The organism is Adhaeribacter sp. (assembly GCF_057359045.1).
This window is the reverse complement of the sequence record NZ_JBMQUD010000022.1, coordinates 1-57,671: the sequence shown is the minus strand read 5'-3', so window position 1 is coordinate 57,671 and position 57,671 is coordinate 1. Positions and strand designations below refer to the sequence as shown.

The window sequence follows — 57,671 nt, the reverse complement described above, 5'->3', positions numbered from 1 at the left end:
TAAAATAGGTAAGCTGATAAATGGTTTAAGAACAGAATAATTACCTTTAACTTTTTGGCTGTTTATACAACGCTATGTTTACTTTTTTTAAGTTAAGCCGTTTTGGTTTATTGCACGTTTCGTTTTGGGGAGTTTATCTTTCGTTTTTTCTTTACCAGGTTAGTCAATTCCGGCGGGGCCACGATAATTACGATTGGCTTAATGTAATTTTATTTGCAGGCGTACAAATGGTATTTATTATGGCCATTTCGTACTACAATTATTTTATTACCCTACCCCGCTGGCTTAAACACAAAAACTTTTTCCGGTACTTACTGGAGTTTAGTATACCTTTTGTTATCTTGGTTACCATCCGGATTCATTTGCAACGCTTGCTCGTAGATGGTTATACCCACCAACATGGTTTTTTTTACTCTTCCATGTTTACCGTGCAGCAGGTAGCCACTATGTTGTTTATTGTAATATTTATTGGCATGCTCCGGTTTGCCTACGATTGGTTTGATTTTGAAGCCAAAAAGAAAGAAGTACAAAACGAAAAGTTAACCGCCGAGTTAAACTTCCTGAAAGCGCAGATTAACCCGCATTTTTTGTTTAATACCCTAAACAACCTGTATTACCTGGCTTTTACCCAATCGCCGAATACCACCGAGGTAATTGAAAAGCTGTCGCAAATGATGCGGTACATGATTTACGATTCTAACCACGCGCGGGTGCCTTTAAGCAAAGAAATCGCGTACATGGAAAATTATATAAGTTTAGAACGGCTCCGGTTAAATAACCAAATACCAATAAATTTAAGTGTAACCGGCAATCCGCAGGAACTATTGGTAGTGCCTTTAATTTTTATTACTTTTCTGGAAAATGCGTTTAAACACGGGGTTAGCAACAACAACCCCAACGCTTGGGTAAATATTTCCATTGCCATTAACAGCTCAGAAATTATTTACCAAATAGAAAACAGCAAAGTAAAAAACAATAAAAACAACAACACCGAAAAGTCGGGTATTGGTTTGCAAAATGTAAAAAGACGGTTAGAATTAAGTTATCCCGGCCACTACACTTTAATAACCAACGACCTGCCCGACCAATACCAGGTAAAATTAAAATTAGTTTTATAGTGAGTTTAAGCTGCCTGATTGTAGAAGACGAACCATTGGCCCGTAACCTCCTGACCGAGTACGTGCGCAAAGTACCTTATTTGCAGTTAGAAGCAGCTTGCGCCAGCCCCTTGGCCGCTATTGATATTTTGCATAATCAAAAAATTGATCTTCTTTTTTTGGATATTCAGATGCCGGAAATTACCGGCATTACCTTGTTAAAAATTTTGCAAAAAAAGCCTTTAGTAATATTAACTACTGCTTATTCTGAATACGCCCTTGAAAGTTACGAATTAGACGTAGTAGATTATCTGTTAAAGCCGATTAGCCTGGAAAGGTTTTTAAAAGCAGTAGACAAAGCCCGGCAGCGCCTGGCCGTTCCGGCGGTAAGTCCAATATCTCCCGATAAACCTGCAACCGAGCCGGGCAGTTCTTTTATTTTTGTGAAAGACGGCACTAAACTGGTTAAAGTTAATATAGGAGATATTTTGTATGTAGAGGGCCTGAAAGATTACGTTACCATTTATACCCGCCAACAGAAAATTGTATCGCTGCAGCGGCTTAAAGCTTTAGAAAATCAACTCCCGCTTAACCGCTTTATCCGGATTCATCACTCCTACATTGTGGCTTTAGAAGGCATAGACGCTATTTATAAAGACAAGGTGCAAATAAATAATGTTTTCATTCCGATTAGTGATACCTATCGCAAAACTTTCAAGGAGTTTATCGATCGCAATCAAATTCAGCCGGAGTAAAATATTTAAATATTCACTTCCCGTTTTAAATAACTTTAAGGAATATAATAAATGTATTGCCGGTAAACAAAAAAGCCTGGCGAATGACCAGGCTATTGTATAGATCGTGAAATATACGCGCGTATATTTCTTAAATATTATAGTTTACTTTTACCGTGTTTAACAACTCATTGCGTTTTTCCAGAATATTTTGGTAAGTCTGAAAATTAACCGGTGCAAAAGGCACTTCTTCGTTGTAAGTACGACTGCAAATATTTTTATTTTCTTTTGCAGGATTACTTTGGTTAAACTCACTTTTGTTTTCTTCAGTCCAGTTCTTTGCTTTCATATATAGTAAGATTTAATTTTTTACAATTTCGGGTAAACAATTATGAGTTTTTCAACAGTTTATGTACTGCATTTTTAAATAAAGGTTACCTTTCCCGGGCAAATATTTTAAAATCCAGTAAGTAGCTTTTCGGGAAAACTACCGGATTAAGCTACCATTTTGGCTATATTCTGTAAAAAAGCAGTCCGGCTTTGGGATGTATCACAAACGGTAATTAATTCTTCTTCTAACCGCGGCAACAGTACATTTATTAAAGCTTCTACAAAACCGCCGCGCTCAATAATTTGGCTGTGCAACAAAGCCAAACAGCCCAAACCTTTTTCGTTTTTATCAAAAAATGGTATTCCCATGTAGCTTTTTACCTGCATTTTTACCAGCAAGTCGTTCGACGGAAATAAATCCTGTACACCACCGGGGTAATAGTTTTGCTCTTTCCCAAAAACGCCTTCGCAAGGTGAACCCGCCAGAGGATAATTGATATTTTTAGCTATAATCCCTTTTTTTACAAGGGCTAAAGTATGTACCGTAGGAATAGGCAATAAATCGACAACCGTAATTAATATATAATCTACTTTTATAAGGCTGTACAAATACAAAAGTGCATCCGGAATAAAATTATCTCCTTTATATTGCTCTACAAAATCAATGGCTTCATCTATTTGTTTCTTTTCTTCTGCCGTCCAGGCAGTATGTAATAGCGATACGGATAAGTTTTTCATCCTGCTTTTTTAAACCTTTAAATAATTTATTTTAAGGTGCGTGCTCCTTTAGACTTATTGCCTGGGAAACAAATATGATTCTTTAAATCTACTAATTTAAAATATAAAAAAAAAGCTAAAAAATTGGATTACGTAGTTTACCCCTAAAATTAAGTATTTAACACTTAGGCATTTATTTATCTTCTATAAATCGCCGGAATTGTCTAGATTAGCAATGATTTTTTTTACTTCGGTATTGGTTTGGGTTAATTTAGATTGGCAATATTGAATTAAATCTGAAGCTCTTTTTACTTTGGCGGCTAAATCGTCGATAGGAATATTTTCATTTTCCAGTTCGGCTACCAAATCGGTTAGTTCGTGTAAGGCTTGTTGGTAACTTAAGTTATGTTCTTGGTTCATGGGGTGTTGCTGAATTTTGGGTAACGGTGCTTTCTATAAAGCCGGATAGGAACCGGGTGCTAATGGCGGCGCCTACCGGAATATTTTCGGTTTGCCGCACTATTTTTCCCTGATGGTACACAATGGCATAGCCTCTTTTTAAAATATTATGCGGGTCTAGATGCTGAATGGTCTGGCTAAATTGCCGCAATTTAAATTGTTCTTCTTTTAATTTATTATCGGCGTGGCATTGTAAGTTAAAACCGTGCTTGAGCAAACCTATTTTTTCGTGCTGCAATCTTTTTTCGGCATTTAGAATGGTAGCGTTCATACAAGTGCTGAGTAACCGGAACTCCTGGTTTAATAAATCTTTGGTTTTACCTACCAGGCTATTCTGTAACGAATTTAAAATAAGCTCCTGGGTAACTAAAATTTCGTTTGTTTTTAGCACCAGTTGTTTTTGCAATTGCAATAATTTTTCTGAGAAAGCACGGTTATGCGCTACAATGGTGGCCGCTGCTTTGGTTGGGGTTTTGGTTTTTAAGCGGGCCATTAGGTCGCAAACGGTTTCGTTTTTTTCGTGCCCGATACCGGTTATAATGGGTAAATGAAAGCGGGCCACAGCGCGCGACAATAAATAAGAATCGTACGCCTGAAAATCTAACTGGCTCCCGCCGCCCCTTACCAGTACAACGGCATCGTAAGTTATGCCGGATTCGTAAATTCTGACCAGTTGCTTGTAAATTTCTTTGTGCGCTTCTAAGCCTTGTACCGGGGCTAAATATTCATCTACCTCAAAGGTATAGCCGTGCCGGTTGGTAAGGAGTTCGTGCATAAAGTCGGCGTAACCATCGGCCTGGGCCGAAGATATTAAAGCAATACGTTGAATTACCGGCGGAAAATTTAAGGTTTTATTGTAGGTAAAATATTCCTGGTTGTGCTCCTGGATGTGATCAGGATTTTCGCGGAGAAGCTTTTGCAAAACCGCTTGCCGCGACAAAGCTAAACGCCCAATGGTATAGTTAGGGTCAATATCTTCTATGGCCAGCGATAAACCATATTGCGCATGAAAATGCACTTTAACTTTTAATAATACCTGAATATTATCTTTAAAAGTTTGCCCGGTGGCTTCTTCAAAATTTTGGATACAGCTGTAACAGTTTCCCCAAATTCTACCTTTAATCGAAGCCAGTACCCGGTCGGTTAGTTCGCACTTTTCGATTAAGGTTAAGTAGCACTGATTTTTTGCCGGATACAAATTTATACCCGTTGTTTCGGCAATAACCAAGAAGCTTTTTTCCTGGAATACCTCTTCAATGGTAAACTGAATTAACTGGCTTAGTTCGGATAAACGAATGGGTTGGGTAAGCGATACCATAGTTAAAATACTTCGGACTAATGATAGCCCAAAGTTGAGTACTGATTTAAATTACTAAATTTTAAAGAATAAAAAAAGGCAACCGTAGGGCTGCCTTTTTCTGTTTTCATGCTCCGGACTAATCCTGAATCCGCTCGGCATATTCTTCGCGGTTTGCGCGCTTGTGGGCAGCATCTTTCTCGGGATCTGTTTCTGGTACTGAACCGCAGGCTTGCACCAAAAGTACACTGCCAAACAGGAGCATTAACTTAATTTTATTTTTCATAAGGTAATCTATATTTAAAATTTACTACTGTTTAACTACGTCGTTTTTAGTAGTACGGCTTTTCGATTCATTACCCTCGCCCCGGTTTTGTGAATTACCCACTTGTTGCTGGGTCTTCTCGGTGGCCCGGGCTGCTTCAGATTCGTTAATATCGGTTACATTGTGCAGGGTATCGTTGGTGGTCATGGTGTTGCCCATGTTGCCGCCATTCTTACTTACGTCTGCACCGCGCCGGCTATCATCTACCTGGCCGGCACCCGTTTGCTGGTCATCTTTCAATCCGCTTTCGTTGGCACCGTAACCTTCGGTAGGTGCCTTGGCATCCTGACCGGCGCCCCCGCATCCGGTTCCTAAAAACGCGAGCGAAAATAAGATATAATATGCTATTTTTTTCATAGTTTTTGAATTTATAATTTACAGATGTACGCTATAAGCTACTTTTACCAGGCTTAAGTATTTCATACAGAAGCTTTAAACCTGATTTTTAATTAAAATATTCTTTTTCCAATACTTTATCGTGGCCGTACAAATCGTCGCGGAAATGGATAGCGCCTTTATCGTCTACCCAGCTGGTAAAGTATACTATATAAACCGGTACTTTTTCTTTAAGGTTTAAATATTTTTCTTCGCCGGCGTGCATGGCTTCTAAAATGCGGCTTTCGTCCCATTCTGGTTGGTCGTCTAGTAAAAATTTAGCCAGTTCTACGGGTTTTTCTACCCGAATACAACCGTGGCTAAATCCGCGTTGGTTTTGGTTAAACAATGTTTCGGCCGAGGTATGGTGCAAATAAACTTCGTGTTCGTTCGGGAAAATAAATTTAATATCGCCCAGGGGATTATTAGGCCCGGGCCGTTGCCGCACCCGGTATTTAAAGTTGTTTTTATCAACCGAAAACCAGTCTACAGAACTTGCCGGAATTGGCTGTGCATTTTTACCATACCCGTTTAATAATTCCATATCCATGCGTTCTAACCAACTTGGGTCGTTTTGCAACTTGGGCACCATTTCCTCAAACAAAATAGAATTAGGCACATTCCAGTACGGCGAGAAAACAATGTATTCTACCTTGTCGCTGAATATGGGCGTTGAGTTCATGGTTTTACCTACAATTACCCGCATATCTAAAACGCGCTGGCCTTTGTCGCGGGCGTAGAGCATAAATTCGGGCACATTAACAAATATGTGCTTTTCTTCAAATTTTTTAGGTTTAGGTACCCACCGCCACCGCTCCATGTTTATAATTATCTGGTCGATGCGCTCGTCTAAACTCACGTTCATGGCCTTTCGGGTTTCGGTACCTAGAGCACCATCGGGTTTAAGGCCGTGCCTTACCTGAAAATCCATAATGGCGTTGCGCAGTTCTTCGGTAAAGCGGTTAGAATCCGGGCCGGCTACCTTCCAACGTTCCTGCGGCAACAAACGCTGCCGAAGCAAAGAAACTACCCGGGTGGTATCGCCAATTTTTAATTTAGCGGCCGACGGGATCTGGGGCCAACCGCCGGCTTTTCTAATATTGCGGTATTGTTGCAAAGCCGTGCGCAGCCGGTTATAATCTTCGTGTAATGGTTCAAACTGGTAATATGGGTATCGGCTATCACGCTCTTTTAAAATGGTTTGCAGCGCTTTATTTAACTTTATCTTATTTTTCCGGACACTCCAATCAATGTTATCTAATTCGCGCGGATTTACCGTACCCCGGTAAAAATCCGAAGCGTAATTCATGTAAGAGGCGGTTAAGGCAACATCAATTTCCTGTTTCAGCTTTAAACGCAAGGAGTCGTTCTTTTTGGCTTCTTCGTAAGCTTTAAACATTTGCCCAAAGTTTTTAACCTTGTAATCTTTGGGGTCGAGCCCTTCCTGGTAAGCCCGGTTTACCACCGATATAAACGTATTGGCTTGCGGTACCAGTTTATCGTTTTTAAACCACCCTAATCTAAAATTGCGCTCCCGGTAAAATTGCATTACAATATTCCGGTGCTCTTTAAAGACGGCTTCGTGGGCAACGTACTTCTCAATAAAGGCGCTATCGGTTTGGGCCTCGCGTTCGGCTTTGGTTTGTTTTTCGGTTTGGGTTTTGCTGTTTTTGGTACCACAACCCAGCGCCGCCATAAGCAGTACCGCTAAAAAAAAGTATAATACTGAAAATTTATGTTTAGAAAACATGCTGAAAAAGATTTAAAGTCTACCGGCAGAAAATGTACTTTTAAAGGATATAATTCTTTCTATGTGTTTTTAGCCGGGGCATTTGTTTTTTACTAGTTTTAACCCAAAATGGTTATTGTAGGTACAAACTATATTCTCATTAATTGCCCGAACTTGTTTAAAGTACCGGGGTATTAACCTTTTAGCAATCTTTTATACTTTAATTTTTAAAGCCGATAGTTAACTTTAATTAATTGCTTATGAAAAACCCGCCGGTAATTAGCCCAGATGTGCATTCTTTTGCGCAACCGCAGGTAGCTGTGGTTACCCACTTAGATTTAAACCTGGAAGTTGATTTTGAAAATAAAATTATACGCGGCAAAGCCGCTTACACCCTAAGCCTAAGCCCCGGTGCCGAAGAAATAATTTTAGACACCCGCGATTTAAATATCTTAAAAGTTGAAACTGATTCCGGAGAAGAAGCCCACTATCGTTTAGGACCAGCTAACCCGGTTTTAGGGCAAGCACTAATCATAAATATTGATTCAGCATGCAAGACTATTACCGTTTATTATCAAACCAAACCCATAGCAGCAGCTTTGCAGTGGCTACATCCGGCGCAAACCGGCGGCAAAAAATATCCTTTTTTGTTTACCCAATCGCAAGCCATACTGGCCCGCACCTGGTTACCTTGCCAGGATAGTCCTGGCATTAGGTTTACCTACCAGGCACAGGTGCAGGTTCCACCACAGTTTATGGCTTTGATGAGCGCCGAAAACCCAACAGAAAAAAATAATACCGGCCAATATTCTTTTACCCAAAAGCGACCAATTCCGTCTTACCTGATGGCCTTGGCCGTGGGTGATTTAATTTATACGGGTTTAGACGAGCGAACCGGCATTTACACCGAACCGGAACAACAAGCCGCCGCTGCTTACGAATTTGCCGAATTACCCGCCATGCTGAAGGCGGCCGAAAATTTATACGAACCTTATTTATGGGGCCGCTACGATTTATTGTTATTGCCGCCCAGTTTTCCGTTTGGCGGCATGGAAAATCCCGAACTAACCTTTGTGACCCCCACCATAATTGCCCAGGACCGCTCTCTTACCAGCTTAGTTGCCCACGAACTGGCCCATTCCTGGTCGGGTAATTTGGTAACCAACGCTACCTGGAACGATTTCTGGCTGAACGAAGGCTTTACCGTATATTTCGAACGCCGCATCATGGAAGCCCTTTACGGAAAAGAATATGCTGATATGCTAAAGGTTTTGGGCTTGCAGGATTTAGAACACACACTACAGGAAATTGGCCCTAACAGCCCAGATACCCAATTAAAACTTAATTTGCTTAACCGCGACCCCGACGAAGGCCTCACCGAAATAGCTTACGAAAAAGGCAATTACTTTTTACTGGCCTTAGAAGAAGCTTACGGTCGGGAAGCTTTTGATGAATTTATCCGGCAATATTTTCAGAATCATGCTTTCCAAGCCATGGATACCGAAAATTTTATATTATATCTGCAAGCTACCTTATTAAACAGACCACTTCTGCCTAACGCTACCCCAGTAGAGCCCGAAACGTGGATTTACAGATCTGGCTTACCTGCTGCCCGACCGGTTCTTACTTCTAAATTATTTACACAAGTTGCCAGCGAAGCCGAACACTGGAGAACAACCGGAACAACCCATGTAAATATTACCCAAAATTGGTCGACGCACGAATGGCTTTATTTTTTAAACCTGATTGAACCCGCCTTGACCCAGGATAAAATACAAGCCTTAGATGAGGCCTTTCATTTTACCCAATCCGGTAATGCCGAAATATTAGCAGTTTGGTTCCGGTTAGCGGTGCAGCAAGATTATGCGACCGCTTACCCGGCTTTAGAGGCATTTTTAATGCGGGTTGGCCGCCGGAAGTTCCTGTTGCCCTTGTATAAAGGTCTGCTGGCCAAAAATCAAACCTGGGCAAAACAAATTTACCAAAAAGCACGACCTAATTACCATGCGGTGGCCACCAGTTCGCTGGATGTGCTTTTATCTTACTAATATTAAAAGCAAACTTCAGCATTTGTAATCAACTCTTATCAGTTGTATGCTATAATCTTATTTTATATCATTGAACTTGTTTAGGGTTTTGGAACTGCTGCCATTGGTGGTGTTATCACCGCCAATTATTTAGCTTTTGTCCAACTACTTACCGCTGAAAACATGCGGCCAGAGCAAACGTTCATGCCCTTGCCAAAACACTAAACCGCTTCATTATTAAAATTGAGCTAGAAAAATAAAACCCGGCCAAAATAATTTAGCCGGGTTTATTTTTCTAAACATCGTGTTTATTAATGATGCTCTGCTTTTATGTTAATGGAATTTTCGGCGATGTAAGATAAACTTTCGTCGGTTTTCTTTTCTTCGCTGAGCGTTTCCTGCAATAAATTTAAAGCTTCGGTATGGCCCAAAAACTTAGCATAAGTGCAAGCTGTACCGTAACCGGCAATTTCGTAATGTTCTACCCGCTGGGCACATGCAATTAAGCCCGCATCCATTACCGCATCGTCGGCGTTATGCGACATAAACTCTTCTGCTTCATTAAGCAAACCTTCCATGGCTTTACATTTTTCGGCCTCAGGTTTTACACCCAACGTCTGAAACACTTGTTCGAGCCGCTTTACCTGATTCTGGGTTTCTTCCATGTGTTTGGTAAAAGCTTGCTGCAGTTCGGTGGCAGACGTTTTAGCTTGCATTTTGGGCATAGACTTTAGCAATTGTTGTTCGGCACCGTACAAGTCACGCAACTGGTGCATAAAAAGATCATTCAAGGTTTTTAATTCCATAGTTTTGTACTTTATAATTTAACAGGTAAATTTTCCGGTCGGTTTATAATAAAACCTAACCATTAAAAGGCATTTCAAACCGGTAATTTTAAACTAATCTTAAAGTAATATTTTCCTTACTTAACAAATTACCAGATGAGGCGCTAATCAGCTAAATATTTATTTAAAAGCTTTTTAGGCCCCTTGTAACTATACGCCCATTACTTTTATTGGTTTATGAAGCACGTAAAACTTTATATTCCCGTAATCTACCTTGTGCCCAAATCTATATTTAACTTTTAGGTATAACAGCTAACGGGTTTTCTGTTAAAACACCGGATAATTGCATTTTTTTTAATAATTTTGCGGACACATCTAAATAACCGTAAGCTTTATTTAAAAGAAATACGTGACGATACCGAAAGGAAAATTAATTGCCATTGGCGGAAACGAAGACAAAGGGACCTATCCAAATCCTAAATCGCGCAAAAAATATTACCTCGATTTTTTTGAATTAGGTATTCTAAAACGCATTGTAACAGAACTGCACGTTTATAATCCGCGCATAGAGGTTATTACTACCGCCTCCATGATTCCGGAAGAAGTGGGCGAACGCTACATTGGGGCTTTTGGTATTTTAAACTGCACCAACATTGGGCTGATGCACATCCGGACGGCTGAAGATGCAGCTAACCCGGATTTTTTGGAGCGTCTGCGCAAAACCGATGGTATTTTATTCACGGGCGGCGATCAGTCGCGTTTAGCAGATATTTTCGGGCAAAGTACTTTTTTAGAGATTTGCCAGTCGCGTTATAATACCGAGCCCAATTTTGTAATTGCCGGCACCAGCGCCGGGGCTATGGCCATGTCGGAAATAATGATTAAAGGCGGCAGCAGCACCGAAGCTCTTATGCGGGGAGCTGTAAAAATGGGTGCTGGTTTGGGTCTGATCCGTAATGTAATTATTGATTCTCATTTTGTAAAAAGAGGCCGGTTTGGCCGCTTAATCGAAGCAGTTGGTACTTACCCCAAAGCTATTGGTATTGGTTTAGGCGAAGACACCGGGGTTTTAATTACCAATGGTAATCAAATTGAAACCATTGGTTCTAACCTGGTTATTATTATCGATGGGCACCACATTAACCACAACAACACGCAGCAGGTTAAAAAAGGCACGGCTTTATCTATCGAAAATATAATCCTGCACGTGCTGGCCAAAGGCAATCTTTACGACATTGTCGAACGCTCCTTTTACCCGGATTTAGAATCGCACCAAAACAAAGAGGACATTGCCTATTAGCTAAACCAGACGTACTAAATTTTAATATTTTAGCCTTAGTTTTGCGTTCGGTCATTCATCTCTTGTTGCGTTTATAAAACTAATCTTCCCTCCTACCGGTAAATTTGAGCAAAAATGGGTTCTTCGTTGCGTTTAGCGGCCCGGTACATACCTTCAGAATTAAAACTTAATACCAGGTTGGCTTCTCTGTCAATTGCAATTAAGCCGCCTTCGCCTCCTATTTTTACCAGTTTGTTTAAAACTACTTCGTCGCAGGCTTGCTGTAAGGTTAAACCCTTGTACTCCATTAAACAAGAAACATCGTAAGCCACCACGGCGCGCATAAAATATTCGCCGTGACCGGTGCAGGAAACCGCACAGGTTTGGTTATTGGCGTAAGTACCGGCCCCTATAATGGGGCTATCGCCAATGCGGTTGTATTTTTTATTCGTCATGCCGCCGGTAGAAGTGGCCGCCGCCAGGTTGCCGTATTTATCCAGGGCTACTGCACCTACGGTGCCAAATTTACGATCTTCGGTATGGTCTAAGGTTACAGTATCGGTTTCCTGAGCCTCCTGCCATTGCTGGTAACGGTACGCATCAAAAAAATAGCTATCTGGTTCAAAGGCCAGCGCATGTTCCTGGGCAAAAGCTTCGGCGCCGGCTCCGGTAAGCAACACATGTTCCGAATGCAACCGGATAGTATTGGCCAATAATATGGGATTGCGTACCCGGCTTACCCCTGCCACCGCACCAGCCGAAAGGCTATGACCACACATCACAGAGGCATCCATTTCGTGGCTGCCGGTATGGGTAAAAACCGAACCTTTGCCGGCATTAAAAATAGGATCATTTTCGAGGAACACCACCGTTTCTACCACGGCCTCGAGGCTGGTGCCGCCACTTGCCAATACCTGGTGCCCTACCTTAATGGCATTTTCTAAAGTAGATAAATAATGCTTTTCTTTTTCGGGTGGCATGGCCGACCGCAAGATGGTTCCGGCCCCGCCGTGAATGGCAATAGCTATATTTTGCATGTTTATAATAATTTTATTTAAGGTTGTAGCCACCTGCCAGGCAGTAATTTACCGGCTTATTTTATCTGTTTTTTAGCTTTATTTTGCCTTAAAAATATGGGGCAAAAAGGAATTATCTTATCCGGAAATACGTATCTTTGTAGATAACATTTATTAATTTTAAAATAAAGAATTATGTCTTTTGATGTTCAAGGTAGATTGCACGAAATATTTGATGAGGCCCAGGTGAGCGATAAATTTCGCAAAAGAGAATTTGTGTTGGAAATTCCGGACGGTTCTTATACCCAATATATAAAGTTTCAGCTTACCCAAGATAAGTGCAGCGTGCTTGATCAATACAAAGTAGGCGATGAAGTGAAAGTTACTTTTAATTTATCGGGTAAGCCTTTTACCAAAAATGGCACTACAATGTACTTTACCAACCTGAGCGCCTGGCGGGTAGAAAGTGCCAGCAGCAGCGCAGCACCAGCCAATACGGGTAATACTAACAGCAACTACCGGGCAGCGGCACCACAAGCGGCTGGCAACTCCTTCTTATCCGACGAAGCAGACAACGATCTTCCTTTCTAATTAAACAGAAATACACTTTTAATAAATGCGGACTGAAAAGCCCGCATTTTTTTTGCGTTTTGGTTAATGAACTACCGCATATCTACTTTTACTCCTGAATAAGCAAAGCCGCTTTTGCCTGGCACGTAACTGTAAACTATTAGCGTTTTTAGAATAATTGTAAATTTTGATGCCGAATAAATATGCTGGTAGCAGGCAATTTGCGTTAAAAGCAAAATAAGGTTATAATTTTTTGGTGGCTACCGTATAATGCAGGATATGAAAAATAAAATTGTGGTAATAACAGGCGGCAGTAGCGGCATTGGCAAAGTTACCGCTTTAGAATTGGCCAAACTAGGCGCCACAGTTGTGCTGGTAAGCCGCAACCCAGACCGGGGCCGTCAAACCGAAACTGAAATCAGAACCGCATCGGGTAACCAGCAGGTATATTTTTTACCCTGCGATTTATCTTTAATGGCCGAAGTAAGAAGTTTAGCGCAACTAATTCAGGAAAGATATTCCCAAATAGATGTTTTAATAAATAATGCCGGCATGCTGCCGGGTAAATATTCCCGTACCACCGAAGGCATCGAAATTTGCTGGGCTACCAATTATTTATCAGGCTTTTTACTAACCAATTTGCTTTGGGAACAATTAGTAAATGCCGAAACCGCACGTATTATTAATATTTCATCGGAAGCACACCGCCTGGGGCAATTAGATTTTAATAAACACAACTCGCCCCGGCATTATTCAGCTTTTACTGCGTACTGCGATTCTAAACTGGCCAATATTTTATTTACTTACGAGCTGGCTCAGAGGCTGGAGTTTACTTCTATTACGGCCAACTGCCTGCACCCGGGTGTAATTGCCAGCAACTTCGGCACCACTTCTATGGGTTTACTTAAGTGGTTGTTTCAGGTGGCCCGCCCCTTAATGCAAACGCCCGAAAAAGGTGCTGAAACAATTATATATTTAGCCACTTCGCCGGAGGTTGCCCAAGTGAGCGGTCGGTATTTCAAAAACAAAAGACCAGTTAAATCGGCTAAAGAAACGTATAATAGTGCTTTAAGTAAACGCTTGTGGCGTTTAAGTGCCGAACAAACCGGCTTGTTTATTCAACCTGAAAAAGAGGAAGTATTGCCGGCATGACGGATTTAGAAAGATTGATTGCCCACGGCGAAGGCGACCAGTTGGAGTTTAAAAAAAAGATTAACCAGCTGGATAAAATCGCCCGCACCTTGGTATCGCTGGCTAATACCAAAGGCGGAATTATATTAGTAGGTGTTTTAGATAACGGCCTTATCTGCGGCATCGATCCGGAAGAAGAAAAACATAATTTACAGCAGGCATCTGAATATTATACCCGCCCGGCGGTTAAGCTGATTTTTGAGGAAATTGAAGCAGATAACCGGGTGGTATTAAAGGCAATTGTTCCGGAAAGCAAACAAAAGAACCACTTTGCTAAAATTAAAGAAAATGAGTGGCGCCAATATGTTCGCGTTAAAGATGAATCGGTGCAGACAGGCGAGCTAGCACAAAAGGCTGCAGAAGCAGCTGCCCAAGCCAAAAGTTTAGCCCCAACCCTTACCAAACACGAGACTTTGTTGCTTTTACATTTGCAGAAGCAGCCCCGTGTAACCTTGCAACAGTTTATGCACCTGGCCCATATTTCTAAGCAGCGGGCAGCCCGTTTATTAATGGGGCTCATGTTGCAAGGCCGCATTCAGGAACACGACCCAGAACAAGAACCTTACTATACATTAAGTTAAAGTTTGATATTTTACTTTAAATCAAGGGTGCGTTGGGGTAATTTTTGCGGCACTATTTCTACGCGGCCATCGGGATATAAATATTGCACCGGTTGGCCGTTGTTGTAGGTAACAGTTTTTTCAGGCGCGCCCTCGGTATCAAAGTAAACCCAATCGCCAAACCAGTAGTAATGGCTTTTGTTGCCTTCTACCTCTACGCGGGCTAGCCCTTTGTTTGATACCAAGCCGTTTTCGTGGTAAAAAGTTACATCTACTAACCGTTTATCGCCTTCCCAAGTATATTTTTCCAGCATCCGCAGGTTTCCGCTCGGGTAAAAATATTTCCACTCGTTTACTTGCTTGCCGTGGTCGAAACGGCCAATACAAATTAAACGCCGGCCGTGCGAGCGGTCAAAATATTTCCATTTGCCGTGGTGTAACGCATTTTTATCGTACCGGTTAATAAATAAACCACTTAAAAACTGTGCTTGCGCCGGTGCCTTCCCTAAAAATAGCCCCAGCAAAGCTAATCCCAAAAACTTTTTCATGAAATTTAAATAAGCTACTGCAGTTGATTCTTAAACACTTAAAAAACATAAAGCAGCTGAAAAGGCTGCTTTAAAGGTGAAGTGGATTATTGCCATAACGAAAAGGCCTGGGAAAATATTCTTTAAATCTTAATCATAAGACTTTTTCTTTTCCTGTTTTTCCGCTTTTTTTTCTTTCGTGGTTTTTTGCGGTTTCTTTTTTGTTTCCTTGCGAGAGTCTTGTGATTTTGCCATAATCTTTATAAGATAAAATAAAATTACTTTTTAAATAAGCATTTCTTACGGATTTACTTAAGAAGTGTGCCGTTAAATTATTTATTTAACCGGAAACTAATAAAATTTTACGATAACCCCCAACGCAATTCCAATTTAATTTTCCCGAACAGCTAAATAGCCCCATCTGTTAAATAATAAAATAAAAATGGGCAGTAAAGCTTAAAAATTAATTATTAAACATTATACTAGTCCACTTTTTTACGTATGTCAAAAACAGTTTTATAATTTCTTTTCTCGCTGAGAAATTCTCTTTTTATCTTTCAACATTCCCTATGAGCGAAACCAAAAAGCCGCGTACCTCCAGATCCAGTAAAAAAAATACCCCGGATACTACTATAACCAAAAAGATATTTGTTTTAGATACTTCGGTAATTCTCTACGACCACAGCGCCATTGAGCATTTTCAGGAGCACGATGTAGCTATACCTATAACGGTACTCGAAGAACTCGATAATTTTAAAAAAGGCAACGATATTAAAAACTTTGAAGCCCGCGAATTTATCCGGTTTATTGATAAGCTCTCGCACGAAATGATGCTGCAAAACTGGATACCCATTGGCAGCCCGGAAAAAGGCAACTTTAAAGTGCTCATGATCCAGGCTCCGCAGGTAGATGCCGAAAAAATATTCGGAGAGAAAAAAGCGGATCATAAAATATTAAATTCGGCCCTGCAATTGCAGCACGAGTACCCCGAACGCAAAGTAATATTAGTAACCAAAGACATAAACCTGCGGCTGAAAGCCCGGGCTTTAAACTTAACCGCCGAAGATTACGAAACCGGTAAGGTACAAAACGTAAACAACCTGTACACCGGCAACGATGTGCTGGAAGATGTGTCGCCGGACGCCATTGACCAGTTATATGACTTTGGCACCTGTGATAGCCAGGCCGTGCTGGATCAGCCTCCTACCGACAACCACTACTTTGTACTGAAAAGCTATAAAAACTCGGTGCTGGCTTATTACAATCCGGCGCAGCGCAAAATAGAAAAGGTAGATAAATTAATGGCCTACGGCATAAAACCCCGCAGTGCCGAACAAACCTTTGCCTTACACGCCATTCTGAACCCCAACATTAAACTGGTTTCAGTGCAGGGCATGGCTGGTACCGGTAAAACCTTACTTACTTTGGCCGGAGCCTTGGAACAACGCCGGGAATACAAGCAAATTTACCTGGCCCGCCCCATTGTGCCCTTAAGCAACAAAGACATTGGCTATTTGCCCGGCGATGTTAAATCTAAGCTGAACCCCTACATGGAGCCCTTGTGGGATAACCTTAAATTTATTCAGAACCAGTTTCCGGAAACCAGCAAAGAACACCAGAAAATTAAAGAACTGGTAGAGCAGGAAAAATTAATGATTACGCCTTTGGCTTATATCAGAGGCCGCAGCTTATCAAATATATTTTTTATTGTAGACGAGGCCCAAAACCTAACACCCCACGAAATTAAAACCATTATTTCGCGGGCCGGCGAAAATACCAAAATTGTTTTTACCGGCGATATTTACCAGATAGATACACCTTACCTCGATACCCAAAGCAACGGTTTATCTTACCTGATTGATAAAGCCAAAGATCATCCCTTATACGCCCATATTACTTTACTTAAAGGCGAGCGCTCTGAACTAGCCAACCTGGCCAACGAGCTTTTATAAATTTTGATATTTGTAATTCCATACAAAGTCAGCCGCCGGCTGACTTTTTTTATGCCCGGGCCAGAACCGGCAAATAACGTTCTTTAAGAATATTGAGGTGGTGTAATTCGTGGCCGGCGGTTAATATTACAAAAGCTTTAGCCGACACCGCATTGTTGTTGGCTGTGCCTACACGCTCCAGCATTTCTGGCGTTAAGGTCCGGAAAAAAGCTAAAGTAGCGCTCCGTTGCAGTTGATAATCGGCGAGCAAATCGGTTAAGGTTCGGGCGTTAAAGTTGGCCGTTTGCACGTATAGGTTTTCATCGAAGCCAGGCAAGGATTGGGTTTCGCCGCGGCTGATGCACAAGCAACGGTACAGAAAAACCTTTTCGGTATCGAGCAAATGTCCAATTACCTCTTTAACCGACCATTTACCCGGGGCATAACCCTTTTCAGCTTCCGCTTCCGATAAATGGCCAACCAAAATATTGAGTTCAGCTGGTTGCGCCTGCAATAATTCAAAAATATCGGTGTCGGGTAAGATCTGTATGTACCGGTCAAAATAAGCCGGGTACGGTCCGGGCTGATTTTTAGTAAGCATAGTTTTTATGTTTAGTTTAAGTCAAATATAATAAATCCGGCAATATCTTAAACAGCCTGGTAAACGTATAGCCAGCGTATTCCTTAATCAAACTAAAAAATTAACTATATGGCTAGCCTGGCAGAAAGAGGATTAAAATTATCGAAGCACGCTTTGTTTTCATTTTTAACGCAAAAAGCCGGTAGGTTAATCGGTCGGCCGGCAAAATTAGCTTTAATGTTAAATGATGCTTACCACAAACTCATTGATGTACAAAGCGAAAAGTCGGGATTTACCCAAATCCGGGAAGTTATGTTCACCTTTATCCGGTTGGTGCGCAGCTATATTCAGGGCAGTTACCGGCAGGTAGCCACCAAATCGATGATTGCCGGCGTAGCTACTTTGCTGTATTTAATTTTCCCGATTGATATAATTCCGGATTTTATTCCGGTGTTAGGCTACGCCGATGATATTAGCTTAATGGCCTGGTTTATAAAATCTTTCCAGGAAGAACTTAGCAAGTACAAAGAATGGGAACAAACCCAGGGCATTATGCCTACCTAAGCTTTAGATATAGCAAAAGAATGGGTGGTAATAACACCCATTCTTTAACTGCTTTTAAGATTAAGTTTCTGCTAGAACCTAATATTAACTGACCTTAACTGCTTTTAGCATATTTTATTTAAGCTAATAAATTGTTAGTCTTTTTCTGACAGGAGTTATCCAGTAGCCTTTGTACCTTTGCGGCTGATGAACTCCGGAAAAGTAATAAGTATATTGGGCTGCGGTTGGCTGGGCTTACCTTTGGCGCAAAAATTAATAAAAGCTGGTTACCAGGTTAAAGGCTCTACTACCACACCAGCTAAAGAAGAACTGCTTGCGGCTGAAGGCATATCTCCATTCCTGATAGATTTAAAGCTAAACCCACCTGCGCTAACTTTACAATCTTTTTTAACGGCTAATTATTTGGTGGTGGCTTTTCCGCCGGGCCTGCGCGCCGGACAAGGCGAAAACTTTTTACAACAAATTAATTCTTTAGCTCAGTCCTTAGAATCGCAACCGGCATTACGGGTTTTATTTATTAGTTCTACTTCGGTTTACCCCGATTTAAATAAAACTTTTTACGCCGACGAAGATCTAAGTGAATATCTACAAAATAATGTATTGCTGCAGGCCGAAAACAAGCTAAAGGCGGTCAATGCCCATACTACTGTTTTGCGGTTTGGCGGTTTAGTTGGCGGCACCCGACAACCGGGCCGGTTTTTAGCTGCCAAACAAAATGTATCTAACCCAGATGCGCCGGTAAACCTTATTCACCTCAACGATTGCCTGGAGTTGATTACAGAAATTATAAGTCAGGGTTGTTGGGGAAAAACCTACAATGGTTGCGCCGATAAGCACCCCACGCGCCAGGAATTTTATACGGCGGCGGCTAATAAATTAAATTTACCCCCACCCGCATTTGCCCCACCAACTCCCGAGGCGGCTTATAAAATTATTAGCAGCGAAAAAATAAAAAAAGATTTGGCTTACAGATTTATTCACCCGGACCCAATGTTATTTATTTAACCAAGAACCTCCATGCCGGAAATAAATAATAAAGTAGCCATAATCGGCGGCGGTGCCGCCGGTTTTTTTGCCGCCATTACCTGTGCTGAACACAATCCAGATTTACAAGTTTACCTGTTCGAGAAAACAAATAAGCTTTTAGCCAAAGTTCGGGTATCGGGTGGCGGCCGGTGCAATGTAACCCACGCCTGCTTCTCGCCGGCAGAATTAATAAAATTTTATCCCCGGGGCGGTAAATTTCTGAAACCAGGTTTTAAATTATTTGGTGCAACTAATACAGTAGACTGGTTCGCTAAACGGGGTGTTAAACTTAAAACCGAACCCGATGGCCGCATGTTTCCGGTTACCAATGATTCCGGCACAGTGGTAAATTGCCTGTTGCAGCAAGCCCAGAAATCAGGTATCATCATAAAACAAAACACCGCTGTTAATGCCATACAACCACTTCCCCAAGGCGGCTATATGCTTTCTTTACCCCAAGAACAACGTTTAGCGGTAAGCCAGGTGGTAATAAGTACGGGCGGCAACCCCAAATACGAAAGTTACAGTTGGCTGGAGCAGCTTGGCTACCTTATAAATAAGCCGGTACCTTCTTTGTTTACTTTTAACGTACCCACCTCGCCGTTTAAAGAGTTGGCGGGCGTAGCGGTAAACCAGGCTAAAGTTAAAATTGCCGGTCAGAACCTGGAAAATGAAGGTCCTTTTTTAATTACGCATTGGGGTTTTAGCGGACCGGCCGTGCTTAAATTATCGGCTTGGGCGGCCCGTACGTTGCACGATTTGAGTTACCAGTTTCAGATGTTGGTAAACTGGGTGCCGGAATTTACTGAAGATACTTTACGGAACGAATTAACTGCCTACCGGCAAAAATTCCCAAAACGACAAGTAGCAGGCCATCCTTTATTTAATTTACCCCAGCGCCTCTGGAAAGCCAAGGTAGCTTTAGCCGCCATACCCGAAACCACTATTTGGGCCGAACTGCCAGCTAAAAACCAGAATAAATTACTTGAACAATTATTGCGGGCACCATTTGCGGTACAAGGTAAAACCACTTTTAAAGAAGAATTTGTTACCTGTGGCGGCATTACTTTAGAGCAAATAAACCCACTCACTTTTGAAAGCAAGCTGCACCCAGGCCTGTATTTTGCCGGCGAAGTATTAGATATAGACGGTGTTACCGGTGGTTTTAATTTTCAGGCCGCCTGGACGGCCGGCTTCCTGGCTGGTAAAGCCATGGCCAACAAAAGCACGAAAAATCAAGCCCTACAGAATGAATTATAATAATTAAAATATAGTAGAACAAAATCTTCTTTCCGGTAGTAAAATAATCCAGAACATAAAATGTGTCATTAGTCACTATAAACCTATGGAAAGAAATAACGAATTTGTATCAGTGGTTAGTCACCTGATAGAACGGTGTAAAGATGGTCAGAAAGGTTATCAGCACGCCTCGGAAGATATTCAGGATCAGGATCTAAAACAATTATTCCGGCAATACGCGGTACAGCGCGATACCATGATTACAGAATTACAAGATTGCCTGCACACAATGGGCCAAACCCAGGACGAAAGCGGCTCGACCGAAGGTAAAATTCACCGCACCTGGATGGATTTATCGTCGGCTTTGTTATCTAAAGATCGTCAGCAGGTTTTAAACGAATGCGAACGCGGCGAAGACTATGCCGTAGCTGCTTACGATAAAGCTTTAAAAGCTGATTTGCCGGGTGAACTAAAAACCATTGTGCAGAAACAATATCAGCAGGTAAAACAAGCCCACGATACTATCCGGGATCTTCGTGACCAAGGCAAGAAATCTTAGTCAGGTAAAATATATTAAATAAAAAAGGAGCTCTTGGGCTCCTTTTTTATTTAATAGAAAATGAGTTTTTAACTGTCTCCTGCGGAATAATTTACGGACTACGGGTAGATTGAATATGATTCTGTTTTTCTAATTCTTTTTGCACCGCTTCATCATTATTTCTCAATTCTGGGCTATTCATCGGGCTGGCGGGTGGCCGTTCATCACCAAATAACACGCCCCATTGTTTCAAATTGTCGGTCCGGTCGAATACTACTTTTAAAACAGCAATTATGGGCAGCGATAAAAACATACCAGCAATACCAGCTAGCTCACCACCAATTAAAACACCTACTATAGTAGCTAAGGCATTAATTTTAACTTTAGAGCCTACAATGCGGGGCATTAAAATATTATTATCTAAAAACTGAGCCGCTGCAATTGTACCCAAAACCGTGAAAATGGGTCCTAAGTTGGGCGATGAAGCCAAGGTTAACAAAACGCCGATAATATTGCCGATTAAGGCCCCCACGTAAGGAATTAAATTAAGCAAGGCAAATATTACCCCAATCAGCAAGGCATGTTTAATTCCGATAATCAGAAGGGCACCGCCTACCAAAACGGTCATGTACGACACCTGAATGAGCAAACCAATGAGGTAACTTTTAATAATTATTTCGGTTTCGGATAAGGCGGCTTTTACCCGTTGGTTGCTTTTTTCCGGAAACCATAAAAACACGAAGCGCAGTAATAAATTTTTGTAGAACAGAATCAGGAAAGTATAGATAGGTAAAAGGCCCACAAATACCAGAACCGATGTAACCGAACCGGCAGCGCCACCCAATAAATTTACCCCGTAACTTAAAATTTTATTGCTTTGTTCGTTTATAAACTGCAGTTGTTCAGTTGTTGAGAATTTGGTTTTAGAGTTTACCCAACCGCTTAATGCATTCAGGTGCAGGGTTACATTTTTCCGGATGGTAGGTAAATCGGCCACCAACTGCCCCACTTGCGCCGAAAAAAACCATACGATTAAGCCAAAGGTTACCAGCATGATTAAAATGCTGAGCGCAATAGCCAGTACTTCGGGAAAATGCTTGCGCCGAAAAAAACGATAAAGCGGCAGCAACACAATACTTACAAAGAACGCCATAAGTATGGGGGCAATTACGCCTTTGCCTACCACCAGGATCCAACCCAGAAAAAATAAACCAATCAATTCAATTGACCGCCGAACAGTAATGGGCATTCCTTTCATAAAAGTTGCGTTAAAAGCAGCGTTTAAATATTATTTACAAAAAAAGGTGTAGCATCAAGTAAAAACCACCTGGTATTTACTTATCTGCCCACCTTTTAATTTAGTTTATTTAGAAATTTACTTTTTAATTTTCAGGAAGTTATTCAGATTAAACTTTGCAGTTATAAACCTTTAATCCAGTTCTTTACGTCCTGGGCCGTTTTACCTATGCGGTCGCCTATTTTTCCAAACCATTCTTCCTGTTTGCCTTCGGCATATTCCATGTCGTCGTCGGTTAAATCGGCGTATTGTTGCCTGATTTTACCTTTAGTTTCGGTCCAATTACTACGGGCTCTGAGTTCTAATGCATCATTATCAAAGTCGCGGCCAGTATAGTTGTCGTTGTTATAATTATCGTTGTTCATAGCTTTATTTTTTTAATTATACTATTTCTAACGAGCCCTAAAAATTTAAGTTTAAAATACTTAGACTCTGTTTTCGGGCAATAAAAGCAAGTAAGTTAAACAAAAACAACCTTTTACATAGGGCTTAATACGTATGTATGTAGCTATACTTAATCATGTAAAGGCCTAAAAAAACCTGCTCGTGAGCAGGTTTTTTTAGGCTAAAATTATTTACCACCAGTTACGGTCGTTATGATGCCGGTTTTGGTCAAAATCGTGCCGGTCGTCCATTTGCCGGCGGCGGGCGGCTTCTTCATCGCCAAACCACGACTTTACTTCGTCGCCAGCGCGGTCTAAAAAGCCCCGGTCCTGTTCGTTGTAGTTTCTGTTATTTTGATAATCCTGGTTCCAGGAGTTGTTCCGGAAACGGTTGTTCTCGTGTGATTGCCAATTTTGATTATTTTTGCTGAACCGGTCTGGGTTGTTGTAACGGCCCGACTGGTAATGATGCTGGTTGTTCCAATCGTTGTTGTTTAATCTATTATAGCTGTTGCCATAACGGCGATTTTCCTGATTGTCAGAATAATTATCTAAATCGCGGTACTGGTTATTATTGCGGGAACCATAATTATCGCTGTAAGGATAATTATGCCGGCTATCTTGCTGCTCGAAGTTATTGTAGACACCGCGGTTCTGGTCGTAGTTTTGCCGGTAAGCTGGCGGCGAAAAATATCCGGATTCCATATGGGGGCGGCTATTCTGTTCGTCGTAATCAAAATTATTACGCATGTTATTATATCCGGCGTAATTGTTTTCGTAAGGCTGATTATTACGGTTAGCGTTCATGTTTTGGAAGCGATCGTTGTTATGCTCGCGATAGTACATCCCTTGGTTCTCCCAAGCATCGTTTTCATGTTCGTTACGCATACTTCAATAATTTAAAGGTGAAACAACAGATTCATTCTTTACAATTATACTAATATACGTACCAAAATTTGGTTAGTTTATTTCTGGTAGCGGCTAAAAACCTCCTCCTGATTGCAAATTCCGCAAATATTGTTATAAAATTAAATCCCCAATCAACTAAGCTACTTCCAAAATATTCCTGCTTTAAATACCGCAACACACCTGGTGTTGAGCTAATTTTAAGATTGCAGCAGATGTTTCTTTTTTGCATTTCGGAACGCAATGCGAATTTTTTCAGTTATTTTTACCTGAAATATGGCAAGCCGTCTTATCGCTGCGCCGCCAGGCGGAGAGGAAAGTCCGGGCAACACAGAGCATCCTACTTCCTAACGGGAAGGGTCTTTTCGGGGAACGGAAAAGATACAGCCAGTGCCACAGAAAATTACCGCCTTTCTTAATTTCTGATTAAAAAAGGTAAGGGTGAAAAGGTGCGGTAAGAGCGCACCAGTACGTTCGGCGACGGCGTAGCTGGGTAAACCTTAGGAGTTGAAAGACCAAATAGGTTCCGGAAGTGGAGTTGCTCGCTTCCAGGTAATTTCGGTTACCGGCCGGAATGGGTAGGTTGATGGAGCCCATGCGTGAGGATGGGCCTAGATAAATGATAAGAACTGCAATTTTAATTGCAGAACAGAACCCGGCTTACAGGCTTGCTATATTTTATTTTTTCTGAAGCCACTTCCTAAATAAAAACTTCTACTCTATTTACTACGTCTATTCAATTATTTTTTAAACTTGTACTTCCTATTATCTGTACCGGCAATTAAAATAGCCTTTTGTGCACTAATAATTAAGTATAAATCAACCCCAGTATACCAAAAGTTTTAATATTTATTAAGCTGCTGGTAAAAAGAACAAATGAAAAAACAACAGAATGCCTAAAATATTAATCATAGACGATGAGCGGGCCATCCGGAGTACGCTGAAAGAAATATTAGAGTACGAAAACTATACCGTAGACCAAGCTGAAAATGGTGAAATCGGGTTGGATTTACTCTCTAAGAGCAAGTATGACGTAGTGTTGTGCGATATAAAAATGCCCAAAATAGATGGTTTAGAAGTATTAAACCGGGCCCGCGAGTTTGTACCCGATACACCGTTTATCATGATTTCGGCGCACGGCACCATTGATACGGCAGTGGAAGCAACCAAAAAAGGCGCCTACGATTTTTTACAAAAACCACCCGATTTAAACCGCCTGCTCATAACGGTCCGGAACGCCATTGATAAAATTAATCTGGTTACCGAAACCAAAAAGCTTAAAAAGAAAATATCAAAAAATTACGAAATGGTGGGCAACTCGCCGGCGCTTGAAAAAGTAAGGCGGGCCATAGAAAAAGTAGCTAAAACCGATGCCCGCGTGCTGGTAACCGGCCCCAATGGTGCCGGTAAAGAAATGGTCGCGCGTATGTTGCATGAACAAAGCAGCCGGGCCGATGGACCTTTGGTAGAGGTAAACTGCGCCGCCATTCCCAGCGAATTAATTGAGAGCGAATTATTTGGCCACGAAAAAGGCTCTTTTACTTCGGCGGTAAAGCAACGCATTGGCAAGTTTGAGCAAGCCAATGGTGGTACGCTTTTCCTCGACGAAATTGGTGATATGAGCTTATCGGCGCAGGCTAAGGTTTTAAGAGCTTTACAAGAAAACAAAATTACCCGGGTGGGCGGCGAAAAAGAAATATCGGTTGATGTACGCGTGGTAGCCGCCACAAATAAAGACTTAATTAAAGAAATTGAAGAAAAGAACTTCCGGGAAGACCTTTACCACCGTTTGGGCGTAATCCTGATTCACGTGCCGCCTCTAAACGAACGCCGCGAAGATATTCCGGATTTGGTTAAAAAATTCCTGAACGATATTGCCAACGATTACGGCAATAAACCTAAAACCATTACCCCTGAAGCCACTGCTTTCTTGCAAACCCTGGATTGGCGCGGTAATATCCGGCAGTTGCGCAATGTGGTAGAGCGGCTGGTAATCATGAGCGACGAGGTAATTACCGAAGAAGACGCCAAAGCTTTTGCTTTACCTGCAACGGCTTAATCAACATATTTCATAATCAATCCTAAAAGGCTGGTAACTAAAAAATTACCAGCCTTTTTATTTTGAATACTTCAAGTTATTGTAGTTAAATATATTTTAGGTGTTTAGCTAGCAGATGATTGATTAATCCTGATGCTTTTCTTTTCCTGACAAGTTAAACTAAACTCAGGCTACAACTTAATAAATAATTACAAACCAATAACTTAACTCACCAATAAATTACAACCTCTTATATCGGAGTTATCAAAACGGCCTAAAACTTCAAATGATTCATCGGGGTAAAGCTTGCCAATATCTTTGGTTTCCAAAAAGGCACAGGAGTCGATGTTAGCTAAATCCATCACGTTTATACCACCGGTCGTGCGTTGGCTATTTAAATCAAAAGGGTCGTTTAAGTCGCGCAAAAATATCTTTAAAGTAGGCGACGGTTTAAAAATGCCCTGGCCTTTGGAGTAAGCCTGCGAGAGCAGTTCGGTCATGCCGTACTCCGAATGAATACTATTTACGCCAAAAGCGGCAGCTAATTGCGCGTGCAGCTCTTCCCGGATCATTTCTTTACGCCGGCCTTTCATCCCTCCTGTTTCCATTATAATCAGGTCCGATATACTATCGGGTTTAACCGTCTCGGCCAGATCTAGTAAGGCGTAGCTAACACCTACCAATATTATTTTTTTCGGGGTTTTGCGGGCCGCGACAATGGCGAGCTTTAAATCTTCAAAATTATGCAGGTAAAACCCCGGTAAATTTTGTCCCGATTGTTGAATAAAATAATCCATCATGGCCACCAAAGAAGATTGCCCTTGTTCTAAGTAAGAGGGTAACAAAGCCAGAAAAATATAATCGGTAAGCGGGCCATAATACCGCTCAAATATTAGCCGGGCATTTTCTTTGTAAAAAGCATCGGTGGGTAAATAATGCTGGCTACGCGTTTGCTGGGTAGTACCGCTGCTTTGGTATACCACCTGGGCCGTAAAACTGCCGGTGGTAACCCGGTGGCTTTTAAAAAACTCGATGGGCAGAAAAGGTATTTGTTTTACCCCTTTTATAGCCGCTGTTTTTACTCCCAAATAATCTATATATTGCCGGTAAACCGTGTTCTGGCTGGCCTGGTGCCGAAACAAATCTAAGGCATACAGTGGCCACTCCGCTGGCTTTAAATTAAATAACCTTTTTTTGAAATCTGAATTCGTAAACATTTCAAAATTACCATATAACAATTAACCCGTTCAATCGTTAGCAATAGTAAAATTACTTTCATTTATTTTTAATTTTAATGAAAAGTTATCTACATCTTAAAATCTTGGGTTTAGTTGGTTTGCTGGCCTTATTTTATAGCTGCCAGAAACCGCCTAAATACGACAATACACCGCATATTGATTTCCAGAATGTGGAGGTTTATTCTAGCCTGGAAAATGGCGTTAAAAAAGATTCGCTTATACTGGTTACCCGCTTCGAAGATGGCGATGGCGATTTGGGGCTGAGCGATGCCGATGTAAAATCGCCGCCTTACAACGACGCCAAAACCGATAACGGTCTGAATTATTTCGTAGAGTTTCTGATTAAGAAGAACGGGGTATTCCAGACGTTAACTTTTCCGGTGGGTTTTACTTTTAACGGCCGGTTTTTTAGGTTAGCGCCCGATGGCCGGATAGGCCCTATTGAAGGTGATTTGCGCTACAGCATTGTAATCCGGAACAATAACCCGTTGGTAAAACAAGGTGATATTCTTAAATTTAGGGTTTGGATACGGGACCGGGCTTTTAACCGAAGCAATACAGTAGAATCGGAAGAAGTTACTTTGTTTAAATAATTTATTTACAACGCACTATAAACAAGAGCGGGCCGGTAAATTTTACCAGCCCGCTCTTGTTTGGTAGTATTAAGATTTTAATAAATGGCCGGATATTTAGCCGGATCGGCTTCGTGCATTATTTCGTAAACGGCATCAAAAATATCTTCAGTGTTGGGTTTAGAAAAATAATCTCCATCCGAGGAATAAGAAGGCCGGTGTTCGTGCGCCGATACGGTACGGGGCTGCGAATCGAGCCACCGGTAAGCTTCCTGCTCTTCCAGCACTTTTTGCATCATAAAGGCAGTACCTCCACCCGGTACATCTTCGTCGGTAAATATTACCCGGTGCGTTTTCCGGATAGAATCTACAATCATCTGGTTAATATCAAATGGCAAAAGCGACTGTACGTCAATCACTTCGCAGTGAATATCAAACTCTTCTAACTGGCGGGCAGCTTCCATTACCACCCGACACATAGACCCGTAGGTTACCAAAGTAATATCGCTGCCGGTTTTTAATATTTCGGGTACGCCTAATGGCACGGTAAACTCCCCAATATTAGTCGGGATTTTTTCTTTTAAGCGATAACCATTCAGACTCTCGATAACCAAGGCCGGGTCATCGCCTTTAAACAAAGCATTGTAAAAACCGGCCGCCTGGGTCATGTCGCGGGGAACCAAAATATGCATGCCCCGCAGGCTGCTCAGGCAAAGCGCAATCGGCGAACCTGAGTGCCAGACTCCTTCCAGCCGATGCCCCCGGGTCCGGATAATTACCGGTGCTTTCTGTCCGCCTTTGGTCCGGTACTGCAAACAAGCTAAATCATCGGATAATATCTGAATGGCATACAGCAAATAATCGAGGTACTGAATTTCGGCGATTGGCCGCAGCCCCCGCAACGCAGCACCTATGCCCTGCCCTACAATTGTACATTCACGAATGCCGGTATCCGTTACCCGCATTTCGCCGTATTTATCTTGTAATCCGGCAAAAGCCTGGTTTACATCGCCAATTTTTCCAACATCTTCCCCAATGGCAAAGATACGCACATCACGGGCCAGCGCCGCATCAAAACAAGCCTGCAGTACTTCCCGACCATCAACCAAAGGCGTTTCCGGCGAAAATATTGGTTTTACTTCCGGTACCAGCAACGGCGATTCATCGGATTGGCTGATGATGTACGAATTGTAACGCTCGGCATTTTCGCCGGTTACTTTCTCTAACCATCCAATTAATTCTTTTTTGGCAGGATTTCTTTCTTTCCGGATGAAACGCAAAGTTTTTTTAACTGCTTTGATGGCATCGTAGCGGTTAGGGGTAACCGTTTTTTGCAATTCCTGCACTATTTCGGTCAACCGACTGGTAAATTCGCCGGTACTTTGCGCAATAACCTGGTTTAATATAACCAGAGCTTCATCCTGATCGGCTTTAATTTCGTTTATGTACGCCGCCCAAGCTTCGTTACGGGCTAAGCGTACTGTTTCTTTGGCTTCGGCTTCTAAAGCATTTAAAGCATCGGAGGTAGCATATTCGTTGGCCAGAATCCACTCGCGCATTTTCCGGATACAATCGTATTCATCTTCCCAGGCCAGTCGTTCTTTAGATTTATACCGCTCGTGCGAACCCGAAGTGGAGTGGCCTTGTGGCTGGGTCATTTCCTCTACGTGAATTAAAACCGGCACATGTTCTTCGCGGCAAATGGGCACCGCTTTGGCATAAACATCGAGCAATCCTTCGTAGTCCCAGCCTTTTACTTTAAATATTTCGTAGCCCGGTTCGCCGGGGCTATTCCGCTGAAAACCCGATAAAACTTCCGAAATACTGCCTTTGGTAGTCTGATATTCAGAAGGCACCGAAATACCATAACCATCGTCCCAGATAGATACCAGCATAGGTATTTGCAGTACACCGGCCGCATTTATGGCTTCAAAAAAAGGCCCTTCGGAGGTAGAGGCATTCCCAATGGTACCAAAAGCCACTTCGTTGCCGTTCACCGAAAAATCGGTCATGCTTTTTAAATCCGGATTATGGCGGTACAGTTTAGAGGCATAGGCCAAACCCACCAAACGGGGCATTTGGGCGGCAGTTGGCGAAATATCAGCACTTGAGTTTTTACTTTGGGCTAAATTATTCCATTTACCATCTTCGTCGAGTAAACGGGTTCCAAAATGACCAGTCATGCAACGACCGGCAGTAGCTGGCTCGGCTTTCTCATCGGCGTGAGCGTAAAGTTGGGCAAAAAATTGGTGGAGCGTTAGTTCTCCAATGGCCAACATAAACGTTTGATCGCGATAGTAACCAGAACGAAAATCGCCGGGCAGAAAATATTTGGCCATAGCCAACTGAGCTACCTCTTTGCCGTCACCAAATATGCCAAATTTAGCTTTCCCCATGAAAACTTCTTTGCGGCCCACCAGGCTGGCTTGCCGGCTTTCGCAGGCAATGCGGTAATCTCTTAATATTTCTTCTCTGCTAAGCTTTTGTGTTCTTACCAGTTGTGTTATATGCATGTTTTAATCTATAAGTATTTTGGATAAATTCTATACAATATTAAGCAAAACCCTTCTTTTATCAAACTTCTGGCCTTTAGCATCCGTTCTGCTTAAAATAAGGCAATAATTGAACTTGTTTTTTAGAGAATTTATTTATATTTGTGTGTACACATATTTCTTAAGAAAATTATTCTTTACCAATAATGAAAAAATCACTGCTATTTATCCTTTGTTTGAGTTTTGTAATGCTGGCTAACCAGCTTTATGCTCAAGGCACGCTTACGTTCCAAAAAGAAACGCACGATTTTGGTAAAATTGCCCAGGGAACTCCGGCCGCTCACGAATTTACTTTTAAAAATACCGGTAACCAACCGGTAGTTATTTCTAATGTTCAGGCCTCTTGTGGCTGTACTACGCCAGAATGGACAAAAACCCCGGTTTTACCCGGCAAAACTGGTTTTATTAAAGCCTCTTACAACGCGGCAACTATGGGTGTTTTTAACAAAAGCATTACTATTACATCAAACGCAACTAACGCAACTCAGGTTTTATACATAAAAGGTACAGTGGTAGATAAAGCTGAAATTAAAGCTTCTTACACGCCCGAGCAAAAAGCGCAATCGCCGCGTGTAACTTTAACCAAGTCGGCTTATGAGTTGGGTAAGCTGGAAAGCGGTCAAAAAGGACTGGCCAAAGTAACTGTTAAAAACACCGGAAAACAGGATTTAACCATTACGGGTATTCAGTCGGCCTGCAACTGTGTAACCTATAAAAACACGGCTCAAAAAATTAAGCCCGGAAGTGAATCAATTGTGGAACTAACTTATATGCCCCGGGTGTTAGGAGAACAAATAGAAGAAGTTAAAATAGCTTCTAACGATATTATAACGCCGGAAGTAAAGGTAAACTTAAAGGCGAAGGTAGTGCAGAGTTTATCTGCTCAAAGTGTCTTAAAAGAGAACAGTACAGCTGTTCCATTTAAATAGATTTTTTCATAGTTTTATTTTGACTAATGGCAGTGATATTATCGCTGCCTTTTTTTATTTATACCCTAATCTGTAAATACATTTTTTAGTACTTGTTTGAATATTCGCATCACACGAACGCCGCTCAAAAAATAATGCCTCTTTTCAGAACGCATCTATCCCCTGCGCCATCGTTATTTTCTTAAAATAAACTGTTTAATAGTTAAGAAGCAGGCAAATTCCTTATCAACCATTTTGTTCCTCGGGTTAATATCTCATAATGCTGTAAAAACTCGTAAGGTGTTGTATATTTGCCGTCGAAATAGCAATCAAATCAGAATTTAAATGGTTATAGGTGTTCCTAAAGAAATAAAAAATAATGAAAACCGGGTTGCCTTAACTCCGGGCGGTGTAGCCGAATTGGTACAACAAGGACATACTGTTTATGTGCAAGCCAGTGCCGGCTTGGGAAGTGGCTTTAAAGATAGCGAATATACCACTGCCGGTGCCACCATACTGGCCACAATTGAAGAGGTATACGGCATTGCCGAAATGATTGTAAAGGTAAAAGAACCAATTGCGCAGGAGTACCCGCTCATTAAGGAAGATCAGTTACTGTTTACGTATTTTCATTTTGCTTCGTCGGAAGAACTTACCCGTGCCATGATTGCGCGCCAAGCAATTTGTTTGGCCTACGAAACCGTAGAACGCCCCGATAGATCTTTGCCTTTATTAATCCCGATGTCGGAAGTAGCCGGTCGGATGGCGCCGCAGGAAGGCGCTAAATACCTGGAGAAACCTTTACAGGGCCGCGGTATTTTATTGGGCGGCGTACCCGGTGTAAAACCCGCGAGTGTATTGATACTGGGCGGTGGTGTGGTAGGTACCCAGGCGGCTAAAATTGCGGCTGGCTTAGGAGCCCACGTAACTATTATGGATATTAACCTGACCCGTTTGCGCGAGCTCGACGATATTATGCCAGCTAACGTAGATACCCAAATGTCGAGCGCTTATAATATTCGGGAAGCAATTAAATCGGCCGACTTAATTATTGGCGCAGTTTTAATTCCGGGTGCCAAAGCGCCGCACCTTATTACCCGCGACATGCTGAAAGACATGAAACCCGGTACAGTGCTGGTAGACGTGGCCGTAGACCAAGGCGGTTGTATTGAAACCTGTAAGCCTACAACACACGAAAATCCAACTTTTGTAATTGATGAGGTGGTGCATTACTGCGTGGCCAATATGCCCGGTGCGGTACCTTATACCTCTACCCTGGCGTTAACCAATGCTACTTTGCCCTACGTGATCCAGTTAGCGAATAAAGGCTGGAAAGGGGCTTGCTTAATTAACGAAGACTTGAAAAAAGGCTTAAATGTAGTTAAAGGGCAAGTGGTTTACAAAGGTGTTGCCGATGCCTGGGATTTAACTTTAACAGATGTTAACGAAGTCTTAGCGGCTGCATTATAAAATTCTATCTGGTAAATTTGCGGAAGCCTTTTGTTTTAAAACTTGGGGTCTCCGCAAACTTATTTTTACCATTACGATATTTAGTTTTACTTTATTTTTGCAGGCAAAAGCAGTTAGCAAAAATATGCTGGTTTAGCTTAAATCTTAACCGTATAATTATACCCAAGCCTTCGCTCCTATTCATTATTTCCGCCGACCTGTTGCATGTTTCATTATTCAGTTAAAATTACCGCCCGGCGAATAAGTGTTTTATTTTTATTTTACCTGGGGCTACGGCTGGCTTTCTACATTTTTAACCAGGATGCATTTGAAGCAGCCACACCCGGAAAAATATTCTTTTCCTTTTTGCACGGTCTCCGGTTCGATGCGGCTGCTTTACTTACGATAAACCTCCCGTTTATTGCCCTTTCCATTTTGCCCGGGCATTCTGTTTTATCAAATCAAAATTTCCAAAGGTTTGTAAAATATCTTTTTACGGCTGTAAATACCGCCTTCTTTTTTATCAACCTCCTGGATATTGAATATTTTAAATTTATCGGCCGCCGCACCAGCAACGAAATATTTACCATCACCCAGGATATAACCGACCAGGCCGGGCACCTGGCGGTTGATTATTGGTATATTATCTTCACTACCTTGTTGTTGGGCTTTTTGCTGTTTAAAGCCTTTCCACGGTACCAGCCCAAGCGCTCCGACGATATTGGGAACTGGGATATTTTACGGGTACTGGGTTTAATATTTACGGTGCTGGTTATGGTTATTGGCATACGAGGTGGCACACAATATAAACCCATAAAAGTATCGCATGCTTTTATACAGGAGCCGGCGGTTTTAGGTAATCTGGCACTCAACAGCACTTTTACCTTTATCCGGAGCTTAAACGGCCACAAATTGGCAAAAGCCAATTACTACCCCAGCCAGGAAGCAGCAGCTCAAAAATTAAATTTTAATCCCAACCAATATACAGCTGTGCCCGTCCCTGCCCGGTATGAGAATGTGGTAATAATTATTCTGGAAAGTTTTGCTTCTGAATATATTGGGTACGAAAATAAAGGCCAGGGTTATACCCCGTTCTTTGATTCACTGGCCCAGCAAGGCACTTATTTCCGGCACAATTACGCCAATGGCAAACGCTCGATTTTGGCCTTGCCTTCTATTCTGGCTGGGTTACCGGCGCTCATGGATGCGCCCATTATTTCGTCGGTTTACGAATCGAACCAAATATTTGGCTTAGGTTCTATTTTAGGACAAGCAGGTTACACCTCCTCTTTTTTTCATGGCGCCGCCAACGGCACCATGGGTTTTAATGCCTTTACCAAAAGTATTGACATTGACCGCTACTATGGGCTTGATGAGTACCCGGCTGCCTTAAAAGAACGCGATTACGATGGTTTATGGGGCATTATGGATGAACCTTACTTGCAATATGTAGCCGGAGAATTAAACCGGCAAGAACAACCTTTTGCCTCAACCATTTTTACCATTAGTTCGCACGACCCTTATTATATTCCGCCCCAGTACAAAGGTAAATTCCCGCAGGGGAATTTGCCCATACATGAAACCATTGGCTACACCGATTATGCTTTAAGCAAATTCTTTCGCACCATTGCCAAAGAACCTTGGTACCCCCATACTTTATTTGTGCTCACCGGCGACCATACGCATAAAACCAGTCGGGCGGATTACAAAAACCAGGTGGCCATGCACAAAGTACCGCTGCTGTTTTTTCATCCGCAGAAAAAATTTCCGGACTACAATGCAAACAAAATAAGTCAACACGCCGATATTTTACCTACTTTAATCGATTACTTAGCTATCCCTACAAATAAATTATTACCGTTTGGCCAATCTTTGCTGGACCGCAATGCTCCGGGCAAAGCCGTATACTTTCTGGAGGGAGTAGCTACCTTGCTGCACCAGGATTATATTACCCAACTCTATCCGGATAATCAGGTTAAATTTTACGGCTACCAGGCACACGGGCTTAAAAAAGTAAAATCGGTACCTAAAGGTTTGCAACAACAATACACCCAGGAATTAAAAGCGTATCTGCAATATTTTAACAACGGCCTGCTGGAAAATAATTTGTATTATTGGCTACCCAATACCGTTAAATCACAGGAGTTAAACGGGGCTAAAGTCCAGCCGACAAAGATAAATAGTCAGGTACCTGGGTAAGCGGCTGGTATTGCGATTTGGCAAAATCTACTTCCCAGCAATAATGCGCCAACCCGTTGGTTAAAACTACGTAACGTGCTTTTAATTTCTGGTTATAAACGCTGGCCTGCTTAACGGTATCGGCGGTAATGGGCACCTGCGCCGCTTTGCATTCTACTAACAACAATGGGTGCCCGGTGGGGGCATATACACATACATCGGTGCGTTTGGCAAGTTGGTTGTACCGGGTGCCGCGCTCTACCGACAGCAAACTTTTGGGGTAGTGCAGGTGTACAACTAAATAGTTAATAAAATGCTGCCTTACCCATTCTTCCGGGGTTAATATAATGTACTTCCGGCGGATTAAATCAAATATCAGTTGGTTATCGGCAGATTGTTTGAGTTTATAATCGTATGCGGGTAAATTAAGCTGCAGCATTTAGCAAAAGTAAAGAAAAACTACCGGCAAAAAATCTGTACGGTTTAAGAATAAATATTTAATATATCAACTTATGAAAACCAAAGATGAAATCGTAAAAAACTGGTTGCCCCGGTATACCGGCACGCCCTTAAACGAATTTGGGGAATATATTTTACTTACTAATTTTATTACCTACGTCATTTCTTTTTCGGAACGGTACAATGTAGAGATAAAAGGCATGGATAAACCCATGCAAACTGCCACCGCCGAAAATATTACCATTATTAATTTTGGAATGGGCAGCGCTGTAGCCGCTACCGTTATGGATTTATTATCGGCGCTAAAACCCAAAGCGGCTTTGTTTTTAGGCAAATGCGGTGGATTAAAAGATAAAGTAAAAGTGGGTGATATTATATTACCCATTGCAGCCATCCGGGGCGAAGGCACTTCTGATGATTACCTGCCCCCCGAAATACCCGCTTTGCCTTCTTTCCGGTTACAACGGGCGGTATCCTCTATAATTAAAAAATACGAACTCGATTACTGGACCGGTACGGTGTATACTACCAACCGCCGCGTTTGGGAACACGATGAAGAATTTAAAGAATATTTACGTAAAGTGCGGGTGTTGGGCATAGATATGGAAACAGCCACTATCTTTGTAGTAGGCTTTATTAATAATATTCCGCACGGGGCTTTATTACTGGTATCGGATAGTCCCATGACTCCTGAAGGCGTTAAAACGGCCGAAAGCGACTCGAAGGTAACTACCAGTTTTGTAGAAAAGCACCTGAATATTGGCATCGATGCCATGATAGAATTGCGCGACTCCGGCGAATCGGTTAAGCACTTACGCTATGAATAAAACGCAGGGCTTTAGTTGGCTGTTTTTTTGTTTTCTGATAATAAGTTGCCGCAACCAGGCGCCCGTAGATTTAATCATTTACAATGCCCAAGTATATACCGCCGACCCAGACTCTACGATAGCCGAAGCATTTGCGGTAAGTAAAGGTAAATTTATAGAAGTTGGCGGTTCGCGGTTTATCCGGAATAAATACAAAGGCAACCAGGAACTGGATTTAAACGGCAAAGCGGTTTACCCGGGCTTTATCGATGCCCACGCCCACTTTGTGGGTTACGCGCAAAATTTAATACAAGCCGATTTGGTAGGCACCAAATCTTTTGCCGAAGTAGTGCAGCGCCTGGTTGCCCACCGGCAAAAATACCCGGCAGCGCCTTGGTTATTGGGCCGGGGTTGGGACCAGAACGATTGGCCACTTCGCGAATTTCCGACCAATGACACCCTAAACCGCCTCTTTCCGGATGTACCGGTTTATATTACCCGTATAGACGGGCACGCGGCCCTAGCCAACCAAAAAGCCCTGTCTTTGGCGGGCGTAACGGTTCATTCTAAAGTTTCGGGCGGAATAGTTCAGCAGGAAAACGGCCAATTAACGGGTATTCTGGTTGATAATGCCGAAGAACTGGTGGCACGTAAAATTCCCCAATTAGCCCATAACCAAATGGTAGATTTATTGCTGGCGGCGCAGGAAAACCTGTTCCGGGTAGGCATTACCAGCCTGGCTGATGCCGGCCTGGAAAAACCATCCATAGATTTACTAGATTCTTTGCAAAAGGCAAAAGCCCTTAAACTTCGGGTGTATGCCATGCTTAGCCCGTCGGAGGTAAATAAAAATTATTATTATAAAAACGGCCCTTACCAAACGCCTTACCTGCACGTACGCTCTTTTAAAGTATACGCCGATGGGGCTTTGGGCTCGCGCGGTGCCTGTTTGCTGCACCCTTACCACGATAAACCCGACCAAACCGGATTTTTGCTGCAAAACCAAACTTATTACCGCCAACTGGCAGAACAGCTAAATCAGTTAGGCTTCCAGATGAATACCCACGCCATCGGCGACTCAGCGAACCGCTTAATTTTAAATATTTATGGCGATGTGTTAAAAGGACCTAATGATAAGCGTTGGCGGATAGAACACGCACAGGTCGTAAATCCGGATGATGTACCTAAGTTTGGTAAGTTTAACGTCCTGCCGTCGGTGCAGCCTACCCACGCCACTTCAGATATGTACTGGGCCGGCGAGCGTTTAGGTTCTGAGCGCCTCTCCCACGCGTATGCCTATAAGGCTTTATTTAATCAAAATAATTTAATCCCGTTGGGCAGCGACTTTCCGGTAGAAGACATAAACCCTTTATATGGTTTTCATGCGGCAGTAGCCCGGCAAGATGCCCAGAACTACCCGCCCCAAGGATTTAATAAAAATAATGCCCTTACCCGTATCCAGACTTTAATGGGCATAACACAATGGGCAGCTTACGCCAACTTCGAAGAAAAAGTAAAGGGCAGCATCCAAAAAGATAAATACGCCGATTTTGTGGTTTTAGCAGAAGATATCATGACGGCTCCTTTGCCCCAAATAAGAAACGTAAAAGTACTACGCACCTACTCCAACGGGCAATTAGTTTACCAGCAGAAACAGCCTAATGAGAAATAAATTTTAAAACCGGAATTAGCCCAATAAATAATAGAATAAAAATTATACCCAAATTGTTTGGGTCCCGGAAAAACAGAATACCTACCAGAACGTTACCAACTGCGCAAATGCCCGCCTAGCCAGCGTAACCCATACCCTGCATTACGGATAATTACTGCGCTTCAGGAACAAGAATTTTATTGGGGTCTGATTTTCTTTCTTTAATGGTAAGCAGGCAAATAAAACCCAGAATAAAAAAAGTAATCAGGGCTAAAACACTATTGCGCATTGAACCCGTAACCTGGGCAATAACTCCGTAAGCAAAGGTGCCCAGAATAATGGCCATCTTTTCGGTAATGTCATAAAAACTAAAGAAAGAGGCGGTGTCTTTAGTGTCGGGCGGAATAAGCTTGCTATACGTTGACCGCGACATAGACTGAATACCGCCCATTACCAACCCCACTACCGCCGCCAGAATATAGAAGGGCACTTCTGAATATATAAAATAGGCCCCAATACAAATGCCAATCCAAATAAGAACAGCCACCGCCAGGGTTTTGATGTTACCAATACTTTCGGATAAACGCGCAAAACCAAACGCCCCCGCAATAGCTACTAATTGCAGAATCAGAATAGTCATGATTAATTTACTAGCCTCCAGGTGTAATTCCTGGTCGCCGAAAATAGTGGCCACGTACATGACGGTCTGTACGCCCATGCTGTAAAAGAAAAAAGACAATAAGAACCGCTTGAGCAAAGCCATTTGCTGCACCTGGTTAAATACCTTTTGTAATTCTTTAAAGCCATTTAATAGCCAGCTGCCTTCGCGGGGTTTGCGGTGGGTGTAAGTAGGCAAATAATAAAAAGTATAATGGGCAAAGCCCAGCCACCAAATACCCGTGGTTAAAAACGATATCCGGGCGGGCAAACTGCTGTTGGCCGGATCTATACCAAACACAGCGGGTTTAAGCACCAGCGCCAGGTTAAAAACCAGTAACAACACACTTCCTATATAGCCCAAAGCAAAGCCTCGGGCACTAAGCCGGTCAAATTGATCTTCGGTAGCAATATCGGGTAAGTAAGAATTATAGAAAACTATACTGCCGGTCCAGCCCATAGCGGCCAGCATAAACAAAACCATTGAAACGGTAAAAGTATCTTTGGTAAAAAAATACAAGCCCGCGCAGGCAATGGCCCCGATGTAGCAGAATAGCTGCAAAAAAAGCTTTTTCCGGCCACTGTAATCGGAAATGGCCGTTAACAAGGGGTTTAATAAGGCAATTACCAGGTAAGAAAAAGAAATGCTGTAAGAAAATAAAACCGAAGAATCCAGCGACCAACCCAGGAAATTAACGACGTTACTCCCGTCGGGCTGTTTGGTAATAGACCCGAAATAAATCGGGAAAATAGTGGAGATAATAACCAAAGAATACACCGAGTTGGCCCAATCGTAAAAACACCAGGCCTTGGTTACTTTGGGATCATTTTTTTCCATATCAGCTAATAAATTATAGCTTTAAAGGTATAAATATTAATATATTCCTGCTTCAATTTCCAGAAAATATATTACTGCCGGATTCGCTAAATATTTAATAATTTCTCCTGAGAGACACTGAAAAGCCATTTACCAGCCGCAATCAGGCATTGGTTTAAAGTTAATTTATTACCTAAATTAACTTTTAATCAGTTAAAAAATATTTAAAGGGAGATAAGAAAAAAGAAGCCAGTAAAATAATTACTGGCTTCTTTTTATTATCTCCCCAACAGAGTTTATTTTTCCGGTGCTTCCGCTTTTTCTTCTACTAATTCCAGCCCGTATTCTTTGCCTTTGTAAATAGAAGGCACGCCTTGTTTCATCCAGGCCGGCATGGGCGCTCCTTTCAGATAATAATCAAAATATTGCATCATACGCACCGATAAATCTTTCCGGTTTTTGCGCTGCACCAAGTTGTGGGCTTCGCCGTTGTACACGAGCATCCAAACGGGCTTTTGCAACCGGCGTAAAGCCATAAAAAATTCAATACCCTGGTACCACGGCACGGCTCCGTCGTTATCGTTGGCCATTATTAACAAAGGCGTATTTACTTTATCGGCAAAAAACAATGGTGAGTTTTCGATAAACTGTAAAGGTTTTTCCCACAAAGTTCCGCCAATCCGGCTTTGGGTGCGCTCGTACTGGAACTGCCGGCTTATGCCGGTTTCCCATCGAATGCCGCCGTACGCACTGGTCATGTTAGACACCGGCGCACCCGCCATGGCTGTTTTAAATAAATTGGTGCGCGTAATAAGGTAAGCAATCTGGTAACCACCCCAACTCTGTCCTTGCAAGGCCATATTCTTTTCATCCACAAACCCCTTCTGCATTAAACTTAGCACCCCCGGCAGAATTGAATTTAAAGCACTTTCGCCGGGATAACCGGTTTTATACACAATATCCGGTACAAATATTAAATAATTGTTGCTAACGGCCAGAGTGCGGTTAATGGTAGAGGCACTGGGCGCGGGCGGATAATACCGGTGTAACTGTTCGGAAGAGCGTTCATAAAAGTACACCACCATGGGGTATTTTTTTTGCGGATCAAAATTTTCGGGTTTGTACAGCAAGCCTTCCAGCGGAATATTATCAGCAGATTGCCAATGCACCAACTCTACTGTACCCCAGGCAAAATTTGGTTGCTGCGGATTGGCGGTAGTAAGTTTAGCTGGTTTCGCAAAGTTCAGGTTGGCCGTCCAAACATCGCCGTATTCCTGAAACGTAGACCGACGAAATATTACCTGTTCTCTGTTTTTGGCTTTCTGCAAACCGTAGTAATAATAATCGCCGAAAATTAATTTTTCCGGGGCCGCTGTTTTGTTTAAATAATCGCGATAAAAACCACTGGCCTTGTCAGAAAAACGGGCAGCGCTCAGCATAAATGCTTCCTGCGGGTTAATGGCTTTTCCTTGGCGTTCCGGATTAGTATTTACGTACCGTAGCTGTAAATCATTTTTCCGGCCAAAGCCGTCAGTCAGGTTTTCGGGCTTTGCTTTGCCGCTGGGGTCAAATTTCCAGATATCGTAACGATCATAAATTAAGATAGCTGCATCCTGCGGCGTCCAGCCGGCTAAACCATAATCGTCGGGGAAGCTGGGCACATCGTTTAACTCGTCGTAAAACCGAACCGGCAACCGGCCTGTTAGGTTTGTTTTGTTACCATTGGTAAACTGGTAAGTATACCAGGCGCTATCGGCGGGTTCGTACCAATACGCGAATTTACCAGCCGGCGAAACCCGCGGATTGCCCCGAATGGCTTTATGCATTAACTGCCGGTTACCATTTTTAAGGTTTATCAGCCACACATCTTTTTTAGAAGGTGTTTCGTACCCCACGCTGAGTAAATAATTAACATCGCTGGTCCCAACAGCAATATCGGCATTGCGTTCGGGATCAAAATATACTTCGGGAATTTCTAAGGTAGCCAGTTGGCGCAGTTTACGCGATTTAAAATCGTACATGGCCACGTAAGAGCGTTTCTGCTCCCGTTCTAAATTTTTAAGTTGCATGGGTTGGATAAGTGGATCTTTCCAGGTCCAGATATCTACGTTTACCTTTTCCTCATCGAGCTTAGTGGTATCTTTGGCAAAAGTGCGCGGCTTGGGAAAGGTGCCAAAAAATAAGCGATTACCGTCTTGCGAAAATTGCATCCGGCCAAATTCACTTACCATCCATTTGGCCGGCATACCCGCCAAACTGGTATCAGCTAAAGTTTTAAGTTCTTTGTTTTTGGCGTGCCAGTAATGGAGCACATAATTGGGTACTTCTTTCTGGGTGCTGTCTTGGGTAGCTAAAAAGGCCAGTTGTTCGCCGGCCTGATCGGCGGCTAAACTCTTATAGGCAAATTTTCCGTGGCTAATCCGGTAAGATTTTTGGGTTTGGGTATTAAAGCCATAAACAGCCGTTTGCCGCGCCGAATCTGGATGTTGCTGAATAAAATAGAGCTGATTGCCTTTGTCGGTGAAAAGGTAATTGGTAATATTTTTAAAGGTAATTAACTGCCGTGAGGCTAAATTTAAAATTACCAGTTCGTAAGGTTCTACTTTTTTAGCCGTAGCCGGTTTAGCCGGAGCTTTTTTGGTTTCCTCGGGTTTAGCTGCGCTAGCTGGTTTGGCCGGTAACGTATTTTCTCGCTGAAAAGCTAACCAACCGCTCCCGTTTTTAGGCACCTGAAAAGATTTTACTTTGGGATAAAACGCCGTTTTGCCGGAAGCTAAATCCAGTATAAAAAGCGAATCTTTCGGCATATTTTCCGGCTTTTGCTTTTTCAGTTTAGCTATCCGAACTTTAGCCGCCTCGGGTTTAACCATAAAAATCAAGTATCGGCTATCGGCGGTAAAAGAAGCTTTGTTGCCCCGGGCAAAACGGCTGGTTTTATTTTGCGCCAAATTTACGACTTCCAACATGGCATCGCCTTCTTGGGGCGTAATGGTGTAAGCCGCAAAGGCACCATCGTTGGAGAGGGTATCGTTTACCACCGATTTCCAGTTATCATAATCGGCGTGAGACAAAGGCTTTTTAGGCGTTTTTTGCTGTGCTAAAGCAGAATAAACTAATAAAGTCGTCAGAAAAGAAAGAAGGCAAAACCGGAAGAAGTTCATGAATAAAATTGAGGTATTGAATTTAAGCTAAAGATAAAACCAGAAAAGTTTAGAAAGAACTTAAATTATGCAAACTATTTCCGGCAAGCTTATTTTTTAAATTTACCGTTCAATTTTAAAGGTGATAAAGCAATATTTATGAATATTATTCTAATTAGCGGAGTTAAATAATAGGAGTGCGTTTAATTATTAATAAAAGTTATTCTTAATTACATCTTCTTTAATAAGGCCAGAAGGAAAACACATTATAAATTTATTTTACTTTTATGATGCTTTTAAAATAGTAAAGCATTAAAGTAAGTCCACGCTTTAAGCTTTTTTGCTTTTAAATATTCATAAAAAAACCGGAATCGCTTCCGGCTCTTTTAAGGATTTTTTTTCTGTTTAAAATGTTAGGCTATTCACTATAAAACCAAATTTTTTATCTGCGTTCTAGAAATAACCACAACATTAATTTCCCCCTAACTCTAGAAATTACACGGGCTAAAATCAGGTAGTAATCATGCGCATAACGCCCTTCGTATATCCAACCGATTCGGCTGCGCCTGGTATTGGATCGTTGGCATCTTTTTCGTACTCCAAGGCTACAATGCCCTGGTATTTTATTTTAATTAAGGTGCGTAAAAAAGTTGGAATATCTATTACGCCTCTACCAATTTCCAGCGGTTTGTCGTTGCTAGTATTGCCGGTTACGTCTTTTAAATGCACATCGTACAAACGATCGGCGTATTTAAGGGCCAGTTTAGAGGGGTCCTGGCCAATGCGTTGCGTATGTCCAATATCAATGCATAAACCAATTCTTTTATCCAGGTTTTTAATTCTCTCAAAAACCGTGTCGGGGCTGGGGTAAACTTTGTCGCCGGGCCCGTGGTTGTGAATAGCCAGTTTAATGTTGTGCTCTTTAACCATCTTCTCGACCAAAGGCAGTAATTCGTGGTTCGGAACGCCAATAATGGTTTTCATACCGGCTACTTTGGCGTAGTTAAAAGCTCTTTTTACCTCTTCTTCGCTTTTCATGTACATTACGCCCCCGCCGTACAGATTTAAACCAGCCGCTTTTACTTTAGCCGCCGCTTCCTGAATTTGCTCCGGGCTACTTTGCATGGGCAAGTGCACATCTTTTAAAGCCAGATGGGTTAAACCTAAACGCTGGGTAATTTTAATGGCTTCGTCGAGCGGAAATTTGTGTAAGGTATAAGAAGCTAAACCCAGTTGCAACGGATAGGTTTTGGCGGGAGCCGTTTGGGCTAAAAGGTTTGAGGTGGAAGCAGGAAGCATGCCAGCTGCCAAACCCAAACCAGCTACTTTCATAAAATCTTTACGGGAAAGAGACATAAGTAATAGATTAAGTTTGATTTTAAACCGAGTTGGTGGTGATTACGGTTATAAACATAATCAAATTTTACAATATCTTTAAAAATTTTAGCCCGGAGTTTTAGGCTGAATTTAGATTTATATATAAAAAAATGAACCAGGTAAATAGTAGAATGGATAAGATACTTATTTCGCTTTTACCTAACCAAGAGATAAATTTCTTTTAAAACTTTTACTCAATATTTTTAACCGGGCTCCGGCTTAAGTTATTTAGTTTGGATGCTGCTGAATATATTCTTTTAAATTCCGGCTTACTTTTTCCATGAGTAAAGTGCGGGCTTCGAGGCTGGCCCAGCCAATATGCGGCGTAAGAATTAACTTATCTTTTTGCTTTACCTGTAACAAAGGATTATCTTTTTTAATTGGTTCCGCCGAAAATACGTCAAATGCGGCTCCGGCCAATAAATCCTGATTCAAGGCTTCGGCCAAATCGGCTTCGTTTACAATGCCTCCCCTACCCACATTTACCAGCAGAGCAGTTGGCTTTAACCACTGCAATTTCTCGGCATTTAGCAAATTGGTAGTTTTGTCGGTTAAAGGAGCATGAATAGAAATTACGTCGGATGTGCGCAAAAACATCTCCAGTTCTAACCGCTGGTAAGGTTGGTCCTGGTCTTTACCGGATGCTGAATAATACACCACTTCGGCACCAAAGGCTACCGCAATAGCCGCAACTTGCCGACCAATATTACCCAAGCCCATTATACCAAAGCGCATACCTTTCAGTTCCCGAAAAGGACGATCTAAATGGGTAAATATATCGCTTTGGGTGTAGCCACCCTGTTTAACATAATTATCGTAATAAGCAACATGGTTTAGCAATTGCAACAGTAAGGCAAATGTAAGTTGCGCCACACTGTGGGTAGAATAATCAACGGCATTTTTTACCGGAATACCTTTGGCCGCCGCTGCTTCTTTATCAATATTGTTCGTGCCGGTGGCAGCTACTAAAATGAGTTTTAAGTTGGCCGCCGCCTGAATATTTTTCTGATCCAGCACCACTTTATTTGTAACTACTACCTCGGCATCAGCTATCCGTTCTAGGGTTTGCTGGGAAGTAGTGGTTTGGTAATAAACTACTTCGCCGTATTTTTCTAAAACATGCAGGTTGGGAATATCGCCCATGGTTTTAACATCCAGAAAAACAATTTTCATAGTTTTTGTATAAAGGTTTGAAATAAAAAAGACCGGCAATTACCGGCCTTAAACAAACATAACAAATGGGCTAAATTATTACAACATTACGACCGAAGGAGTTAGCCATTGGCTGACTTATTTGCCCGCAAAAGCCCGGTGCGCCGCAGCAAAGCATCCGGCGAAGGTTCTTTACCGCGGAAACGTTTGTACAACTGCATAGGTGGTTCGCTACCGCCCGCTGATAGAATATGTTTCCGGAATAAGGTAGATGTTTCTTTGTTAAACACGCCGGTTTCCTGGAAAAACTCAAAAGCATCGGCATCCAGCACTTCGGCCCACTTGTAGCTATAATACCCCGACGAATAACCGCCCTGGAAAATATGTGAAAAAGAATTGCTGATGCTGGTACCCGGTACTACGGGCAAGAGTTCGGTTTCCTGTAATACCTGGCCCTCAAAAGTATATACATCTTTAATCTGCTCGGGGACAGTAGTATGCCAGGCCATATCCAGTCGTGCCAAACCCACCTGCCGGACGGTGGCATAACCCGCCATAAAATTAGCGCTGTCTTTTATTCTTTGGATTAAATCAGTAGGCAACAATTCGCCGGTTTCGTAATGATGGGCAAACAAATCCAGGCATTCTTTCTCGTACGTCCAGTTTTCCATTACCTGCGATGGTAACTCCACAAAATCCCAAAAAACGTTGGTACCGGTTAAACTGCCATAAGTGCCATTGGCCAGCAAACCATGTAAAGCATGGCCAAACTCATGAAACAAAGTTCTTACTTCGTAAAAGGTAAGCAAAGAAGGTTTGGTGGGGGTGGGTTTGGTAAAATTGGTAACAATGGCAATGTGCGGCCTTTGTTCCTGGCCATTTTTCTTTTGCTGCCCCCGGAAAGAGGTCATCCAGGCACCGTTGCGTTTACCCGGCCGCGGAAAAAAATCGGCATAAAAAATACCCAGGTGCTCGCCCGTCTCTTCGGTTACTTCAAATACTTTAACATCCGGGTGGTAGGTATCAATTTCGGTATTGGGGGTAAACTGCAGCCCGTAAAGTTTATGCGCTACCTTAAATATGCCGTCAATTACGTTTTCGAGTTTAAAATATGGCTTCAATATTTCATCGTCGATGGTATATTTTTCTTTTTTAACTTTTTCAGAATAATAAGTTAAATCCCAGCGCTGCAAACCGGTAAGGCCATGGTGTTGCGCTGCATAATCTGCAATAACCCGGAGTTCTTCCTGGGCTACTGGTTTGGCATACACAATTAAATTATCTAAAAAATCAAAAACCTTTTGCGGCGTTTCGGCCATACGTTCCTGCAACACATAATGGGCGTGCGAATCAAAACCCAGCAATTTGGCGCGCTCAGCCCGTAAACGAACAATATCCAGAATTATCTGGGCATTGTCGTTTTCGTTGCCGTGGCACGCCCGCGAAGCATACGCTTTAAAAAGTTCTTCGCGGCGCGCCCGGTTCTCGGCATAGGTCATAAATGGCAAATAACTGGGCGCATGCAAGGTAAATACCCAAGCCTCCGGTATATCTTTTTCCTGGGCAGCTATAGCGGCAGCCTCTATTACACTATCCGGCAGCCCGGCCAGCTCATCCGGATTGGTAATGGTTAAGTGGTAATTGTTTGTATCGCTGAGTACGTGTTCGCCAAAAATTAACGACAATTGTCCCAGTTGCTGATCTATCTGCCGAAGCGTTTCTTTTTGTTCAGCCGGTAAATTAGCACCATTCCGGATAAAGCCTTTATAGATTTTGTCTAACAAGGTGCTTTGTTCAACGTTTAAGTTTAAATTTTCCCGGTTCTTGTAAACGGCTTTTACCCGCGCGAAAAGGTTTTCATCCAACATAATATCGTTGGCATAAGCCGTTAAAAGCGGCGATATTTCTTTCGCCATTTTTTGAATGTCGGGAGTAGTTTCGGCGGCATTTAAGTAAAAAAATATCCGACTAATGCGGTCTACCCCTTCCCCACTATGCTCCAGCGCTTCAATGGTATTGTTAAAATCTGGTGATTCGTTCCGGGAAATTATTTGGTCAATTTCAGCTTTGCCCGCTTTAATGGCTTCCTGTAATGCCGGAAGAAAATGCTCGGTTTTTATTAGGCTAAAAGGCACCGTATTAAACGGGGTATCAAATTCTTCCTGAGTAAGAATATTCATTTATAGTAAATATTAATAAATAAAGGGTTTAAAATAAAAGATGTACGTTTTAATTAAGGTTAAAGCTGCAAAATTTAACGGTTTTAAACCTTTTAAACGTAATTTCCGGGTTTAAGCTAACCTTCTGAATACCATTAATTTTAATTTAGGTTTATTCTAAATAACCAGCCAAGTATTTAACAACAAATTTATTCTTGTTTAGTTATTTATCTCTCAAAATTGACCTTACGGTTGCGGCGCAAAATTATAAGAAATACTTCCCAACTACTTTGCTGGCATAAAATTTGGTTTAATACAATCCGGTACATTTTACAGAAAGGCTGTAGCAATGTTTAGGATTTATTAGATGCCCTTACCACTATAAATCGTGTGCTTGGTTTAAAGTATTATATCCAGAATATCTAGGGCAGATTTAAATAGCACAACTTCAGAAAAACATAGAAACCAGTAGCTGTAACTTTAAAGTATAAGTTTAAATACTCTTACATTCCTGTAACAAACTTATTAAGCGATTAAAAGCTTAAAGTATATTTATGATTAAAAATATACTAATGAACTAATATATTTTTTACCCAATTCAGAACTTCATCTAGTCTTATAACATTTAAATTAAATTTCAGCTTTAAATGTTTAATTTTATCTATATAAAATATTGATTTAAAGCCATTTTAATTATATATAAAAAAATATATATAAATTATAGATATTTTTCGGTCTAAAATTTTGATATTAGAATTATTAAGTTTAGAATTGCATAGAAATTATATATATTTAAAAAAATATAAGAAGCGTATTACTTAGATGCAACTATTTAATAGTAACATCTGCTTTGGAGTGAAGCTAAATTTATAAATGAACATATATTAATATTTACATATAAATTTATAATCTTCAACTTTAATCCAGAATAGAACAATTTTTCTTTAACCGATAATATTTAATCTGCGTACAAAACTTAGCTGTAACTAAAACCTTAACCCTAATAAATTTTACCTTTATTTATATGAAAAAATATTTACTCGTATTCGCTTTATTTGCCCTTGCCACCTTCTCTGCGAGTGCGCAAACCATTTCTGACTCAGCCGACAAAAGAATTGCCCTGATTACCCGGGTAATGACCGCTGAACTGGGTTTAAATGAATCAGAATATATCCGGCTGAAAGCTTTGAACCGGGAAAGAATTGTTAAAGGCGACGAGATTTCGGAGTTTTACAGCAATAACCCCGAAATGAAAGCGAAAAAATTACAAGAACTGGAAGCTAATTTCGATAAAAAATTTAAAGCTATGCTGAGTCCCAGTCAATTAGCAGCTTACGCCGCTTTTAAACACGACCCGGAAACTGATTTAGCTTTGAAATCTGAAAATACCAAAACAGCTAATCAGGAAAAGTAATCCTTTTTAATTTAGCAAAACAGGAAAGGCAGCCTTAGGGCTGCCTTTCCTGTTTTGCATCCGCCTTACCCAGTTAATATTTTACTTTATTAAAAATGGTTTTCGCTACCTTTGTGGTGTTTAAGTAAAGGCATCTATGCAGGTAATAATAATTGGCAATGGTGTTACCGGCATTACTGCTGCCGTAACCATCCGTAAACTAAATCCTGCCTGCACTATTACCATTATTTCCGCCGAATCGGCGCATTTTTATTCCCGCACCGCCCTTATGTATTTGTACATGGGCCACATGACTTACCAAAATATTAAACCCTATGAAGATTGGTTTTGGTCAGAACAAAATATAATTCTGATTCAAGCCTTGGTAACGCAGATAAATTATAAACAACAGGAAGTCTTGCTGGCCAACGGCTCACGTTTGAATTATGATAAACTACTAATTGCCACGGGTTCGGTACCCAACCAGTTAGGTTTACCCAACGAACACCTGACCGGGGTACAAGGTTTTTACAGTTTAACCGATTTAGAAAATTTAGAATTGCAATCGGGTCAGGTTAAACGGGCGGTAGTAGTAGGCGGCGGCTTAATTGGCATTGAACTGGCCGAAATGTTACACAGCCGGTGTATTCCGGTTACTTACCTGGTGCGCGAAAAATATTACTGGCAAAGTGTTTTACCCGAGACCGAAGCAAAGCTAATTGAGGTGCATATCCGGGAGCATCACATCGATTTAAAATTAGAAACCCAGGTAACCGAAATAATACCTGATAACCAAGAAGGAATAAGTGCAGTTAAAACCAATGCCGGCGAAATGATTAATTGTGATCTCTTGCTGGTAGCCATTGGCGTTAAACCCAATATTCAGTTTTTAAAGAACAGTGATTTAGAAACTGACCGGGGGGTGCTGGTAAACCAGAATTTAGAAACTAACTTGCCCCATGTATATGCCGCCGGCGATTGTGCCCAGTTTCGGCAACCGTTGCCGGGCCGTAAAAATATAGAGCAGCTTTGGTATACTGGCCGGATGCAAGGCGAAACGGTGGCTTATACTATTTGCGGCCAGACAATACCTTACGCACCTGGTATTTGGTTTAATTCGGCTAAATTTTTTCAGGTTGAATACCAAACCTATGGCCACGTACCGCCGCAACCTGCCGATGACGAACAAAGCCTGGTTTGGCAGCACCCGAAAAGTAAAAAAATATTGCGCATTAATTATTTAAAGCAAAGCCAGGCGGTTACGGGTTTTAATGTATTGGGCATCCGGTTCCGTCACGATGTTTGTGCCCGCTGGATAAAAGAAAAGCAAAATATTCGTTACGTTCTGGCGCATTTGGCCGAAGCTAATTTTGACCCGGAATTTAGTAACCGGTACCAAAAAGAAATTATTAAGGAATTGAACCGGCAATTATCGGCCCTGGTTACGTAAGTATATTAAACGGATTAGGGTGCGTTTAAATATGATTATTATGAAGTTATCTAAATTATATAATTTTAAAGAAATGAATTCTTACCAGTTTATTGCCGTAACCGGTCTGGTAATGACTTTGGCCGCGCACCTTATATTATTGGTGCAAGCCAAAGAAATCAAATCTTTTGGGGCATTATACCTCTGCTGGTTGGTAGTATTTACCTTGGGCAGCATTGCCAATTTCCGGAGTAAACCCGGCGATGATCACCATCACCACCATCATCACTAAATTATGGCCCAACAAGACCAGAGCCTGGCTATCGGGTTAAATTACCACGACCAAACCGACGTGGTGCAGAAAACCGGGCTAACTTTATTTGCTCTCTCTCTACTGCTGCTTATTTTACCTGCTATACCGGTTAATAAATGGGTAGCTACCGGTATATTATGGAGTGGTATTGGTTTGGGTTTGGCCGGACTGCTGCTCTACTTTTGGCAAACTTACCGTAAATCGCAGCCGGGCGTACGCAACAATGGTATTTGGCTTCGGCATTCTACCTCGCGCGGCACCATTGCCTGGGTAACGGCGGTAGTTCTTACCGGTTTTTATATTTTATTGTACTGGTTCCCGTTTACCCTGGCGGGACAAATTCAAGCTTTAAACCCTTTCAGCCAGTGGCTCCGGGGCAAACCCGCCGACCATTGGTTTCTTTATGGCACTTTTTATACCCTGGCTATTTTAATTATGGGCATTAGGGCACTGCTAAAATACCGCCACAGCAATTACCAGGTCATCCGCACCTTTTCGGTAATGTTTTTTCAGTTGGGTTTGGCTTTTCTGGTGCCGTATATACTGCAAAAACTAAATGAGCCGGAGTTTTATTTTAGTTATTTCTGGCCCCTCAAGTACGATTATTTATTCCCGGGCACGGTTAGTTACCTGGTAAATGAGCCTGGCGCTTTGGGTGTTTTTATGGTGTTCTGGACGGCGGTAATCTCTTTAATTGGGGTACCGGTATTAACTTATCTTTTTGGTAAAAGGTGGTACTGCAGTTGGGTTTGTGGTTGCGGCGGCCTGGCCGAAACGGCCGGCGATCCTTACCGTCAATTATCCGATAAATCCAGGGCTGCGTGGCAATGGGAAGTGGCTATTATTTATCCGATATTCGGTTTTATCTTATTAACTACCCTCCTGCTTTGGATAAATTCCTTTATGGGTGGGGGTTTACTGGGTTCTTTATCGAATGGCTTTTCTCAAACCTATGGCTTTTTTATTGGGTCTATTTTTTCGGGTGTAATTGGCGTTGGCTTTTACCCCATAATGGGTAGCCGGGTTTGGTGTCGTTTTGGTTGCCCCATGGCAGCTTACCTGGGCTTGTTGCAAAAACATTTTTCTCGTTTCCGGATAACCACCAATGGTGGCCAGTGTATTTCCTGCGGTAACTGTTCTACTTATTGCGAAATGGGGATAGATGTACGCTGGTACGCGCAGCAAGGTCAGCCCATTATCCGGTCGTCGTGCGTGGGTTGCGGCATGTGCGCTACCGTGTGCCCGCGGGGCGTACTTAAGCTAGAAAACGGTCCCACAGCCGATCGCTATGTTCCTGCCAACTTAATTTCGCCGGAGAATGTTCGTATTCTGGATTAAGTAAAGCCATCTGTTTTATTACTCCGGCAAAAGCAAGGTTTGGGTTTGCTGACAAGCTGCTAAGCAATAAAACGACATTTTCATTTTAAAAGTCTAACAGTGCTTTGTGAAAAGCTTCGGTCGCTTCCAAATGCGGAATGTGGCCCACGTTGGGCAATGCTATCAATTTAGCGTTTTTAATAGCGGCGGCGGTTTTCTTGCCTAACTCCGGATATTGCCCGGCCCGGCTCAGCACGGTCTGATCTTTTATCAGCCCTTTGCCCACCACCGTACGATCGGCTTGCCCAATTAAGATTAACGTAGTAGCCTTTACTAACGGAAATTCATAAACCACCGGCTGCTGGTATATCATATCGTAGGTTTGCGCCGAAACCAAAGCAACTTGCTTATAATCCGGACTTTTAGTTTGGCCCGCCGGTACCTTTACGTATTCGTCGTAAGCGGGCTTCCAGGCAACGTAATACGTTTGGTGGTACTTCCGGATCGATTCGGGGCTGGTCTTGAGTTCGTTTTGGTAAGCCTGGGTTAAATTCTGAAAAGGTACCAGCGTGCGGTAATCTTCCAGGCCAATGGGGTTTTCTAAAACCAATTTCGGGAAAGTATTCGGGTACATCAACACCAACCGGGTAGCCAACATGCCGCCCATCGAATGCCCTACTACGGTAGCTTGCTTTACCTGAAGGGTATCGAGTAGCTTTTTGGTATTCTGCGCCAATAAATGAAAACTGTAGTGCAAAGAAGTTTTGCTCGATTTACCAAAACCTACCTGGTCCGGCACAATAACCCGAAAGCCATTCTGATTGAGAAACCGGATAGTATTTTGCCAGTAAGCCCCAAAGAAATTCTTACCGTGCAGCAAAACCACTACTGGTGCATTGGCACCACCTTTTGCTGGCGGCACATCCATATAAGCCATCCGGCCAGGTTTATCTTCCAGGGTTAAATTCAGGAACTTAACCGGGAACGGATAATCATAATTACTCAGAACGGCATCGTACACCGGCGTATTCTCCTGCGCCCGCGCCATTTCTGCCATAAATAAATTACCAGATAAAAGGAATACGGCAATCTGAAAACACAACTTCATTTGCAACCCTTGGTTTATATTAAATATTTATTCTGGCTAACCGACTTTAGTTGACATTTAGATAGCCTGGGACTTTATACGCAAGGCTGGTATGGCAAAGATGTGTGCTTTCAGATTTAAACGACTTAGATAATTGATTTGGGTTAATATATTTGCATCGGGCCTAAATAAAAAGTGGCTACCGGTAAATCAGTAGCCACTTATATTTAATTACGAGTTATTTATTCAATTATCAATTTCTTCGTTAAAGCGCTGTCGCCCTGAATTATTTTTAGAAAATAAACGCCCGGACTAGCACCCGATAAATTAATCTCGCGCTGGTAATCGCCGGCAAAATATTGGTAATCTTCCCGATGAATTTCCCGGCCTACCGGATCGTAAATTTTAATGGCCATATCGCCGGGCTGCGGCACCTTAAAGCTTAAGGTAAAGCGGCCTTGGTTAGGATTCGGGTAAAAGCGCAGGTTTTTGATTCTTAAATCTTCACTCAGGGTTAGGTTATTAGTCGGGATAGCTTTATTTAAAAGGGCGGTATCCTTTTTCTGAATATCGGTAATAATAATCTTACGTATTGCAATTAATCTATTTACTTTATTCGTGGCTCTTAGCGTATCTGGCTGGTCGGTTAGTACCCAGGCCGGATTAACCCGGTTAATCTGATTATTATTACCTCCCCCAGCATTGCCGGGCTGAATTTCTCTTAACACCACTGAATCTCGGATGATTACCTGTTCCCGAATATTGTCGTTTAAATTATGTACTATAACTCTTAAAGAATCCGGCAATCTATTTAACGAACGCAGTACCCGGTGTTCTAAAATCATACGTAACGAATCCGGGGCTAATTTTAAACTATCGCCCAGGTTTAAAATTCTGATTTCTTTTTCCAGCAGCGGCAGGCCCGGTACAGCTTTAAGCACATCGGTGTTTTTTAAATTACCTCCGGTAATAATTACGGGCGACATTTCGCGTAAAATATTCTGTAGTTCGCCGGGCTGTGCTTTAAGCTTTTCCAGATCCGTAGCCAGAATGGTTGTATCCAGAAGATGCCTCTTCCCATTTTCCTCTTTCAGAATGCTCATCCGGTACTTATTGGTGTTACCGGTGGGGTCTTTTTGCTGCGCCTTTACGCCCGAAATGGTTAAAAATAAACCCAGGAGTAAACCCAGAATTTTCAAATTTTTAAAGTAATTTAGGTAGTTGACCGTTTTCATGTTGCGCTCCTTTCTTTAATTCAGTTTAATAAAACAAAGTTAAAGTCTAATCTGGCGAAGAGGCGTTAAGAGGTTGTTAAAGAAGGTTAAGGAAAAGTTAAAGTTTAGCAAAAAGTTACTCTAAACCTTAAATTTGTTAAGTGAACAAGCACCTGATATCGGCCATTATAACGCTCATGACGCTCTCGTTACTGGGCATTATTTGCTTCCAGTATTTCTGGATTAGCCATGCCCTGAAATTAAAAGAAGCGCAGTTCGACCGACAGGTTAATGATGCCTTACAAAAGGTAGTTCAGAAAATTGATACCCGCGAAGCCGTAGATGTAATCACGGAGAAACTTAACACCGTTAAACTGGTGCAAAACCATATGCCGCTGCCCGATTCTATTAAACCAGCCGTACTACGGGTTAATAAAAATATACCGCAAAAATTTAAGCGTAAACCTGCCCGACCCGCAGATAGAAATATTAGTCTTAAAGAAAAACAACTGGTTGCGCCCGCCTCTTTAAACGCTCCTTTTCGGGATCAGCAAATTTTTGATACGACTACCCTGCACGGGCTGATCCGGCTCCAAACCTTGGTAGATACTATTCGGTTACAGGAACACGTAAATGATTATTTGCTTTATGTTAATACAGATAGCAGTAAAAGCACTGCTATTCCCCCGGACAGTTTGCGCCAAAAAGTTTGGCCCCGCTTTCAAAAAAACCGCCCAGCCATAATTAAGGAAATTCTGCGGCCCCGTGTTTCTTCCGATTCGGGTACATCTCCCTCCAATTATAAAATAATAACCCGACAAATAATTTTAGAAAAACAAACCAGAACTCTGGAAAATATTTTTCAGCCCGGCCCCCAAAAGCTAAATAGCCCAGGTGCACCGGGCAGGGCAAACGCAATAGTGCTTGGCTTGGATAGGTTAAACCCCGAAGCATTGAGAAAAATATTGGTACCGGCACCAATGAAGCAGAACGAAGCCAATCGCAATATTTTGGGCAAAAACCCGGAAAGTTTGCAACCAGCTACAGTAGCCGCCCCAACAACTTTACCCATTGCCGAGCAGAAGAAAAAAGTATCGGCTAAAACGAAACAACTAACCGAGGTGGTGCAGCAAATGGCCGTAGATTACGTCCGGATTAATTTACCGGTAGAAAAACGCTTACCCAAAGCCCAGCTCGATTCAATTGTTAAAAGCGAATTAAACCAGGCCGGTATTTATTTACCATTTGAGTACGCAGTTTTACAAGGCCAGCAAGCCGGCTTAACCCCGGTCCGCTCGGTTAATTTTAAAACTACTGCCCCATCTCCTAAATACCAGGTCCGTTTATTCCCGAACGATATTTATGCCAATTATAATTATTTAACAATACATTTTCCTAAGCGCAACGCTTATCTCTTTCATGCTTTTCGTTACCAGATGGGCTTTTCGGCTTTATTTACCTTTATTATTTTAACCACTTTTGGGATAACCATGCACACCATCCTGAAACAGAAAAAGATATCCGAAATAAAGAACGATTTTATTAATAACATGACGCACGAGTTTAAAACGCCTTTGGCTACTATTTCGCTCGCCGCCGATGCCATTGCCAACCCTAAAATTATTCAGAACCCAGAGCGGATAAAACAATATGCGGGTATTATTCGCGACGAAAACAAGCGTATGCATAAACAGGTAGAAGAGGTATTGCAAATGGCTTTACTGGATAAACAAGAGCTAAAACTTAACCTGCGGCCAATTTGCTTACACGCCATAATTCTGCAGGCCATCCAGAACATGCAGCTATTACTCGAAACCAAAGCCGGGCGCATTCACATTTATTTAGATACTGCTAAACCCCAAGTATTAGGCGACGAAGCACATTTAGGCAACGTAATCGCCAACCTTCTCGATAATGCCATTAAATATTCGCCGGAGGCTCCCGTAATAACCGTTAGTACTACTGTTGTCGGTTCATCGGTCATACTTTCTGTTACCGACCAAGGAATGGGCATGAGCCGCGATGATCAAAATCGTATTTTTGATAAATTTTACCGCGTAAGCACCGGTAATTTACACCCAGTTAAAGGGTTTGGTTTGGGCTTGCCCTATGTAAAAGCCATTGTTCTGGCGCATAAAGGCCACATTAAAGTTAAAAGCGAACCAGGTAAAGGCAGCACCTTCGAAATAATTTTACCTACTTTAAAGTAAATGTAAAATGGCCGCATCTAACGTGATAAAACTATTGCTCGTGGAAGACGATCCTAACTTTGGCGCCATCCTGAAAGATTACCTGGAGTTGCACGACTACGGCGTTACTTTGTGCACCGATGGGGAAAAAGGCTGGAAAGCTTATTTGGGGCAAAAGTTTGCGGCTTGTATTCTGGATGTGATGATGCCGGTAAAGGATGGTTTTACCTTGGCCCGCGAAATAAAGAAAATGGACAGTAACATACCGCTTATTTTCCTGACGGCCAAGTCCCAGAAAAACGATATAGTAGAAGGATTTAAGATTGGCGCCGATGATTATATTACTAAACCCTTCGACTCGGAAGTGCTGCTTTATAAAATAAAAGCTATTTTAAAAAGAAATCCGGAAACTGAGGTTAATTCAGCGGCAAACCGGTTTTATATGATTGGCCACTACCATTTTGATTATAAACTTAGATGCCTGCGCTTAGGAAGCCAGGAGCAAAAACTTTCGCCGAAAGAAGCCGAGCTGCTGCAACTGCTCTGCCTGAATCTGAACGATGTACTCCCCCGCGACATAACCCTAAAAAAATTGTGGGGCGATGATAATTATTTTACTACCCGCAGCATGGATGTTTTTATTGCCAAACTGCGCAAATATTTAAAAGACGATCCGCAGGTAGAAATTAATAATATTCATGGCAATGGTTTCCGGTTAGTGGTTAATAGTTAAAGCTTTATAGCTACTATATTAAATTAAGCCTTTGCTCTCCAGAAACGCTGAATGCATCTTCCTTTTGGGTCAACTCGAGCTGGCGCAAATTTAGCGAAGCGTAACTTGTGCCTGGTTATAAGGGCCAGTTAAAAACTGGCCGGAAGTTAGAAACTTCCTCTTATAAGTTCCTATTAGCTAACATGAGTGAACATGAATTACAAGCCAGCTTCTCTTTCAAATAACCTTCCTGGTAATTCTTTCTTAACTTTTCTTTGAAAAACAAGTACACCGGAACTGCTACTGTCACTCTTCTACGCAGCCGCTTAGGCAATAAATTCTTCTTTAACCTTTAGAGAAGTACGGGCAACGGCGTAATATTTGTTTGTACACAAAATCATTAAGGATTTATTTTAACTTTTCGGTCAGATAATAGTTTTCCTTTAGAAAGAGAGATATTTTACTTACTTTTTGGGTAGTATGCTCCGGCTTTTACCAACGGCAAATAAAATATTATTACGCATCTTTGCCGGCTAAATTAATTTTCATGCCGCTTATAAATGTTATTATACCTGCCTATAACGAAGAAAAATCGATTAGCAAAGTTATTGCGGATGTACCGGCCGGCCTGGTTGATGAAATAATTGTGGTAAATAACAACTCCACTGATAATACGTTTGCGGTAGCGCAATTGGCAGGAGCCACGGTTTTGCAGGAGCCGCGGCAAGGCTACGGGCAAGCCTGCCTCACGGGCATCGCCCATGCGCTAAACAAACCTGCCCACCAGGTCCCCGCAATAATTGTTTTTCTGGACGGCGATTACTCTGATTATCCAGCGGAAATGCCTTTGTTAGTAGAACCTATTTTGCAAAATAAAGCCGATTTGGTAATTGGGTCGCGGGTACTAGGCCGCCGGGAAAAAGGCGCTATGTTGCCCCAGCAAATATTTGGCAATTGGCTAGCCACTACTTTACTCAAAATTTTGTACGGCACCCGCTTTACAGATCTGGGCCCATTCCGCGCCATCCGGACAGATAAATTGCAGCAGTTAAACATGCAGGATAAAAATTACGGCTGGACGGTCGAAATGCAATTAAAAGCGGCCAAATTAAATTTAAAAAGCGTAGAAGTGCCGGTATCATACCGTAAAAGAATTGGGTTTTCTAAAATATCGGGCACGGTAAAAGGCACCTTGCTGGCAGGTTATAAAATTATTCTTACTATTATTAGATATTTGTAGTTTAACCCCTGCCATGAAAAGCCTGGAAATATTTATTTTGGTGGTATACGGCTTGTGCCTGGCTTTTATTTTTTTATATAGCCTGGTACAATTGCAACTGGTCTGGCTTTACCTCCGGCGAAAACCCAAAAGTTTTCCTGTT

Annotated in this window: 50 protein-coding genes and 1 other RNA gene; 27 read left to right on the top strand and 24 right to left on the bottom strand. The window is 42.0% G+C overall.

Annotated elements, in window-relative coordinates:
* The first annotated feature begins 74 nt into the window (after positions 1–74).
* A complete protein-coding gene (locus ACO1R6_RS04070; RefSeq protein ID WP_486262405.1) occupies positions 75–1,118 on the top strand; it encodes a sensor histidine kinase in 1,044 nt (347 codons plus the stop codon).
* The gene (locus tag ACO1R6_RS04065; RefSeq protein WP_486262404.1) at positions 1,118–1,852 is read left to right on the top strand and encodes a LytR/AlgR family response regulator transcription factor; all 735 of its coding nucleotides are present in this window, start codon (positions 1,118–1,120) and stop codon (positions 1,850–1,852) included. Before ACO1R6_RS04070 ends, ACO1R6_RS04065 begins: the two co-directional genes overlap by 1 nt.
* A gap of 130 nt (positions 1,853–1,982) precedes the next feature.
* Here ACO1R6_RS04065 and ACO1R6_RS04060 read toward each other — a convergent pair whose 3' ends face one another.
* The 7 genes from ACO1R6_RS04060 to ACO1R6_RS04030 all read right to left on the bottom strand — a co-directional run bounded on the left by ACO1R6_RS04060 (position 1,983) and on the right by ACO1R6_RS04030 (position 7,030).
* The gene (locus ACO1R6_RS04060) at positions 1,983–2,180 is read right to left on the bottom strand and encodes a hypothetical protein (protein ID WP_486262402.1); all 198 of its coding nucleotides are present in this window, start codon (positions 2,178–2,180) and stop codon (positions 1,983–1,985) included.
* 146 nt (positions 2,181–2,326) lie between these two features.
* Positions 2,327–2,899, bottom strand: coding sequence for a hypothetical protein (locus tag ACO1R6_RS04055; RefSeq protein ID WP_486262401.1), 573 nt, complete (start codon positions 2,897–2,899; stop codon positions 2,327–2,329).
* A gap of 183 nt (positions 2,900–3,082) precedes the next feature.
* Entirely contained in the window at positions 3,083–3,298 is a 216-nt protein-coding gene (gene xseB, locus ACO1R6_RS04050) for an exodeoxyribonuclease VII small subunit (protein WP_486262399.1), read from the bottom strand.
* The gene (gene xseA / locus ACO1R6_RS04045) at positions 3,282–4,655 is read right to left on the bottom strand and encodes an exodeoxyribonuclease VII large subunit (RefSeq protein WP_486262398.1); all 1,374 of its coding nucleotides are present in this window, start codon (positions 4,653–4,655) and stop codon (positions 3,282–3,284) included. The genes xseB and xseA overlap by 17 nt, the downstream gene beginning before the upstream one ends.
* Positions 4,656–4,773: 118 nt before the next feature.
* A complete protein-coding gene (locus tag ACO1R6_RS04040; protein WP_486262396.1) occupies positions 4,774–4,920 on the bottom strand; it encodes a hypothetical protein in 147 nt (48 codons plus the stop codon).
* A gap of 24 nt (positions 4,921–4,944) precedes the next feature.
* Positions 4,945–5,316, bottom strand: coding sequence for a hypothetical protein (locus ACO1R6_RS04035; RefSeq protein ID WP_486262394.1), 372 nt, complete (start codon positions 5,314–5,316; stop codon positions 4,945–4,947).
* An 88-nt stretch (positions 5,317–5,404) separates the two neighbouring features.
* On the bottom strand, positions 5,405–7,030 hold the full coding sequence (locus ACO1R6_RS04030; RefSeq protein WP_486262393.1) for a L,D-transpeptidase family protein: 1,626 nt from the start codon (positions 7,028–7,030) through the stop codon (positions 5,405–5,407).
* A gap of 293 nt (positions 7,031–7,323) precedes the next feature.
* Between ACO1R6_RS04030 and ACO1R6_RS04025 the strand changes: the two genes are divergently transcribed.
* Entirely contained in the window at positions 7,324–9,111 is a 1,788-nt protein-coding gene (locus ACO1R6_RS04025; RefSeq protein WP_486262391.1) for a M1 family metallopeptidase, read from the top strand.
* Positions 9,112–9,401: 290 nt separating this feature from the next.
* Here ACO1R6_RS04025 and ACO1R6_RS04020 read toward each other — a convergent pair whose 3' ends face one another.
* On the bottom strand, positions 9,402–9,896 hold the full coding sequence (locus ACO1R6_RS04020) for a YciE/YciF ferroxidase family protein (protein ID WP_486262389.1): 495 nt from the start codon (positions 9,894–9,896) through the stop codon (positions 9,402–9,404).
* 388 nt (positions 9,897–10,284) lie between these two features.
* Here ACO1R6_RS04020 and ACO1R6_RS04015 point away from each other — a divergent pair, with 388 nt between their 5' ends.
* Positions 10,285–11,175, top strand: coding sequence for a cyanophycinase (locus ACO1R6_RS04015; RefSeq protein WP_486262388.1), 891 nt, complete (start codon positions 10,285–10,287; stop codon positions 11,173–11,175).
* 92 nt (positions 11,176–11,267) lie between these two features.
* On the opposite strand, the gene ACO1R6_RS04010 is transcribed toward ACO1R6_RS04015, so the two are convergent.
* A complete protein-coding gene (locus tag ACO1R6_RS04010; RefSeq protein WP_486262386.1) occupies positions 11,268–12,191 on the bottom strand; it encodes an isoaspartyl peptidase/L-asparaginase family protein in 924 nt (307 codons plus the stop codon).
* 174 nt (positions 12,192–12,365) lie between these two features.
* On the opposite strand from ACO1R6_RS04010, the gene ACO1R6_RS04005 reads away from it, so the two are divergent.
* The 3 genes from ACO1R6_RS04005 to ACO1R6_RS03995 all read left to right on the top strand — a co-directional run bounded on the left by ACO1R6_RS04005 (position 12,366) and on the right by ACO1R6_RS03995 (position 14,512).
* A complete protein-coding gene (locus ACO1R6_RS04005) occupies positions 12,366–12,761 on the top strand; it encodes a DUF3127 domain-containing protein (protein WP_486262384.1) in 396 nt (131 codons plus the stop codon).
* A 258-nt stretch (positions 12,762–13,019) separates the two neighbouring features.
* A complete protein-coding gene (locus ACO1R6_RS04000; protein ID WP_486262382.1) occupies positions 13,020–13,892 on the top strand; it encodes an SDR family oxidoreductase in 873 nt (290 codons plus the stop codon).
* Positions 13,889–14,512 (top strand): AlbA family DNA-binding domain-containing protein, encoded by a 624-nt coding sequence (locus tag ACO1R6_RS03995; RefSeq protein WP_486262380.1) that lies wholly within the window; start codon positions 13,889–13,891, stop codon positions 14,510–14,512. The genes ACO1R6_RS04000 and ACO1R6_RS03995 overlap by 4 nt, the downstream gene beginning before the upstream one ends.
* A gap of 11 nt (positions 14,513–14,523) precedes the next feature.
* Here ACO1R6_RS03995 and ACO1R6_RS03990 read toward each other — a convergent pair whose 3' ends face one another.
* Entirely contained in the window at positions 14,524–15,039 is a 516-nt protein-coding gene (locus tag ACO1R6_RS03990) for a toxin-antitoxin system YwqK family antitoxin (RefSeq protein ID WP_486262378.1), read from the bottom strand.
* A 548-nt stretch (positions 15,040–15,587) separates the two neighbouring features.
* Between ACO1R6_RS03990 and ACO1R6_RS03985 the strand changes: the two genes are divergently transcribed.
* Positions 15,588–16,970 carry a PhoH family protein gene (locus ACO1R6_RS03985; RefSeq protein WP_486262376.1) on the top strand — a complete coding sequence of 461 codons (1,383 nt, stop codon included), beginning with the start codon at positions 15,588–15,590 and terminating at the stop codon, positions 16,968–16,970.
* Positions 16,971–17,019: 49 nt separating this feature from the next.
* On the opposite strand, the gene ACO1R6_RS03980 is transcribed toward ACO1R6_RS03985, so the two are convergent.
* Positions 17,020–17,550, bottom strand: coding sequence for a DinB family protein (locus tag ACO1R6_RS03980; RefSeq protein WP_486262374.1), 531 nt, complete (start codon positions 17,548–17,550; stop codon positions 17,020–17,022).
* Positions 17,551–17,658: 108 nt separating this feature from the next.
* On the opposite strand from ACO1R6_RS03980, the gene ACO1R6_RS03975 reads away from it, so the two are divergent.
* The 4 genes from ACO1R6_RS03975 (at position 17,659) to ACO1R6_RS03960 (ending at position 20,917) form a co-directional block, all read left to right on the top strand.
* Complete coding sequence (locus ACO1R6_RS03975; RefSeq protein WP_486262372.1) at positions 17,659–18,093, top strand: YkvA family protein; 435 nt, start codon at positions 17,659–17,661, stop codon at positions 18,091–18,093.
* A 186-nt stretch (positions 18,094–18,279) separates the two neighbouring features.
* On the top strand, positions 18,280–19,098 hold the full coding sequence (locus tag ACO1R6_RS03970; protein ID WP_486262370.1) for an SDR family oxidoreductase: 819 nt from the start codon (positions 18,280–18,282) through the stop codon (positions 19,096–19,098).
* Between the two features lie 12 nt (positions 19,099–19,110).
* The gene (locus ACO1R6_RS03965; RefSeq protein ID WP_486262368.1) at positions 19,111–20,379 is read left to right on the top strand and encodes a BaiN/RdsA family NAD(P)/FAD-dependent oxidoreductase; all 1,269 of its coding nucleotides are present in this window, start codon (positions 19,111–19,113) and stop codon (positions 20,377–20,379) included.
* Positions 20,380–20,464: 85 nt separating this feature from the next.
* Positions 20,465–20,917 (top strand): ferritin-like domain-containing protein, encoded by a 453-nt coding sequence (locus tag ACO1R6_RS03960; protein ID WP_486262366.1) that lies wholly within the window; start codon positions 20,465–20,467, stop codon positions 20,915–20,917.
* 91 nt (positions 20,918–21,008) lie between these two features.
* On the opposite strand, the gene ACO1R6_RS03955 is transcribed toward ACO1R6_RS03960, so the two are convergent.
* From ACO1R6_RS03955 to ACO1R6_RS03945, 3 genes are all read right to left on the bottom strand, one after another.
* A complete protein-coding gene (locus ACO1R6_RS03955) occupies positions 21,009–22,154 on the bottom strand; it encodes an AI-2E family transporter (RefSeq protein ID WP_486262364.1) in 1,146 nt (381 codons plus the stop codon).
* Positions 22,155–22,315: 161 nt separating this feature from the next.
* Complete coding sequence (locus tag ACO1R6_RS03950) at positions 22,316–22,558, bottom strand: CsbD family protein (RefSeq protein ID WP_486262363.1); 243 nt, start codon at positions 22,556–22,558, stop codon at positions 22,316–22,318.
* A gap of 210 nt (positions 22,559–22,768) precedes the next feature.
* Positions 22,769–23,464, bottom strand: coding sequence for an SWFGD domain-containing protein (locus ACO1R6_RS03945; protein ID WP_486262361.1), 696 nt, complete (start codon positions 23,462–23,464; stop codon positions 22,769–22,771).
* A 294-nt stretch (positions 23,465–23,758) separates the two neighbouring features.
* On the opposite strand from ACO1R6_RS03945, the gene rnpB reads away from it, so the two are divergent.
* Positions 23,759–24,161, top strand: an RNA gene (gene rnpB, locus ACO1R6_RS03940) — RNase P RNA component class A.
* Between the two features lie 213 nt (positions 24,162–24,374).
* Positions 24,375–25,541, top strand: a complete 1,167-nt coding sequence (locus ACO1R6_RS03935; RefSeq protein ID WP_486262359.1) for a sigma-54-dependent transcriptional regulator — start codon at positions 24,375–24,377, stop codon at positions 25,539–25,541.
* Positions 25,542–25,744: 203 nt separating this feature from the next.
* Here ACO1R6_RS03935 and ACO1R6_RS03930 read toward each other — a convergent pair whose 3' ends face one another.
* The gene (locus ACO1R6_RS03930) at positions 25,745–26,737 is read right to left on the bottom strand and encodes an acyl transferase (RefSeq protein ID WP_486262357.1); all 993 of its coding nucleotides are present in this window, start codon (positions 26,735–26,737) and stop codon (positions 25,745–25,747) included.
* 77 nt (positions 26,738–26,814) lie between these two features.
* Between ACO1R6_RS03930 and ACO1R6_RS03925 the strand changes: the two genes are divergently transcribed.
* The gene (locus ACO1R6_RS03925) at positions 26,815–27,351 is read left to right on the top strand and encodes a hypothetical protein (RefSeq protein WP_486262355.1); all 537 of its coding nucleotides are present in this window, start codon (positions 26,815–26,817) and stop codon (positions 27,349–27,351) included.
* Positions 27,352–27,428: 77 nt separating this feature from the next.
* On the opposite strand, the gene ACO1R6_RS03920 is transcribed toward ACO1R6_RS03925, so the two are convergent.
* Positions 27,429–29,843, bottom strand: coding sequence for an alpha-ketoacid dehydrogenase subunit alpha/beta (locus ACO1R6_RS03920; RefSeq protein ID WP_486262353.1), 2,415 nt, complete (start codon positions 29,841–29,843; stop codon positions 27,429–27,431).
* A 185-nt stretch (positions 29,844–30,028) separates the two neighbouring features.
* On the opposite strand from ACO1R6_RS03920, the gene ACO1R6_RS03915 reads away from it, so the two are divergent.
* From ACO1R6_RS03915 to ACO1R6_RS03905, 3 genes are all read left to right on the top strand, one after another.
* Positions 30,029–30,811 (top strand): DUF1573 domain-containing protein, encoded by a 783-nt coding sequence (locus ACO1R6_RS03915; protein WP_486262352.1) that lies wholly within the window; start codon positions 30,029–30,031, stop codon positions 30,809–30,811.
* 324 nt (positions 30,812–31,135) lie between these two features.
* Positions 31,136–32,260, top strand: a complete 1,125-nt coding sequence (gene ald / locus ACO1R6_RS03910; protein ID WP_486262350.1) for an alanine dehydrogenase — start codon at positions 31,136–31,138, stop codon at positions 32,258–32,260.
* Between the two features lie 204 nt (positions 32,261–32,464).
* Positions 32,465–34,438: an LTA synthase family protein gene (locus ACO1R6_RS03905; RefSeq protein WP_486262348.1), complete on the top strand. Its 1,974-nt coding sequence runs from the start codon at positions 32,465–32,467 to the stop codon at positions 34,436–34,438.
* Here ACO1R6_RS03905 and ACO1R6_RS03900 read toward each other — a convergent pair.
* Positions 34,395–34,856 (bottom strand): type I restriction enzyme HsdR N-terminal domain-containing protein, encoded by a 462-nt coding sequence (locus ACO1R6_RS03900; RefSeq protein ID WP_486262346.1) that lies wholly within the window; start codon positions 34,854–34,856, stop codon positions 34,395–34,397. The genes ACO1R6_RS03905 and ACO1R6_RS03900 overlap by 44 nt on opposite strands.
* Before the next feature lie 73 nt (positions 34,857–34,929).
* Here ACO1R6_RS03900 and ACO1R6_RS03895 point away from each other — a divergent pair, with 73 nt between their 5' ends.
* Entirely contained in the window at positions 34,930–35,703 is a 774-nt protein-coding gene (locus tag ACO1R6_RS03895) for an AMP nucleosidase (RefSeq protein WP_486262345.1), read from the top strand.
* A complete protein-coding gene (locus tag ACO1R6_RS03890; protein ID WP_486262343.1) occupies positions 35,696–37,354 on the top strand; it encodes an amidohydrolase in 1,659 nt (552 codons plus the stop codon). The genes ACO1R6_RS03895 and ACO1R6_RS03890 overlap by 8 nt, the downstream gene beginning before the upstream one ends.
* A 151-nt stretch (positions 37,355–37,505) precedes the next feature.
* Here ACO1R6_RS03890 and ACO1R6_RS03885 read toward each other — a convergent pair whose 3' ends face one another.
* The 5 genes from ACO1R6_RS03885 to ACO1R6_RS03865 form a co-directional block, all read right to left on the bottom strand.
* Positions 37,506–38,828, bottom strand: a complete 1,323-nt coding sequence (locus tag ACO1R6_RS03885) for an MFS transporter (RefSeq protein ID WP_486262341.1) — start codon at positions 38,826–38,828, stop codon at positions 37,506–37,508.
* Positions 38,829–39,103: 275 nt separating this feature from the next.
* Entirely contained in the window at positions 39,104–41,968 is a 2,865-nt protein-coding gene (locus ACO1R6_RS03880) for an alpha/beta hydrolase family protein (RefSeq protein ID WP_486262339.1), read from the bottom strand.
* 489 nt (positions 41,969–42,457) lie between these two features.
* Entirely contained in the window at positions 42,458–43,303 is an 846-nt protein-coding gene (locus ACO1R6_RS03875) for a sugar phosphate isomerase/epimerase family protein (RefSeq protein WP_486262338.1), read from the bottom strand.
* Between the two features lie 249 nt (positions 43,304–43,552).
* A complete protein-coding gene (locus tag ACO1R6_RS03870) occupies positions 43,553–44,497 on the bottom strand; it encodes a D-2-hydroxyacid dehydrogenase (protein ID WP_486262337.1) in 945 nt (314 codons plus the stop codon).
* A gap of 101 nt (positions 44,498–44,598) precedes the next feature.
* Positions 44,599–46,656 carry a M3 family metallopeptidase gene (locus ACO1R6_RS03865; RefSeq protein WP_486262336.1) on the bottom strand — a complete coding sequence of 686 codons (2,058 nt, stop codon included), beginning with the start codon at positions 46,654–46,656 and terminating at the stop codon, positions 44,599–44,601.
* A gap of 1,003 nt (positions 46,657–47,659) precedes the next feature.
* Here ACO1R6_RS03865 and ACO1R6_RS03860 point away from each other — a divergent pair.
* The 4 genes from ACO1R6_RS03860 (at position 47,660) to ACO1R6_RS03845 (ending at position 51,108) form a co-directional block, all read left to right on the top strand.
* Complete coding sequence (locus ACO1R6_RS03860) at positions 47,660–48,049, top strand: hypothetical protein (RefSeq protein WP_486262334.1); 390 nt, start codon at positions 47,660–47,662, stop codon at positions 48,047–48,049.
* Positions 48,050–48,185: 136 nt separating this feature from the next.
* Positions 48,186–49,478, top strand: a complete 1,293-nt coding sequence (locus ACO1R6_RS03855) for an NAD(P)/FAD-dependent oxidoreductase (RefSeq protein ID WP_486262332.1) — start codon at positions 48,186–48,188, stop codon at positions 49,476–49,478.
* A 40-nt stretch (positions 49,479–49,518) separates the two neighbouring features.
* Positions 49,519–49,749 carry a hypothetical protein gene (locus tag ACO1R6_RS03850; RefSeq protein ID WP_486262331.1) on the top strand — a complete coding sequence of 77 codons (231 nt, stop codon included), beginning with the start codon at positions 49,519–49,521 and terminating at the stop codon, positions 49,747–49,749.
* Positions 49,750–49,752: 3 nt separating this feature from the next.
* On the top strand, positions 49,753–51,108 hold the full coding sequence (locus ACO1R6_RS03845; protein ID WP_486262329.1) for a 4Fe-4S binding protein: 1,356 nt from the start codon (positions 49,753–49,755) through the stop codon (positions 51,106–51,108).
* Between the two features lie 85 nt (positions 51,109–51,193).
* Here ACO1R6_RS03845 and ACO1R6_RS03840 read toward each other — a convergent pair whose 3' ends face one another.
* Positions 51,194–52,195 (bottom strand): alpha/beta fold hydrolase, encoded by a 1,002-nt coding sequence (locus tag ACO1R6_RS03840; RefSeq protein ID WP_486262328.1) that lies wholly within the window; start codon positions 52,193–52,195, stop codon positions 51,194–51,196.
* A 221-nt stretch (positions 52,196–52,416) separates the two neighbouring features.
* A complete protein-coding gene (locus tag ACO1R6_RS03835; protein WP_486262327.1) occupies positions 52,417–53,409 on the bottom strand; it encodes a T9SS type A sorting domain-containing protein in 993 nt (330 codons plus the stop codon).
* Between the two features lie 140 nt (positions 53,410–53,549).
* Here ACO1R6_RS03835 and ACO1R6_RS03830 point away from each other — a divergent pair, with 140 nt between their 5' ends.
* From ACO1R6_RS03830 to ACO1R6_RS03820, 3 genes are all read left to right on the top strand, one after another.
* A complete protein-coding gene (locus ACO1R6_RS03830; RefSeq protein WP_486262326.1) occupies positions 53,550–55,598 on the top strand; it encodes a sensor histidine kinase in 2,049 nt (682 codons plus the stop codon).
* Between the two features lie 7 nt (positions 55,599–55,605).
* Positions 55,606–56,310 (top strand): response regulator transcription factor, encoded by a 705-nt coding sequence (locus ACO1R6_RS03825; protein WP_486262324.1) that lies wholly within the window; start codon positions 55,606–55,608, stop codon positions 56,308–56,310.
* A 526-nt stretch (positions 56,311–56,836) separates the two neighbouring features.
* Positions 56,837–57,529 (top strand): glycosyltransferase family 2 protein, encoded by a 693-nt coding sequence (locus ACO1R6_RS03820; protein ID WP_486262322.1) that lies wholly within the window; start codon positions 56,837–56,839, stop codon positions 57,527–57,529.
* The last annotated feature ends 142 nt before the right edge of the window (positions 57,530–57,671 follow it).

Coding starts and splice junctions, on each gene's coding strand:
- ACO1R6_RS03950 (WP_486262363.1), bottom strand. CDS start 22,558: ATGAACAACGATAATTATAACAACGACAACTATACTGGCCGCGACTTT.
- ACO1R6_RS03885 (WP_486262341.1), bottom strand. CDS start 38,828: ATGGAAAAAAATGATCCCAAAGTAACCAAGGCCTGGTGTTTTTACGAT.
- ACO1R6_RS04000 (WP_486262382.1), top strand. CDS start 13,020: ATGAAAAATAAAATTGTGGTAATAACAGGCGGCAGTAGCGGCATTGGC.
- ACO1R6_RS03835 (WP_486262327.1), bottom strand. CDS start 53,409: ATGAAAACGGTCAACTACCTAAATTACTTTAAAAATTTGAAAATTCTG.
- ACO1R6_RS03840 (WP_486262328.1), bottom strand. CDS start 52,195: ATGAAGTTGTGTTTTCAGATTGCCGTATTCCTTTTATCTGGTAATTTA.
- ald (WP_486262350.1), top strand. CDS start 31,136: ATGGTTATAGGTGTTCCTAAAGAAATAAAAAATAATGAAAACCGGGTT.
- ACO1R6_RS03865 (WP_486262336.1), bottom strand. CDS start 46,656: ATGAATATTCTTACTCAGGAAGAATTTGATACCCCGTTTAATACGGTG.
- ACO1R6_RS04060 (WP_486262402.1), bottom strand. CDS start 2,180: ATGAAAGCAAAGAACTGGACTGAAGAAAACAAAAGTGAGTTTAACCAA.
- ACO1R6_RS03905 (WP_486262348.1), top strand. CDS start 32,465: ATGTTTCATTATTCAGTTAAAATTACCGCCCGGCGAATAAGTGTTTTA.
- ACO1R6_RS03850 (WP_486262331.1), top strand. CDS start 49,519: ATGAAGTTATCTAAATTATATAATTTTAAAGAAATGAATTCTTACCAG.
- ACO1R6_RS04020 (WP_486262389.1), bottom strand. CDS start 9,896: ATGGAATTAAAAACCTTGAATGATCTTTTTATGCACCAGTTGCGTGAC.
- ACO1R6_RS03995 (WP_486262380.1), top strand. CDS start 13,889: ATGACGGATTTAGAAAGATTGATTGCCCACGGCGAAGGCGACCAGTTG.
- ACO1R6_RS03955 (WP_486262364.1), bottom strand. CDS start 22,154: ATGAAAGGAATGCCCATTACTGTTCGGCGGTCAATTGAATTGATTGGT.
- ACO1R6_RS03895 (WP_486262345.1), top strand. CDS start 34,930: ATGAAAACCAAAGATGAAATCGTAAAAAACTGGTTGCCCCGGTATACC.
- ACO1R6_RS04040 (WP_486262396.1), bottom strand. CDS start 4,920: ATGAAAAATAAAATTAAGTTAATGCTCCTGTTTGGCAGTGTACTTTTG.
- ACO1R6_RS03960 (WP_486262366.1), top strand. CDS start 20,465: ATGGAAAGAAATAACGAATTTGTATCAGTGGTTAGTCACCTGATAGAA.
- xseA (WP_486262398.1), bottom strand. CDS start 4,655: ATGGTATCGCTTACCCAACCCATTCGTTTATCCGAACTAAGCCAGTTA.
- ACO1R6_RS03965 (WP_486262368.1), top strand. CDS start 19,111: ATGCCGGAAATAAATAATAAAGTAGCCATAATCGGCGGCGGTGCCGCC.
- ACO1R6_RS04010 (WP_486262386.1), bottom strand. CDS start 12,191: ATGCAAAATATAGCTATTGCCATTCACGGCGGGGCCGGAACCATCTTG.
- ACO1R6_RS03935 (WP_486262359.1), top strand. CDS start 24,375: ATGCCTAAAATATTAATCATAGACGATGAGCGGGCCATCCGGAGTACG.
- ACO1R6_RS03825 (WP_486262324.1), top strand. CDS start 55,606: ATGGCCGCATCTAACGTGATAAAACTATTGCTCGTGGAAGACGATCCT.
- ACO1R6_RS03820 (WP_486262322.1), top strand. CDS start 56,837: ATGCCGCTTATAAATGTTATTATACCTGCCTATAACGAAGAAAAATCG.
- ACO1R6_RS03925 (WP_486262355.1), top strand. CDS start 26,815: ATGAAAAGTTATCTACATCTTAAAATCTTGGGTTTAGTTGGTTTGCTG.
- ACO1R6_RS03875 (WP_486262338.1), bottom strand. CDS start 43,303: ATGTCTCTTTCCCGTAAAGATTTTATGAAAGTAGCTGGTTTGGGTTTG.
- ACO1R6_RS03945 (WP_486262361.1), bottom strand. CDS start 23,464: ATGCGTAACGAACATGAAAACGATGCTTGGGAGAACCAAGGGATGTAC.
- ACO1R6_RS03870 (WP_486262337.1), bottom strand. CDS start 44,497: ATGAAAATTGTTTTTCTGGATGTTAAAACCATGGGCGATATTCCCAAC.
- ACO1R6_RS03915 (WP_486262352.1), top strand. CDS start 30,029: ATGAAAAAATCACTGCTATTTATCCTTTGTTTGAGTTTTGTAATGCTG.
- ACO1R6_RS03855 (WP_486262332.1), top strand. CDS start 48,186: ATGCAGGTAATAATAATTGGCAATGGTGTTACCGGCATTACTGCTGCC.
- ACO1R6_RS03890 (WP_486262343.1), top strand. CDS start 35,696: ATGAATAAAACGCAGGGCTTTAGTTGGCTGTTTTTTTGTTTTCTGATA.
- ACO1R6_RS04055 (WP_486262401.1), bottom strand. CDS start 2,899: ATGAAAAACTTATCCGTATCGCTATTACATACTGCCTGGACGGCAGAA.
- ACO1R6_RS03920 (WP_486262353.1), bottom strand. CDS start 29,843: ATGCATATAACACAACTGGTAAGAACACAAAAGCTTAGCAGAGAAGAA.
- ACO1R6_RS04005 (WP_486262384.1), top strand. CDS start 12,366: ATGTCTTTTGATGTTCAAGGTAGATTGCACGAAATATTTGATGAGGCC.
- ACO1R6_RS04035 (WP_486262394.1), bottom strand. CDS start 5,316: ATGAAAAAAATAGCATATTATATCTTATTTTCGCTCGCGTTTTTAGGA.
- ACO1R6_RS03975 (WP_486262372.1), top strand. CDS start 17,659: ATGGCTAGCCTGGCAGAAAGAGGATTAAAATTATCGAAGCACGCTTTG.
- ACO1R6_RS03985 (WP_486262376.1), top strand. CDS start 15,588: ATGAGCGAAACCAAAAAGCCGCGTACCTCCAGATCCAGTAAAAAAAAT.
- ACO1R6_RS03970 (WP_486262370.1), top strand. CDS start 18,280: ATGAACTCCGGAAAAGTAATAAGTATATTGGGCTGCGGTTGGCTGGGC.
- ACO1R6_RS03860 (WP_486262334.1), top strand. CDS start 47,660: ATGAAAAAATATTTACTCGTATTCGCTTTATTTGCCCTTGCCACCTTC.
- ACO1R6_RS03845 (WP_486262329.1), top strand. CDS start 49,753: ATGGCCCAACAAGACCAGAGCCTGGCTATCGGGTTAAATTACCACGAC.
- ACO1R6_RS04030 (WP_486262393.1), bottom strand. CDS start 7,030: ATGGCGGCGCTGGGTTGTGGTACCAAAAACAGCAAAACCCAAACCGAA.
- ACO1R6_RS03880 (WP_486262339.1), bottom strand. CDS start 41,968: ATGAACTTCTTCCGGTTTTGCCTTCTTTCTTTTCTGACGACTTTATTA.
- ACO1R6_RS04025 (WP_486262391.1), top strand. CDS start 7,324: ATGAAAAACCCGCCGGTAATTAGCCCAGATGTGCATTCTTTTGCGCAA.
- ACO1R6_RS04070 (WP_486262405.1), top strand. CDS start 75: ATGTTTACTTTTTTTAAGTTAAGCCGTTTTGGTTTATTGCACGTTTCG.
- ACO1R6_RS03900 (WP_486262346.1), bottom strand. CDS start 34,856: ATGCTGCAGCTTAATTTACCCGCATACGATTATAAACTCAAACAATCT.
- xseB (WP_486262399.1), bottom strand. CDS start 3,298: ATGAACCAAGAACATAACTTAAGTTACCAACAAGCCTTACACGAACTA.
- ACO1R6_RS03980 (WP_486262374.1), bottom strand. CDS start 17,550: ATGCTTACTAAAAATCAGCCCGGACCGTACCCGGCTTATTTTGACCGG.
- ACO1R6_RS03930 (WP_486262357.1), bottom strand. CDS start 26,737: ATGTTTACGAATTCAGATTTCAAAAAAAGGTTATTTAATTTAAAGCCA.
- ACO1R6_RS03990 (WP_486262378.1), bottom strand. CDS start 15,039: ATGAAAAAGTTTTTGGGATTAGCTTTGCTGGGGCTATTTTTAGGGAAG.